This window comes from Microbulbifer sp. (assembly GCF_036563125.1).
Classification (GTDB): Bacteria; Pseudomonadota; Gammaproteobacteria; order Pseudomonadales; family Cellvibrionaceae; genus Microbulbifer.
On record NZ_DATCMV010000184.1, the window covers coordinates 1 to 53,503 of the forward strand.

Below are 53,503 nucleotides of genomic sequence, written 5' to 3' on the forward strand. Positions count from 1 at the left end.
CTTGTCAGCCACCCCCGCCATTTCAATGTACATTTTTCCCTGTAGGCTCTGCCCATCCGGCCCCTTCATTGGTACATCAAACACCTTGGAATTGGTCTCATCCCAGGTGTTTGCATCGTACAGGCTGTTCGGTGCATCACCTTCTTTATAGAGCCAGGTCTGCGAATTAAAATTTCCGGTGGTGGAAAGACCATCGATATAGCGCTCCCCCTGTCTCACCAATGCCTCGGCAACTTCCAGCGCGACCTTCGCGTCCCGCGAGGCAAAGGTCATTTTTTCTTCGAGCTGAAGGGTGCGCGCGGTAGACACCCCGATCAGTGTCAGCACCAAAAGTATGATAAGGCTGACGACCAGTACCGCGCCCCGCTGATTGCCTATCGACTTAATGGGAGCTTGCATCACATATTCCCCCGGTTGCGAATTTTTGCGCTGGACAGATAGACCTTGCGCAATTTGCCATCCACGTATTCCTTTTCTAACCCGTCTATATTGGTCAACTTGGCATCATCGGCATTTACTCGATCGTCACTGGACACAAGAAGTTCTACCTTTATTGCCAGCACCTGTTCCATATCGGTTTCGACCATACTCATAGGCTCCCAGACATCGACGACGTCATCATTGTCTGCATCTCGCCCCCCCAGCAGCTGCATGTCTTCAATACCGGGTATCAACTCCTGGGCATTACCGAAATTCTGTCGCATAAAAAGTGACAGTCCCCCGGTCACATTCTGCCCAACAAAAAACGATCGAGAATAGGGAACCAGAATGCGCGCGTCCGCCCCGTATTCGCGCTGCAGCGTTTTGGTGGCATTGTCGATCCTCCCCGGCACCGGGTTATTACCGGTATTGTGGACAAGCGTTTTTTTATCCGAATTACCGCCGCCGCCACCTTGTACCTGGGTAATGGTCATCAACTCTCCGCTTTGGCAGTTCGCCAGCAAGACAACATCACCTTCCTCGACGTTGCAGTCTTGACTCGCCATCAGCGCCGCAGCCGTGAGCGAGGGCACCATGCGGCCGGTCCCGCCACAGGCATCGTCCGACCCGCGCAGGTACAGGACATCACTGCCTTCTTTTACCGCGATAGAACCGATGGTAAGGCTACTGGCCCCATTAATGCCCAGAACCCCCTTTTTGCCCAAATCATCCAGAACATCAGGTGTATAGTCCGCATCAGTTTTGTCAAGGTGATTGCGAATGCTGTCGGAATCCGGCGCGCATCCCCAGTAATCTGCGATACGAATTTCCTTGGTCAACATATCCATGCCAAAACGCCCACTCTCCTGAATTCGGGCAAATGCCGTTTGCAGGCGCAGGGTGTCACGGTTACTGTCAAAAATCTGTAGCACGCCCAGTAATAAAATCGAACTAAGCAACAGCCCCACCATCAGCTCGATCAGGGACAGGCCTCTCTGGCGGGAAAAATTATTCAGGCTCATAGATCTACCACCATTTCAAAACTAGAATCTTGGGCTCCGCCAGCGTTGCTGCCCGCTTTTTCGCCGGTATGCTGTTCTTTCCAGTTCACGGTCAGAGTGAACTGCGTACCATTCCGCACCACTTTGCCCTTGCCTGCGGGCAGGTTACTGGAGATCACCCGGCCCCAGTCATAGAGGTCCAGACTGGCAATTTGCGACCTGTCACAGGTGGACGTACATGCCACGGCAGTCTCGGCACCGGTGACTTCCTTATTGTCGTAAGCCCCGGTTTCCACACCATCTGGATTTGCGCGCATGCGTTCCACCATCTCATGCGCAGCCAAGGCTGCGAGATATCGCTGATGCGCGTTGTTGCTGTTCTTGAGCGTCATAACCTGAGTGGCAGACAACCCCAAAAGGCCTACCGCCAGAATAACGATGGTTATCAACACCTCGATCAAGGTTGCGCCAGTCTGCTTATTCATTTCTCAACCTCAATTGCAGCCGATATTTTTGCTGCTACGCAGCACCCCGGAAGCGAGCAGGCTCACCTGCTTACCGTGCGCGCCAGAGCGATCATCACACAGGGTCAACTCCAGCTTGCTTCCTGTGCCAGACACCGTGCCACGAGGGCTGAAAATGAGCGCCAAACCTGAATCGGCACCATCCACCTGGTTGGTTAACTGGAGATTGGCAACATCCGTCATGCGGACAATACGGAGCTCCTCTCCGTCATCGAAAACGTTATCGCTATCCGCGTCGAACCAGACTCTAATGCCGTCGGTCAGAGTATTGGTAATTGAAGCCACCTCGACATTACGACCTCGACGAACCGCCTCCGCACGCGCGAAATGCAGTGCTCCGACCACATCATTGGTTGCCGAAGATAACCGGTAGTTTTTGATCAGGGTGGTAAAAGAGGGAGCACCGATACTGACGATGACCGCCAGCACCGCAATCACAATCATTAACTCCACCAACGTAAAGCCGGCGGTGGTGTGAAAGCGTTTCATTTGTGAGCCTTTTTGTTATTTTCCAGGCGGCGCCAAAGGTGCCGGCAACCAGGAAAGTTTCCGGAGGCTCGCTTTATACCACCTAAGAAGGGAAAAGAATTTGAAGTGGTCGGCTACCCTTGGGGTAGCCGATAAATGGTATCCACCAGCCGATAAGCGGTGCCATCCGATAAGGTCAGCGCAGCTCTTTCGGCAGACTGAAACTGATATTTTCCGGGATGCCCGCCACCTCGTTCGGTGCCTCCGCGCCCAGTTCGCGCAACTTCTGGATCACCCGCTCCACCAGCACTTCCGGTGCCGAGGCACCAGCGGTAATACCAATAGTCTTTTTACCATTCAGCCACGCGGCATCAACACAATCGGGACCGTCGATCAGATAGGCGTCGGTGCCACAGCGTTCCGCCAGTTCCCGCAGGCGGTTGGAATTCGAGCTATTGGGGCTGCCCACCACCAATACCAGGTCGCACTCAAGCGCCAGCTGCCGCACCGCATCCTGGCGATTCTGGGTGGCGTAGCAGATGTCGTCCTTGCGCGGGCCGCGAATATTGGGGAATTTGGCTCGCAGAGCGTCGATCACCCGGGAGGTGTCGTCCACCGAGAGTGTAGTCTGGGTGACGAAGGTGAGATTGTCCGGATCTTTGACTTCGAGCTTCGCCACATCCTGCTCGTCTTCCACCAGATAGATGGCACCACCATTGCCGGTATCGTACTGGCCCATGGTGCCTTCCACTTCCGGATGGCCCTCGTGGCCGATCAGGATGCACTCGCTGCCGTCGCTGCTGAACTTGCTCACTTCCATATGCACTTTGGTCACCAGCGGGCAGGTGGCATCGAAGACCTTGAGGCCGCGATCCTCTGCTTCCTGCTGTACCGCTTTGGATACGCCGTGGGCACTGAAAATGACGATCACATCGTCCGGCACTTCATCCAGTTCATCGACAAATACGGCACCGCGTTCACGCAGGCTGTCGACGACAAATTTGTTGTGTACCACTTCGTGACGCACATAGATGGGCGCACCGAACACGTCGAGGGCGCGGTTGACGATGTCGATGGCACGGTCGACGCCGGCACAGAAACCGCGGGGATTGGCGAGGCGAATCTGCATAGCTGTTCTTTCCCTGACCTAGTTGATCGAGGCCACTTCGAGAATTTTTACGTGGAAAAACACGGTCTGCCCGGCAAGTGGGTGATTGAAGTCCACCTCCACTTCGTTTTCGCCGATCTCACGAATGATGCCGGGAAGTTCACCGCTGCCATTGTCGAAAGAGACCACCAGCCCCTCTTCCAGCTCCATGTCGGGGGAAAAAGTATCCCGGCGCACCATCTGTATATTGGCGGGATTACGCTGGCCGAATGCCCCTTCCGGGGGAATCTCGATTTCCGCTTCGTCGCCGGCTTTCAGCCCGAACAGTGCGTGCTCAAAGCCCGGCAGCAGGTTACCGTCGCCGACAATAAAGGTGGCGGGCTCACCATCGAAATTGGAATCCACTTCGGAACCGTCATCCAGCTTGAGACTGAAGTGCAGGGTGACGCGGCTGTGTTCGCCGATAACGTTGTTGCTCATATTACTGCTCTAATGGGTACTGTATTAAACCGTACCGCTCTGAAACCTTACACTTCCGCACCGTTTTTGCCGGATTCTTCGCCTTTGTCTTTAAAAAACAGCAGCTCGATCACCAGCATGGCGGCGCCGACGGAGATGGCCATATCGGCCACGTTGAATACGGGAAAATGCCAGCTGCCGTAGTAAACGGAAATAAAATCCCGTACATAGCCCAGCAGCATACGATCCCACAGGTTACCCAGTGCACCACCGAGAATCAGGGCGAGCGCGGCAGGCTCCCAGCGTTTGGCAGCGGGCAGCCGCTTGATCCACATGACGACCACGACGCTGAAAATCAGTGCGATGGCACCGAAAAACCAGCGCTGCCAGCCCCCGGCATCGGCGAGAAAACTGAATGCAGCACCATAGTTTTCCGCATAGGTGAACTGCAGCAGTCCGGGAATGATCTGCAGCGCGGGGCCGTACATAAAGCGCTCTACCGCCCACACCTTGGTGGCGATATCCACCAGAATCACCAGCAGTGCCAGCAGATACCAGCGCGTTGGCGAGGACAGCAGTTTAGGCATAGTGGCGCACCTCACCGTCGCCGCTCACGTTTTCCACACAGCGGCCGCAAAGTTCCGGATGCTCGCTGTTGCTGCCCACGTCTTCGCGGTAGTGCCAGCAGCGACCGCACTTGGGCGCGTCTACCTTATGCACCGCCACCCGCAGGCCGGCGAGTTCGGTTTTCTCGGCACCGGCGGCGTCGGTGAGTGCCTGTACGGAAGTGGAGGAACAGATCAGCACAAAACGCAGTTCATCTTTGAGCGCATCCAGCTTCTGCTGCAGCGCCTCATCGGCGAACAGGGTGACGGAAGCCTGCAGGGAGCCGCCGATATTACCCGCCGCGCGCTGTTCTTCCAGCACCTTGTTCACCGCGGTTTTCACATCGGCGATGGCATCCCAGAATTCCGCGTCCATCGCAGCATCCTGTGACAGCTCCGGGAACTCGTGCCACTCGGCCAGCATCACGCTGTCTTCGCTGTTGCCGGGAATAAATTGCCACAGCTCTTCCGCGGTAAAGCTCAGGATCGGCGCCACCCAGCGCACGAAGGCCTGCACGATGTGGTACAGCGCGGTCTGCGCGGAACGGCGAGCGACGCTGTCGGCCTGAGTGGTGTACTGGCGATCCTTGATGATATCGAGGTAGAAACCGCCCATCTCCACCACACAGAAGTTGTGCAGCTTCTGGTAGATCTGGTGGAACTGATAGCGATCATACGCTGCGATGATTTCATCCTGCAGCTTCGCGGCCTGCTCGATTGCCCAGCGGTCCAGTGCCAGCAGCTCTTCTGCGGGCAGCAGGTCGGTGGCCGGATCGAAGCCCGCCAGGTTGGACAGGAAGAAGCGCGCGGTATTACGCAGGCGGCGGTAGGAATCCGCGGTGCGCTTCAGGATTTCGTCGGAAACCGCCATCTCGCCACTGAAGTCGGTGGCAGAAACCCACAGGCGCAGCACATCCGCGCCCAGTTTGTTGATTACATCCTGGGGCGCCACGGTGTTGCCGATGGACTTGGACATCTTGCGCCCCTGGGCGTCCACGGTGAAGCCGTGGGTGAGCACCTGTTTATAGGGCGCGCAGTCGTTGATGGCGATGGAGGTTTTCAGGGACGACTGGAACCAGCCGCGGTGCTGGTCGGAACCTTCCAGATACAGATCCGCCGGGAAGCGCAGGGCTTTGCGGCGCTTCAATACCGCGTGGTGGGTCACACCGGAATCGAACCATACGTCCAGGGTATCGGTGACCTTCTGGTAGTTGTCCGCATCGTCACCCAGCAGCTCCTTGGCATCCAGCTCGAACCACACATCCATGCCGGCCTTTTCCACCTGCTGCGCGACTTTTTCCATCAGCGCCGGGGTGTCCGGGTGAATCTCGTGGGTCTCTTTGTGCACGAACAGAGCGATGGGCACACCCCAGGTGCGCTGACGGGAGATACACCAGTCCGGGCTAGCATTCAGCATGGAATCGATGCGCGCCTTGCCCCAGCCGGGAATCCACTGCACTTCGTCCGCCGCTTTCTGTGCGTGATCCAGCAGGTCGTTCTGCTGCATGCTGATAAACCACTGCGGGGTGGCGCGGTAGATCAGCGGGGTCTTGGTGCGCCAGCAGTGCGGGTAGCTGTGGACCAGCTTGCCCTGGTGCAACAGCGCATCATTTTCTTTCAGCAGCTCGACAATCTTTTCATCGACTTTGTACACGTGTTCGCCGGCGACCAGCGGTGTACTGTCACGGTAGACGCCGTTGTCGTCGACATAATTCAGCGTGTCGATACCGTAACGCTTGCCCACATTGAAGTCGTCCGGACCGTGGTCCGGCGCAGTGTGCACGCAGCCAGTACCGGCATCGGTGGTGACGTGGTCGCCGAGGATGATCGGCAGCTCCTTGTCGTAGAACGGGTGGCGGACTTTCAGGTGCTCCAATGCGGCACCGCGGATATGGCCGACCACGTTGCCCTCGAGGCCGGTCTGCGCCAGCACCACATCTTTCAAGGCTTCCGCCAGCAGCAGGCGCTTGTCGCCTACCTGCACCACCACGTATTCCAGTTCACCATTTACAGAAACTGCCTGGGAAGACGGCAGGGTCCAGGGTGTGGTGGTCCAGATCACCACAGACAGCGGGCCTTCACCAGCGTGACCGCCAGCGGCATCGGCGATGGCGAGCGCGGTTTCTTCGGTGGCCGGGTAGTTCACATAGATGGAGTAGGAGGTCTTGTCCTGGTACTCCACCTCCGCTTCCGCCAGTGCGGAACCGCCCACCACACTCCAGTACACGGGCTTGAAGCCACGGGACAGGTGGCCGTTTTTCACAACGCCGGCGAGGGCGCGGATGATGTCGGCTTCAAACTCAAAGTCCATGGTGCGATAGGGATTTTCCCAATCGCCGAACACGCCGAGACGGATAAAGTCTTTCTTCTGGCCTTCCACCTGCTTGGCGGCGTATTCGCGGCACTTCTGACGGAAGGTTTTGTGGTCCACCTTGGTACCAGCCTTGCCGACCTTCTGCTCCACCTTGTGTTCGATAGGCAGGCCGTGACAGTCCCAGCCGGGCACGTAGGGGGCATCCAAGCCACTCAGGGTTTTGGACTTGACGATGATGTCTTTGAGAATCTTGTTGACCGAGTGACCAATATGAATATCGCCGTTGGCGTAGGGAGGGCCATCGTGCAGGATAAACTGTTCGCGACCGGCGCGGGCCTCGCGAATTTTTTCGTAGAGCTTGCCTTCTTGCCATTTCTTCAGAATTTCCGGTTCCCGGCTCGGCAGGTTACCGCGCATGGGGAAGTCGGTTTCGGGCAGGTTCAGGGTCGCTTTGTAGTCGGTCATTGGTTATCTACTTCGGTTGTAGCTCGAAAAACAATTCATCGTTCGTGCAGCAGAACTCGGCAGCCAGTGGCTTACGGAGCTCAAAACTTAAATTTGAAGCGGAAGTGATGGGGATCAGGTTTCAAAACCGTTGGTGACAGGGACGTCACCGACGGAGCGTACATGGATGTACTCGCAGCGATTTTGAAACCTGATACCCATTGCTTCCGCGCCACCGGACTGAGAACAGGACTCCGATATCGAATTTCGGCGCCCCAAGAAGCTGGACTGGTGGCGGCAGAGCACCGGGTACGGGTTTTCAGGACCGCTGTGAACCCATCCCTGGGCGCTACGTCGGCAACATCCCTGTTGCCGACGTTCCTGAAAACCCGTACCCGGTACTCTGCCTTCGCATCTGAGAAAAGCACTTTGTCAGATACGAAGGAGTAATTTCATTTAATTTGGTTTGCGGTTGGCAAACCACGCTTTCGCGTTTTCGATGTCTTCGGCGATTTTTTGTTTGAGGATTTCCAGGGACTCAAACTTTTCTTCATCGCGCAGCTTGTGGTGGAAAGTGACGGCGATTTCACGGCCATACAGGTCGCCACTGAAATCGAACAGGTGCACTTCCAGCAATGGTTTGGCACCCTCGCCTTCCACCGTGGGGCGGAAGCCTACATTGGCCACGCCAGCCACTTCCATACAACTGCCGCTCATGGGGCTGCCGTTGGTGCGCTTCGCGGTCACCGTGTACACACCCACCAGTGGTGAACGGTAGCGGTGCAAACGCACATTCGCCGTGGGCGCGCCCAACTGCCGGCCGAGGGCACGGCCGCGGGCCACCAGGCCGGTAATTCTGTAAGGCTTACCCAGTAACTGTTCTGCCAAGGCAAAGTCCGCGTTCTGCAGGGCCTCGCGGATACGGGTACTACTTACCCGCTCACCGGCAATTTGCAGGGTGGCCGTATCCTCCACAGTAAAGCCTGCATCGGCACCGGCTTTTTGCAGCAGCGCATAGTCACCACTGCGATCGCAGCCAAAGCGGAAGTCATCTCCCACCACAAGATGCCGTACCCCGAGGCCATCTACCAGCACCTGCCGGATAAACGCATCTGCACCCAGGTTGCGCAAGCGCTCGTTGAACTGCAGACACAACACCCGGTCGACACCCGCAGCGAACAACGCCAGTACCTTCTCCTTGAAGCGCATCAGTCGCGCCGGCGCCTTTTCGCCGGAGAAGTACTCGTGAGGCTGGGGTTCAAAGATGATCGCCACCGAGGGCAGCTTGCGTTCGGCCGCTCGCGCCCGCAACTGGGTGATGATCGCCTGATGCCCCAGATGCACGCCATCGAATGAACCGATGGTCGCCACGCATCCGTGATGGCGCGGCCGCAGGTTATGCAACCCGCGAATCAGCTCCCGTTGCTCGGTCACAGTGCTTCACTCATCCTTCTAGTCACCCTTGATTGCCCTTGCAAAATCAAGCGGCGCAGTATAACGGATTTGGCCGCCTTCTGGGGATTTCGGTCATTCATGAGGTGGCGCGAAAATGACGTGGGCGCAGACCACTAGCCAGCAGCACCAATCCGTAGGTGGCGCCGCCAGCAGCCACCAGTGTGCCCATCCGCCAGGCCCGTTGCCACCAGGGCCATTCGTGCCAGCTCGGCCAGTAGTGCAGCAGCGCCAGCAACACCGCCGCCATCGCCAGGTTGGCCAGCAACAGCCGTGTCAGGAAAGAGCGCCACCCCGCCTCCGGTGCGTAGACCCCGCCCTGGCGCAACCCGCGGTAAAGCAGCCAGGCATTGATCGCGGCCTGCCCGGCGGTGGCCATCGCCAGCCCCATATGGCCGAGCTGGAAATACACATGCAGCGGCACCACGAACAGCAGGCTCAACACCATCTTCGAGGCAATGGCGATCAACCCGAAGCGCACTGGCGTGGTGGTGTCCTGGCGGGCAAAGTAGCCCGGCGCCAGCACCTTGATCAGCATGAACGCCAGCAGACCGAAGGTATAGGCGCGCAGTGACCAGGCCGCCATCTGCATATCGCGGGCGGTCATATTTCCATATTGGAACAAACTCGTGAGCAACGGCTCCGCCAATACAAACAACGCCACCGCTGCCGGCAACGCAATCAGGGTGACGCTGCGCAGGGCCCAGTCGATGGTGTGACGGAAGCGCTTAGGGTCGCCGCCAGCATGCTGCCGCGACAGGTTCGGCAGGATCACCGTGGCCACGGCCACACCAAACACCCCCAAAGGCAACTCGGTGAGGCGGTCGGAGAAATACAGCCAGGTCACCGACCCGGTAGGAAGGAAGGACGCCAGCACCGTGTCCAGCACCAGACTGATCTGGGTAACCGAGACACCAAAGATGGCCGGCGCCATCAACCGCAGGATCTTGCGCACTCCCGGGTGCTGCCAATCCCATCTGGGTCGCGGCAGCAACCCCTCCCGCATCAGAAATGGGATCTGGAACAGCAACTGCACCATCCCCGCCACAAGCACCCCCCAGGCCAGGGACATCACCGCGGGCTCAAACCAACTCGCGGCCACCGTGGCCGCACCGATCAGTACCAGATTGAGAAAGATCGGTGTCAACGCGGGGATAGCAAAGCGATCGAAGCTATTGAGGATGGCACCGGCAAACCCGGTGAGAGAGATCAGCATCAGGTAGGGGACGGTGATGCGCAGCATATCCGTCGCCATGGCGAACTTCTGCGACTCATTGCCGCCCCACCACCAGCCGAAGGCAAAGATGCCCGTCACCAGTGGCGCGCACAGCACACCGAACAGGGTAACCAGCAGCAGCGTTCCGCCAAGCGCTCCGGCCACCCGGTCATTCAGCTCCTTTACCGCTGCCAGCCCGCCATTCTGGCGGTATTCCGCCAGTACCGGGACGAACGCCTGGGAGAAAGCTCCTTCGGCGAACAGGCGGCGGAAGAAATTCGGAATTTTGAAGGCCACAAAGAAGGCGTCAGCAGCATCGCCAGCACCGGTGAGTCGCGCAAATACCACATCCCGCGCCAGCCCCATGATCCGCGACAACAGAGTGGCGCCGCCCACCACAGATGTTCCGCGCAGCAGCCCCCGCTGCGGACTATCTTTCTTTCCTTGCGACTGGGGGCCCTGCGACTTGGTGCCCGGCCCCTGAGGGACCGGCTTGGACTGTTCCTGTTCGGGCGAAGGTGCTGCCACGTCCCTGTTTCCTGATGATCGGCGCCGTATACCGGCCAGAAGATTGAATGTAGAAGGAAAGAATGGGCGGCAAGTCTACCTCAAACCGCACCCCCCGCGACACGCTATCCCCATATCCTACGGTTGGCGCAATACGGAACTATACTCAGTTTAAGCCGTTGGCGAGCCGCAGGGATTGGCGGCAACAGAGGAGAAACGGAATGACCATTAACGCGCTGATCATCGCACTGATACTGGCGGTGCTGCTGTACGCGGTCGTAGCGTTGGGCCCGCGCCCTCAACGGGTCCGGGTGCGGATAGACCAGGCCCGCGACAACCGCTACCGGCGGCGGATGGAGTGATTGCAGAGCGACATGTCCGGAGGCTGAACTGAGTCACAGGGAAGACTGCCACATTTCGCCATAATTGCTACGGAATTCGCCCCACTGGCGCCACGCCAGTGCCTCCTTGCGGGGTTTAAATGACACTCAACCGAGACGGAAACACCAACCCGACCGGAACCGAAGAGCAGTCATCAAAAACCCTAAATCGCAAGGAATACGAACATGAAAAAGATGTTGTTGGCAGTTACCCTGAGCAGCCTGGCCCTGAACAGCTTCGCCGCGCCCCAGGCCGCCAAAAACACCGAAAACAAAGCCCAGGGCTCAGCCCTGACCCCGGCCAAACAGGCCACTGTATTTACCGGCGCCGCAGTTGCAGGTGCCGCCGTAGGTGGCCCGGTCGGATTCATTGCCGGCGCCCTCGGTGGAGCCTGGCTGGGCGAACAGATCAAGCAAGCGGAAGAGGCTGACATGCTCGCAACACAACTGACTGATAGTCGCGCGGAACTCGGCAACCTGGCACAACAACTGGACGCGGCACGACTCTCCGCTAACGACGCCCGAGAGCTGGCACTGGAAAGCCTGGAGTTCCAGATGCTGTTCACCACCGGCGACGACCAGCTGCAGGAAGCGCAGGAGCGCCAGGTAGCCGCCATGGCCGACTTCCTCAACCGCCACCCACATCTGCAAGTACTCCTGGAGGGCCACTCCGATCCCCGCGGCAGCGACGGCTACAACAACGTGCTGTCCGACCAGCGCGCCCTCAGTGTGCAGCGTGCCCTGGAGGCTTACGGTGTAGCCCCCGAACGCATAGAGCGCCGCGCCCTCGGCGCCCGCCGCTCCACGGCGACCAAGGGCGATCTCGACGGCTACGCGCTCGAGCGCCGGGTAGACATCCACTTCGGCCTGCCGGAATCCATGGCCGGCGCCTTCTAAACCTCGACTCCTCGACTGCCGCTCCACAAAAGCGGCGGTTGGGCCTAACCGGCGAAAGCTAGACACCGCCGGTAAATGGCATTCGATTCCCGTGCAACCCCTGTAAGCCGTAACCTTGCGCGCCGCGAAAAGCAGCGCGCTTTTTTGTATACGCATCTTTTTTGCCAGCAGCCCCAATGTTCGGGCATGATTTTCCGCCACACACAAGACAGATAATCGGTGCCGAAGCCTGCATGAACAGTCCCACCATCGCCATCGTCGAAGATGAAATCGCCATCGCCGAGAACTACCGCGATGCCCTGCGCCGCACCGGTTACCAGGTTCAGCTTTACCAGACCCGGCCCGAGGCACTGGCCGCGTTTCAGCAGCGACTGCCGGATCTGGCAGTCATCGACGTTGGGCTGGGAGCGGAGATTGAGGGCGGGTTCGACCTGTGCCGCGAGCTGCGCGCCATGGCCCCCACCCTGCCGATCCTGTTCCTGACCGCACGGGACTCGGAGCTGGACATCATTTCCGGCTTGCGACTCGGCGCCGACGACTACCTCACCAAGGACATTTCCCTGCCGCATATGCAGGCCCGTATCAGCGCCCTGCTGCGCCGGGTGAGCATCATGCAATCCAACAGCGACGACAGCGAAATAATCACCCAGGGCGACCTGAAGCTGGACGTATCGCGCCTGCACTGCCACTGGAAGGGCGAACCGGTGGACCTCACGGTGACAGAATTCTGGATAGTCCACGCCCTGGCCAAACGCCCGGGACATGTCAAATCCCGCACCCAGTTGATGGAAGCGGCGCGGGTGGTGCTGGATGACAACACTATCACCTCCCATGTGAAACGTATCCGGCGCAAATTTCAGACCATCGACCCCAGCTTCGACGCCATTGGCACCGCCTATGGCATGGGCTACCGCTGGCAGGTGTAAGCACACGATGAACCAGCTCCGATGAACCTGCGCCGCCAACTGGTATTGTTGAGCCTCTGCACCCTGGCCCTGCCTTGGGCGGGCTGCCAGTATTTACGCCAGGTCGATCAGGCGCTCGCGCAAGGACAGATGCAGACACTGGAAGCCACTGGCAACGCCATCGCCGCGCGCCTCGCCAGCGCCCCAGAACTGATTGCGCCGGATACCCGCCGCAACGGCCGGCCGCCAGGCGCCCAGCTTTACCTGAATCCCCTGCCACAGGCACCGGTAGTGGACGGCTACGGCGAAGAATGGCGCGCGCTGCGCCTGCAACCCCGGCAGCTGCTCGACCGGGATGGGGACACCCTCGCCCAGATCACCCTCGGCCGCCACAGCAACCAGGTTTACCTGTTGCTAACCGCCAGCGACCGCAGCCCCAGCTACCACGACCCCCGCAGCAGTGGCATTTCCAGCGGCGACACCGTGGAAATCTACACCGCCAGTCAGCAGTACGCATTGCCGGTGGCAAGCCAGGGACCGGTACAGGCCATGTGGTACAACCCGCGGCGCGGCCAGTACGAACGCGAGCTGCGTATGCGCGGTCGCTGGACCGCCTCACCGCAGGGTTACCAATTGGAACTGAGCATGCCCGCCGCGCTGAGCGGCGGCGAACTGGGGATCCGTGTACTGGACCGAACCCAAAGCGACGGCGGCACCCCGGCACGCCTCTCCAGCACCCTCCCCAGTGACGGGCGCCCGGGCGCTCTGGTCGAGCCACTGCCGCAGCTGCAGCGGGAGCTCGAACACTTTGCCCGCCCGGAGTTGCAACTGACGGTGGTGGACCAGGAGGGCTTCGTACTTGCGCGCACCGGCGAAGACTGGTTCGCGGAAGGAGAAGAGGCAGAACAACCGGCAGTCGCGCCCCAGTCCTGGTTGCGGGAGTGGTTCTATCGACAGCTACTGGCCACCGATGCGCTGCCACCACTGCCCCGGGACCAGTACCCGGATAATTTGACCCAGAATCGGGAAACCACCGGCCAGTGGTTCAGTGCCCCGGATAAGCCAACATACAATCATTCACGCTCACCGGGCAGCGAGCGCATTGGCGTGGCCAGCGTGCCGGTGGTAACCCGCGCCGACGACATTATCGAGCGGCCACTGCTCGGGCGGGTAATCGCCGCCCAGTCCGCCAGCGCCCTGCAGTCACTTACCGAGTCCGCCGCCCGTCGCCTGTGGCTTACCACCGCCGCGGCCGCGGGCCTGGTGCTGCTATTACTGCTGGGCTATGCCAGCTGGCTGTCCTGGCGCATCCGCCAGCTGCACCGCGCCGCCAGCAACGCGGTTGACGCCAGCGGCCGCCTGCGGGGAGATTTCCCGCACCCCTTCATCCACGATGAACTCGGCGCCCTCAACCGCGCCTTCGCCAGCCTGCTGGCGGAACTGGATCACTATCACCAGTACCTGCGCAGTCTGGCGAGCAAGCTGTCACATGAATTGCGCACGCCGCTGGCGGTGATGCGCTCGTCACTCGACAACCTCGCCGCCGGTGATCTGGACAGCGACAGCCGCCGTTATGCGGAGCGCGCTGCCGACGGTGGCGCACGCCTGTCGTCGATTCTGAACGCGCTCTCCGCCGCCAATCACCTGGAGGCGAGTATCAGCCAGGCAGAGCGAGAAGACTTCGACTTGGCAGACCTGATGCAGGTCCTGACCCACAGCTACGCCGACGCTCACCCCGGCCACCACTTCGAACTCCAGCGTCCAGAGACGCCGCAGGCCTACCACGGCGCCCCGGAACTGCTGGCACAACTGCTGGACAAGCTAGTGGACAACGCCGTGAGCTTTGCCCCCGAGGGCAGCGCGATTCTAATGGAGCTGCAGGTGGAGCGTGGGGAATACCGGCTGAGTGTCAGCAATACTGGGCCACGGCTACCCCCGGGTTTCGGCCAGAAACTGTTCGACTCTCTGGTCTCCGTGCGGGATGACGGTGGCAAGGCCGGTCACCTGGGGCTCGGCCTGCATATCGCGCGACTGATCGCCGACTTCCACCGTGGTGAACTCAGCGCCACCAACCGCGAAGATGGCAGCGGCGTCACCTTTACCCTGCGCCTGCCCCGCTGATACACCGCCAAATCCACCATGGAATCCACCTCCGGCAAGCCAGTCACAAACTCACCGCGCAGGCGGTTGACAAACAAACAACGCTGGGGATAATGTCGCGTCCCAAACGGGCCCCCGGCCCGATTGTTCGAGTTATCAAGATCCAGACAGGAGCAACCGGTGGCCAACTCACCTCAAGCGAAGAAACGCGCGCGCCAGAACGACAAGCGCCGCAATCACAACGCCAGTCTGCGCTCCATGGTGCGCACCTACATCAAAAAGGTAGTTGCAGCCATCGATGCAGGTGATGCTGAAAAAGCCAAATCCGCTTACGCGGCTGCTGTGCCGGTCATCGACCGCATGGCCGACAAAGGCATTATTCACAAGAATAAGGCTGCTCGTCATAAGAGCCGCCTGAACGCGCAGATCAAGAAACTGGCCGCCTAAGCCATTTCTTACTGAGCACAAAAAACCCCGCGAATGCGGGGTTTTTTATTGCCTGAAATCCCTGCCCATCAGAGCAGGATCAGATTATCCCGATGGATCAGCTCGTCGTCGTCACGATAGCCCAGCAACTCGACAATACGCTCTGACGATTGACCACAGATCCGCGCCGCCTCGCCGCTGTCATAATTCACCAGTCCGCGCGCAATCTCCTCGCCGCCAGCATTGACACAGCTCACCAGATCACCGCGATGAAAGCGTCCATCGATTCCGACTACACCCACCGGCAGCAGGCTCTTCCCCTGGCTGCGCAGGGCGCGCTCGGCACCAACATCCAGGTAAAGCTTGCCGCGCACCTGTAACTGCCCCGCCAGCCAGCGCTTGCGCGCCGTCAGCGGATCCGCCTCCGGCATCAACAGCGTGCCCAGCTCCTCCCCAGCCGCCACACGCTCGATCACAGCCTCCGCGCTGCCGCCAACAATGACCGTGCGCGCCCCGGAGCGCGCCGCCAACTGCGCCGCACGCACCTTGGTTGACATGCCGCCGCGACCAAGGCCGCTGCGGGAGCCTCCCGCCATCGCCACCAGCCGCGGATCCGTGGCCACCGCCTCCCGCACCAGCTCGGCATTCGGGTTGTCCCGCGGATCTTCGGTAAACAGACCGTCCGCATCGGTGAGGATCAGCAGCACGTCAGCCTCGACCAGATTGGCCACCAGGGCCCCCAGGGTGTCGTTGTCACCGAAGCGGATCTCGTCGGTCACCACCGTGTCGTTCTCATTGATGATCGGCACCGCCCCCAGCGACAGCAGCGTGCGCAGGGTACTGCGGGCATTGAGATAGCGGGTGCGATTGGAGAGGTCGTCGTGGTCCAGCAGGATCTGCGCGGTGCGGCAGTCATACTGACCAAAGGCGTGTTCGTACACCTGTACCAGATGGCTCTGGCCGACGGCGGCGGCAGCCTGCAGCTGATGGATGGATTCCGGGCGCTTGCGCCAGCCCAGGCGGTCCATGCCCGCAGCCACAGCGCCGGAAGACACCAGCAGCACTTCGATACCCTGCCGGCGCAGGGTACTGATCTGCCCCGCCCAATTGTGGATCGCGGCGCGATTGACGCCGCGACCATTATCAGTGAGCAGAGCACTGCCGATTTTGATCACCCAGCGCTTGCTGGTGGAGAGTTGCTGACGCGACGAGATGGAATCCATTTCTTCCTCATATCAGGACACGCCCCTGCGGGTCGTACCTGTATCAGGACAATCCTCTGAAAGGGCGAAAAACTTAGCGACGATATTCTACATCCACGTCGTACTCATCGTCGTCCCAATCTTCATCATCCTCTGCGTATTCTTCCTCACCTTTGCGCTTGGCGCGCTGGGCAAGACGCACTTCCTCGATGCGATCGCGCGCCTCACGCTGCATCTGCCGCTGGGCTTCCTGCTCCGCCTCGAACAGGTCGGCATCGATCTCTTCGCGATGCTTCACCTCCTCGAGGTACTCCATCAGCTGGCCGCTCAACACATCGGTACCTTCACCGCGAATGGCGGCGACACGGAAAACCGGCCCCTGCCAACCGAGCGCACTGACGATCGACTGACAGCGCTCTTCCAGCTCGGCCGCCGGCACCAGATCAGTCTTGTTCAGCACCAGCCAGCGCTCGCGCCCGGCCAGGGTAGGACTGAAGGACTTCAGCTCGCGCTCGATAGCCAGTGCATTCTGCACCGGATCAGAACCGTCAAATGGCGCCAGGTCCACCAGGTGCAGCAGCACGCGGCAGCGGGTCAAGTGTTTAAGGAACCGGATACCCAGACCCGCCCCCTCGGACGCACCCTCGATGAGCCCCGGAATATCGGCAATCACGAAGCTGCGGTATTTCTGCACCTTCACCACGCCCAGATTCGGCACCAGCGTGGTAAACGGGTAGTTGGCCACCTTCGGCTTGGCCGCGGACACCGCACGGATAAAGGTGGACTTGCCCGCATTCGGCAGACCGAGCATACCCACGTCCGCCAGCACCTTGAGCTCCAGCTTCAGGTTGCGAAACTCACCGGGGTAGCCCGGGGTAGTCTGGCGCGGCGCGCGGTTGGTACTGGATTTGAAGCGGGTGTTACCGATGCCGTGGAAACCACCCTGGGCCACCAGCAGTTTCTGCCCCGGCTCCAGCAGATCGCCGAGGGTCTCCCCGGTATCCACATCGATGGCGGTGGTACCCACCGGCACCTTCAGTATCAGGTCTTCGCCTTTGGCACCGGTGCAGTTGCGACCGCGCCCGGCCTCGCCACTCTGGGCCTGGTGATTCGGCTGGAAGCGATAATCCACCAGCGTATTCAGGGAATCGTCAGCCAACAGATACACGGAGCCGCCGTCACCGCCGTCACCGCCATCGGGGCCACCCTTGGCAATGAATTTCTCGCGCCAGAAGCTACAACACCCTTTACCGCCGTTGCCGGCCTGCACCTTGATCGGTGCCTCATCTACAAATTTCATGACTCTACTTACCGGTTACCCGGTCTTCAGTGTAATTTGCCCGGGAGCAATCCAAAAAAACGGGCAAGATACAAAAAAGCCCCGCAATTGCGGGGCTTTTTATCGGACGCTGTGACCGCTTAGGCAGTTTCGATAGAAACGAACTTGCGGTTGTTAACGCCTTTCACCTCAAATTTCACTACGCCATCGGCGGTAGCGAACAGGGTGTGATCTTTGCCCATACCAACGTTCACACCAGCGTGGAACTTGGTACCGCGCTGACGCACGATGATGCTGCCTGCAGAGACAGCCTGGCCGCCAAAGCGCTTCACGCCCAGGCGTTTACTTTCGGAATCGCGACCGTTGCGCGTACTACCGCCAGCTTTCTTGTGTGCCATGAGTCGTTACTCCTCTCTTATGCCTTGATGCCAGTGATCTTAACTTCGGTATACCACTGACGGTGACCCTGACGCTTCAGGGAGTGCTTACGACGACGGAACTTGATGATTTTCACCTTGTCACCGCGGCCGTGGCCCAGAACTTCTGCAGTCACCTTGGCGCCTTCAACAACCGGCGCACCGATGTTGATGGTTTCGCCGTTAACTACCATCAGAACCTTGTCGAAATCGACAGATTCGCCGGTAGCTACTTCAATTTTTTCCAGGCGCAGAACTTCGCCTTCTACTACACGGTGTTGTTTGCCACCGCTCTCAAAAACAGCGTACATATTTCTATGCTCCAACAAAATGGACGACACGAAGCAGCAACCAAGCCCAATCACCAACAATTGGTGACCACTTGGCCAGCATTTTGGGAGCTTGCGCCGTTTGGTTAAAACGTCTTCCCGGCCCCTGGACTACCCCATGATCTAACATGGCAGGCGAGCCCGGATTGAGCGGGGCGCAGATTCTAATCAATTCGGCCGCCTGGCACAATAGCGCGTTTTTCGGACAACCTTGGCCTTGCGCCTTTCCGCCCGGGGCCAAAACCGCTAGTCTTGCCGCCGACAGAAAACCAAAGCGCAGTATAAGGAACCCTGCATGTTGCCTTTCCACCGGGTAGCCGCCGACGATTTTGCGGCGGTCAATCAGACCATCATCGACCAACTGCACTCAGACGTTCCCCTGGTGGAGAACATTGGTCACTATCTGGTCGAGGCCGGCGGCAAACGCCTGCGTCCGCTACTGGTGCTGCTCTGTGCCCGCGCGGCGGGCTACCAGGACCGAGATCATATCAGTCTGGCGGCAATCATCGAGTTTATCCACACCGCAACGCTGCTGCACGACGATGTGGTGGACACCTCCGACATGCGTCGCGGTCGCATCACCGCCAATGCCCAGTGGGGCAATGCGCCGGCGGTGCTGGTTGGTGACTTCCTGTACTCGCGCGCGTTCCAGATGATGGTGGCGCTGAAAGACATGGAAATCATGGCGATCCTGTCTGACACCACCAACACCATTGCCGAGGGTGAGGTACAGCAGCTGGTGAACGCCGGAGATCCTGCGGTCACAGAAGACAACTACCTCAGTGTTATCCACAAGAAGACTGGTGCGCTGTTCGAGGCGGCCTGCGAAACCGCAGCGGTACTGGCCGGCTGCAGCGCGGACGAGCGCGAATCCCTGAAACTCTACGGCCGCCACCTTGGCTCGGCATTCCAGCTGGTGGACGATGCGCTGGATTACCGCGGCAACTCGGAAGAACTGGGCAAGAATGTGGGCGATGACCTGGCCGAGGGCAAGCCCACCTTGCCACTGATTTATGCGATGGCGAATGGCACCGCCGAACAGGCAGCTCTGGTGCGGGAAGCGATCGAACAGAAATCTGCGGACAAGCTCGCTGAGATTGTTGCGGCTATCGAGGCTTGTGGTGCACTGGATTACACCTTTGACCGCGCCAAAAAGGAAGTGGAGCTGGCACTGGAAAAGCTGGAGTTTTTGCCCGACGGGGAACATAAGACTGCACTGCGGCAGCTGGCGGAATTTTCAATTCAGCGGACAACCTAACAAAAAAGCCCCGGAGTATCTCCGGGGCTTTTTTGTTTTAGAGCTCTGTAGTCAATGCTGTCGCGGCGCGGAACCTGGGGCGCCACTGGAGCGCCCGGCGAAGCCCCACCAAAAACCGATTAACCGCGAATCAGGCCAAGCAACTCTTCGGTCTTAGCCTTCATCAGCGCCTCATCCCCGCGGGACTCCACGTTCAGGCGCACAACCGGTTCGGTGTTGGACATGCGCAGATTGAAACGCCAATCATCGTAGGCGATGCTCAGGCCATCCACGTGCTCGACACTGTTGGCGCCGGCCGCGTATTTTTCTTCCGCCGCCTGCAGCAGTGCTTTCGGATCTGCGACCTTGGAATTGATCTCGCCACTGCACGGGAAGGCTTTCATGCGCGCGCCAACCAGCTGAGACAGGGACTTGCCGCTGCGGCTCACCAGCTCCGCCACCAGCAGCCACGGAATCATGCCGCTATCACAGTAGGCAAAATCACGAAAGTAGTGGTGTGCGCTCATCTCACCGCCGTAAATGGCATCTTCCTTGCGCATGCGCTCCTTGATAAACGCATGACCGGTTTTGCTCTGCACCGGCTCGCCGCCCGCGGCCTTTACGATATCTTCGGTGTTCCAGGTCAGGCGTGGATCGTGTACCACCTTGGCTCCCGGGTGCTTGGCCAGGAAGGCCTCCGCCAGCAGGCCTACCACATAGTAGCCCTCGATAAATTCGCCGCTTTCATCAAAGAAGAAACAGCGGTCGAAGTCACCGTCCCAGGCAATGCCGAAATCCGCACCGCTTTCACGCACCGCCACCGCAGTGGATTCGCGGTTTTCCGGCAGGATCGGGTTGGGGATGCCGTTGGGGAAATTGCCATCGGGCTCGTGATTTACACGTACGAACTCGAAAGGCAGGTGCGGAGCCAGGGCATCCACCACCGCGCCGGCGCCACCGTTACCGGCATTGACCACCAGCTTCAGGGGTTTCAACGCGGACACATCCACATAGCCCAGTAGGTGTTTTACGAAGTCGTCGCGGTGCGCAAAGGTGTGCAGTTCACCGCGCTTTTCCACCGCGGCGAAATTGTTGTCTTCTGCGAGCTTCTTGATGTCCAGCAGGCCGGTATCGCCGCTGATCGGGCGGGAGCCCGAGCGCACGAACTTCATGCCGTTGTAGTCCATGGGGTTGTGGCTTGCGGTCACACAGATGCCGCCATCGAAGTCACCGTGGAAAGTGGAAAAATAGATCTCTTCAGTGCCGCACTCGCCAATGTGGTAAACATCGGCACCGGCGTCGCGCAGGCCGTTGGCCAGGGCGTCGGTCAGCTCACCACTGGTGAGGCGAATGTCGTGCCCCACCACCACGCGGCGCGCGCTCAGGAACTGGGCGAAGGCGCGACCCACACGGTAGGCCACATCGGTATTCAGCTCATCCGGCACGCGGCCGCGCAGATCGTACGCTTTAAAACAGGTTAATTCCGTCATATCAACCTTTTTCCCCCGGTAAATAAATTGTTTTGTATACGTGATTGGTTGCTTCGATAAAGCCGTCGACTGAACCGCAGTCGAAACGGCGACCTTTGAATTTATACGCAAGAACACATCCTCTTTGCGCCTGAGTCAGCAGCGCATCGGTGATCTGCACCTCACCGTTTTTCCCCGGCGGCGTTTCGCGAATCAATTCAAAAATATCTGGCGTGAGAATATAACGACCGATAATGGCCATATTACTCGGCGCATCCTCTGCCGCCGGCTTTTCGACCATATCGGTAACCTGGAACAGGCCCGGTTTGATTTCATTGCCGGCAATAACCCCGAACTTGTGAATCTGGTCCTGCGGCACTTCCTCTACCGCGACAATACTGCAGCGGAATTGATTGAAGAGTTGCACCATCTGCCCGAGAACCCCGATCTCGTCATTTAGGCACAAGTCGTCTGCCAGAACCACGCCGAAAGGCTCATCGCCGATCAGGCGCTGTCCCTGTAGGATGGCGTCACCCAGCCCGCGCATTTCACCCTGGCGGGTGTAGGAAAAACTGGCGCTGTCGATGACCTTGCGCACGCTGTCGAGGTAGCGCTCTTTGCCGGTACCGGCAATCTGGTGCTCGAGCTCAAAGTTGGTATCGAAGTGGTCCTCGATGGCGCGCTTACCGCGCCCGGTGACAAAGCCTATCTCGGTCAGGCCGGCCTCAATGGCCTCTTCCACCCCGTACTGCACCAGGGGCTTGTTGACCAGCGGCAGCATCTCCTTGGGCATGGCTTTGGTCGCCGGCAGGAAGCGGGTGCCATAGCCGGCCACCGGGAAAAGACATTTTTTGAGCATTACACCTCCCTCATTCGAATTCTTCAGCAACGCTCCTCGTGCGGCTCGGCCGCAAGTTATCACAATTCTATTGCAATATTCAGGCAATAATCGGTCCACATTTAAGGAGTGGGCAATCTGGCAAGATGTACGGAGTTTCGCGCCACAAGCCGAGGGTCAAGGGCCAATTGAGACAGTTTCGGTCACAAAAAGGGGAATGACCGACTGGACAAGCCATCCCCAGACCTTAGAATGCCCGCTCGTGTAAAGAATGCCCAAAATCGGGGACCCAATGAGTAATTTCGTTCAAAAAAGCAGCTACACCCGCGAAGAACTCCTGGCCTGTGGCCGCGGAGAAATGTTCGGCCCGGGCAATGCCCAGCTGCCAACCCCCAATATGCTGATGCTGGACCGCATCACCCACATCGCTAAAGATGGCGGCGAGTTCGGCAAAGGCGAGCTGATTGCCGAGCTGGATATCACCCCCGACCTGTGGTTCTTCGACTGCCACTTCCCCGGCGACCCGGTAATGCCCGGCTGCCTCGGCCTCGACGCCATGTGGCAGCTGCTGGGCTTCTTCCTCGCGTGGAAAGGCAACCCCGGTCGCGGTCGCGCTCTGGGCTGCGGCGAGGTGAAGTTCACCGGCCAGATCCTACCGAGCAACAAGAAGGTTACTTACCATATCGAGATGAGCCGCCTGGTAGAGCGCAAGCTGGTGATGGGTATCGGCAACGGCTCCGTATCCGTAGACGGTCGCGAAATCTACACCGCGAAAGACCTGCGTGTCGGCCTGTTTACGCGCACAGACAACTTTTGATCCGACTGTCTGTCACATAAAAAAATAACAATTCACCCAACATGTTTTATTGGAGATCACTATGCGCCGGGTAGTCATTACCGGAATGGGCATCACTTCCTGCATCGGCAACAACACGCAGGAAGTGCTGGCCTCCCTGAAGGCCGGCCGCAGCGGCATCCGCTTTATGGACGAATACGCCGAGCTGGGCCTGCGCAGCCAGGTCGCCGGCGTGGTCGACATCGACTTCAAGGAACACATCGACCGCAAGCATCTGCGCTTCATGGGCGACTCTGCCGCCTACGCGTACATTGCCATGGCCGAGGCCATTGCCATGGCGGGTCTGGAAGAGTCGGATATTTCCAACCCCCGCACCGGCCTGGTGATGGGCTCCGGCGGCACGTCCACCGCGGCCATCATCGAGTCCGCCGAGATCACCAAAACCAAGGGTGTGCGCAGGGTTGGCGCCTACCGTGTACCTCAGGTGATGGGCAGCACCGTTTCCGCGTGTCTCGCCACCCCGTTCAAGATCAAGGGCGTGAACTACTCCATCTCCTCCGCCTGCGCCACCTCCGCGCACTGCATCGGCAACGGTGCCGAGCTGATCCAGATGGGCAAGCAGGACATCGTGTTTGCCGGTGGCGGTGAGGAGCTGGCCTGGAGCCTGACCCACCTGTTCGACGCTATGGGCGCGCTGTCGTCCAAGTACAACGACACCCCCACCAAGGCCTCCCGCCCCTACGACGCCAACCGCGATGGGTTCGTGATCGCCGGTGGCGGCGGCTGTGTGGTACTTGAAGAGTACGAACACGCCAAGGCTCGCGGCGCCAACATCATCGCCGAGCTGGTGGGCTATGGCGCCACTTCCGACGGCTACGACATGGTGGCTCCGAGCGGCGAAGGCGCGGCGCGCTGCATGCAGCAGGCGCTCGCCGGCATGGACGGCAAGGGCCTGGAAGGCAGTGTGGATTACATCAATACCCACGGCACCTCCACCCCGGTGGGCGACGTGGCCGAACTGCGCGCAATGAAAGAAGTGTTTGGCGACAAGGTACCGGCATTTGCGTCCACCAAGTCCCTCACCGGCCACTCCCTGGGCGCCGCCGGCGTGCAGGAAGCCATCTACACCCTGCTGATGATGCAGAACGGCTTTATCGCGGCCTCGGCCAACGTGGAGACCGTAGACGAAGCGGCAGTGGGCCTCGACCTGGTGACCGAGCTGCGGGAGACCGAAGTTCGCCGGGCGCTGTCCAACAGCTTCGGTTTCGGTGGCACCAACGCCAGTCTGATCTTCGACAAGATCTGACCGCTCTGGCTTTAAGCCAAACAAAAAGGGCGAGTCGCATTGCGGCTCGCCCTTTTTGTTTTTGGCCCACTTGTATCTAACCTGCGATCAGGTTGCCGCCTTCTGTAGCCGTTCCAGCCAAAGTTCTACCTGGCGTGTCAGGCCCTGGCGCCAGCTGCGCTGCTGGATACCGAATACATCCCGCAAGCGCTCGCAACTCAGCACCGAAGAGCGGTCCTCCGGCGCAGGATCGACAGGTTGCAGGTCCGCCGCGTAATCCTCGCCGTACAGGGAGCGCACCCGGTCGACTACCTCGCGGCCGAACTCCATTGCGCTGCAGTTATCCGCCGAACCATAGTGGTAGATACCGGATTTCGGTGCACCACTGGCCAGCTGCTGGGTCATGGCCACCACCACCCGCACCAGATCGGCGACGGTTACCGGATTGCCCCGGCTCACATCATCCAGAGTAACCGGCTTGCCGTTCAGCAGGCCGCGGATGACCCGCGCCAGCAGCGCGCGCTCGCTGCGGTCTACCTGCCAGCCGAGACGCAGGATACTGACGTTGTTCTCGGCAAGGCTTTGCTCAACGCCCTCGCCCGCCAAAATCTGCTCGCAGGCCAGCCAGTGACGCCCGATTTCCGAGGTGGGCGCAGGCACGGTGTCCTCGTCGATTTTCTTGCTGCGGGCGCGCCCGAACACACCGTAGGAGGAAAGGTGCAGCAGCGCAGTGTAAGGCTGCCCCCGCAGGGCCTCGCACACCGCTCGGGCTTCGCTCATACGCGCGCTGCCAGCACAGCTGGCAGCGTTGATCACAATAGTGCCCGTGCGCGCAGTAAAGGAGGCTGCCGCAAGCTGGTCAAGCCCCAACAACTGCACCCGGAAGCCCACCTTCTGCAACCCCTTCTGCAGGGGGGCGTCGATGGCGTTGCCGGCACCGATCAGGACCACGGTGTCGGGTTGATAACCCGTGTGTTGCATGGAGGAGCCAGCCCGAATCAGAAGGGGATATCGTCGTCGAAGCTGTTATCGAATCCGCCCATCGGCGCCGGGTTGTTGGCGGGGCGATTCTGGGGCTGACCCTGGGAATGATTGGATGGCGCCATCGGGGAGGGCGCGGAGCGGCCCTGGGCGTATTCGTCCTGGTAGCCACCCTGATTGTAATCGCCGCCCTGCTGCTGATAGCCGCCACCCTGACCGCCCTGCTGGTAGCCGCCGCCCTGCTCACCGCGACCATCCAGCATCTGCATTTCGCTGGCGACGATTTCGGTGGTGTAGCGGTCCTGGCCGGACTGCTTGTCCTGCCACTTGCGGGTGCGCAGGGAGCCTTCCAGGTAGACCTTGCTGCCCTTGCGCAGGTACTCGCCGGCGATTTCCGCCAGACGGTTGAAGAACACCACGCGGTGCCACTCGGTGCGCTCCTGGTTTTGGCCAGTCTGCTTGTCTTTCCAGGTCTCGGACGTCGCCAGGGTCACATTGGTGACGGCACCGCCACTGGGCAAGTAGCGGGTTTCCGGGTCGCCGCCCAGATTGCCAATCAGAATTACTTTGTTAACGCCCCTGGCCATACGTCTCTCCTCTCGGGGCCCGCCCACGGGCCCGCTAAATGGTCAATAGTTCAAATTCGGTACAACGACGTCGTGACCGGCTATCCGCCGGGTACACCTGCATCGCCAACAGTGTATTTTTATCCAGCAGCATACAACACTCGGGCGGGAGCCGTCACCGCTGCACCGGTGCACTCGGCGCGTGCGGAAAAAGATCCCCCTCAGCTGCTTACAAGCGGTACACGAGTTCCGCGCATCTGCCACCAGGCGATGGACCACAGCACCAGTATACCCAGTGCCAGAGTCGCCACGGCGCCGGCCCCCCCCTGGCCGTACACCACACCGCCGAGGCTGCCGCCAGCAAAGGCACCGAGGAACTGCAGGGTCGCGTAGAGGCCGGTGGCGGCACCGCGGCACTCCGCCGGCGCCACACGGGTGAGCTGGGCCGGCAACAGTGCCTCCAGCAGGTTGAAGGCGAGGAAGAACACCCCCAGGCAGGCGACGATCCAGCGCCCATGCACCTGCGGCATCAACGCCACTCCGCCAAATACCAGCCCGAGCAACGCAAGCCGCATCGCCGCGGGAACCTGGTGACGCTTCTCCGCGGCGCGCATCAGCGGCACCATCAACACAAAGGCACCCAGCATCAGCGGGCCGTAGAGTTTCCAGTGCTGGTCACTGGCCATGTGCAGCTGGTCCACCAGCAGATGCGGCAGCGGCACAAACATCATGGTCAGCAGCAGGTGCAGGAAAAATACCCCACTCACCAGTCGCCACACATCCCCCTGCCGCAGCAGGCGGGAGAAGTCACCCTGCCCGGGGCCGCGTCGCACCGAGTACTGCGGGTTCGGCACCAGCCGCCATACCAGCAACATCCCCACCAGCGCCAGCAAGGCGGTCAACCAGAAGATGGCGGACAGGCCACCGAGGCCCGCCACCAGCGGCCCCAGTACCACCGCGAGCACAAAGGCTACGCCGATCGAGGCACCGATCACTGCCATTGCCTTGCCGCGATTCTCATCCCGGGTCAGGTCCGCCGCCAACGCCATGGTGGCTGCAGCAATGGCACCGGCCCCCTGCAACATGCGCCCGGCAATCAGGCCATAGACGGAATCCGTCAGCGCTGCCACCACACTGCCGATGGCAAACACCGACAGCCCGAGAAAGATCACCGGCTTGCGCCCCCAGCGATCGCTCAGCATGCCCAGTGGAATCTGCAACAGTGCCTGGCTCAGGCCGTAGGCTCCCAGCGCCAACCCCAGCAGTGCCGGCGTGCTGCCGCTGTAATCGGCGCCGTACAGGGACAGCACCGGCAGCACCATAAACAGGCCCAGCATGCGGAAGACATAGAGGGAGGCGAGACCGGCAAGTGCGCGGCGTTCAGTGGAATTCATGCAGGAGGATCCGGAGACAGCGAAAAACGGGGCGCATTGTAGCAGCCGCGGCGACAGAGATTGATCCCCCGTCGCCTAACGACCAGATAGCGCAGACTTATCGACACCTCAATGCCGATTTTCCCCATCAATTGCGCCCATACTTGTCCTCGAAACGGACGATATCGTCCTCGCCGAGATAACTGCCGGACTGCACCTCGATCAGCTCCAGAGGAATCGCGCCGGGGTTTTCCAGGCGGTGTACCACACCGAGGGGAATGAAGGTGGACTCGTTTTCGGTCAGCAGCAGCTGATCGTCCCCACGGGTCACCTTGGCGGTGCCGCGCACCACAATCCAGTGCTCGGCGCGGTGGTGGTGCATCTGCAGGGACAGCTGGCAGCCGGGTTTGACCACTATCCGCTTCACCTGGAAGCGCGGGCCGGCATCGATGGAGTCGTAGTAGCCCCAGGGACGGAAAACCTTGCGGTGAGTTTCCGCCTCGCTGCGCGCGCTCTGCTTGAGGCGCTGCACCAGCTTTTTCACGTCCTGTACGCGGCTTTTGTGGGCAACCATCAGGGCGTCGTCGGTGTCCACAACCACCAGGTCCTGCACCCCGAGGATACCTACAAGACGATCGCCACCGTGCACCAGACAGCCGCTGGCGTCTTCCGCCAGTACGTCGCCACGCAGCAGGTTGTCATGCTCGTCCCGCTCTGCCAGCTCCCACAGAGCGGACCAGGAGCCCACATCGCTCCAGCCCGCCTGCATCGGCACCACGGCGGCAGATTCGGTTTTCTCCATCACCGCGTAGTCCACGGAGTCGGACGGGCAGCGGCCGAAGGCTTCTGCGTCGATACGGGTGAAATCGAGATCGCGTGCGGCACCATTCAGAGCCGCGCGGCAGGCGTCGAGTATCGCCGGGTTGTGCTGCGCCAGCTCTTCCAGGTAACGCGAGGCGCGGAACAGGAACATGCCGCTGTTCCAGTTGTAGTCGCCGCTGGCGAGGTACTGCTCGGCGGTGGCGAGATCGGGCTTCTCCACGAACTCTGCCACCTTCCAGCCGCCTTCCAGCGCATCGCCGCTGCGGATGTAGCCGTAGCCGGTCTCGGCAGAGGTGGGCACGATACCGAAAGTGACCAGCAGGCCATCTTCTGCCAGTTTCGTTGCCGTACTTACCGATTGCTGAAAAGCCGCAGTGTCGGCCACCACGTGATCCGCCGGCAGTACCAGCAGCAACGGATCCTGCCCCTGCTCCATGGCACTCAGCGCCGCCAGCGCAATGGCCGGCGCGGTGTTGCGGGCGCAGGGTTCCAGCAGAATGGACTGAGCCGCGCGCCCCACTTCCTGCAACTGCTCGGCCGCCGCAAAACGATGGGCTTCATTGCACACCAGGATCGGCGCTTCCACCGTCGGCAGGCCGTCGAGGCGCAGGGCCGTGGCCTGGAGCATGGTCTGGCTGCCGGTGAGAGTCAGGAACTGCTTGGGGTAGGCTTCGCGGGACAGCGGCCACAGACGCGAGCCAGTACCACCGCAGAGAATGACAGGAATCATGCTTTCCGTATCCACACTGGTTTATTCAATGGATTTGGGGTTGCCGGCATTTTGGCACAATCGCCCCCCGGATTATACTTGACCGTTTTCTCCCGCCCGGTCCCTACGCCGGGTGCTTTCCAGCCAAACAGGCACAGCAAAACAGGACACCGAGTGGACACGATTTACGTCAGAGGTGCGCGCACCCACAACCTGAAGAATATCGATCTGGATATTCCCCGCGACAAGCTGATCGTGATTACCGGGCTGTCGGGCTCTGGTAAGTCCTCACTCGCCTTCGATACCTTGTATGCCGAGGGGCAGCGCCGCTACGTGGAGTCCCTCTCCACCTACGCACGCCAGTTTCTGTCGATGATGGAAAAGCCGGATGTGGATACGGTGGAGGGGCTGTCACCGGCCATCTCCATTGAGCAGAAGTCCACTTCCCACAACCCCCGTTCCACCGTGGGTACCATCACCGAGATTTATGACTACCTGCGCCTGCTGTTCGCCCGCGTCGGTGAGCCGCGCTGCCCCGAGCACCACGAGCCGCTGCAGGCACAGACCATAAGCCAGATGGTGGATCAGGTGCTGGCGCTGCCCGAAGGCACCAAGATCATGCTGCTGGCGCCGATTGTGCGCGACCGCAAGGGCGAGCACCTGCACGTGTTCGAGCAGCTGCGCCGCGACGGTTTTGTACGCGCGCGTATCGATGGCACCGTGTGCGATCTCGACGACACCCCCAAGCTGGACAAACGCAAGAAGCACACCGTGGAAGTGGTGGTGGACCGATTCAAAGTGCGCGACGACCTGCAGCTCCGTCTCGCGGAATCCTTCGAGACCGCACTCAACCTGACCGACGGCATCGCCGCCATCAGCTATATGGACGGCGACCGCGACGACCAGATGTTCTCCGCCCGCCACGCCTGCCCGGTATGTGATTACTCACTGGATGAACTGGAACCGCGCCTGTTTTCCTTCAACAACCCCGCCGGTGCCTGCCCCAGTTGTGACGGCCTCGGGGTGAAGCAGTTCTTTGACGAGGACAAGGTGATCCTGGACCCGGAGAGCAGCATCTCCGAGGGCGCCATCCGCGGCTGGGACCGACGCAATATCTACTACTACCACATGCTCACGTCGCTCGCGGAGCACTACGGATTCGATATCGACAAGCCGTGGCAGAAGCTGGCGAAGAAATACCGCGAAGTCATCCTGCACGGTAGCGGCGACACACCCGTCGACTTCAGTTACGTGAACGACCGCGGCGACGTCACCATCCGCCGCCATACCTTCGAGGGCATCATCCCCAACTTCCAGCGCCGCTACCGGGACACCGAATCCCAGTCGGTGCGCGAGGAACTGGCAAAATACCTGAGCACCCAGAAGTGCCCGGACTGTGAGGGCACCCGCCTGCGTCGGGAAGCGCGCAACGTATTCGTGGACAACCGCACCCTGTCGCAGATCACCGAACTGCCGGTGGGCGACGCATTTGAATACTTTGCCGATCAGCTGAAATTCACCGGTGCGCAGAAGGAAATCGCCGACAAGATTCTCAAGGAGCTGCGCGACCGCTTCCGCTTCCTGGTGGATGTGGGCCTCAACTACCTGACCCTCAACCGCAGTGCCGAAACCCTGTCCGGCGGCGAAGCCCAGCGTATCCGCCTAGCGAGCCAGATCGGCGCCGGCCTTGTCGGCGTGATGTACATCCTCGACGAGCCGTCCATCGGCCTGCACCAGCGCGATAATGAGCGCCTGCTGAACACCCTCACCCACCTGCGGGATATCGGCAACACCGTGATCGTGGTGGAGCATGATGAGGATGCGATCCGAGCGGCGGACTTCCTGATCGATATTGGCCCCGGTGCCGGTGTGCACGGTGGCGAAGTGGTCGCCGCCGGCACCCATGAGCAGGTGGCCAGTTGCGAGCGCTCACTGACCGGCCAATACCTTTCCGGCAAGAAGCAAATCGCGGTTCCTGAAAAACGCATCGCCGCCGGCGACAAGCTGCTGCGTATCGAGGGCGCCACCGGCAACAACCTGAAAAATGTCGACCTGGAAATCCCGGTGGGTCTGTTCACCTGTATCACCGGCGTCTCCGGCTCCGGCAAATCCACACTGATCAACACCACCCTGTATCCGCTCGCCGCCACCGCACTCAACAAGGCAACGACGCTGAAGGCTTCGCCGCACAAGGCGATCAGGGGCCTCGAACATTTCGACAAGTGTGTGGATATCGACCAGAGCCCCATCGGCCGCACGCCGCGCTCCAATCCCGCTACCTATACCGGTATTTTCACGCCGATCCGCGAGTTGTTCTCCGGCACCCAGGAAGCCCGCTCCCGCGGCTACAAACCCGGGCGCTTCAGCTTCAACGTCAAGGGCGGCCGCTGCGAGGCCTGCCAGGGCGACGGCGTGATCAAGGTGGAGATGCACTTCCTGCCCGACATCTACGTCCCCTGCGACACCTGCAAGGGCAAGCGTTACAACCGCGAAACGCTGGAGGTTCAGTACAAGGGCAAAAGCATTCACGAAGTGCTGGAAATGACCGTGGAAGACGCGCGCGAGTTCTTCGATCCGGTGCCGGCGATTGCCAAAAAACTGCAGACGCTGATGGATGTGGGGCTCTCTTACATCAAGCTCGGCCAGGCGGCCACAACCCTGTCCGGCGGCGAAGCGCAGCGGGTAAAACTGTCGCGCGAGCTGTCCAAGCGGGATACCGGCCAGACCCTGTACATTCTCGATGAGCCCACCACCGGTCTGCACTTCGCGGATATCCAGTTACTGCTGGATGTACTGCACCGCCTGCGGGACCACGGCAACACCATCGTAGTGATCGAGCATAACCTGGACGTCATCAAGACCGCTGACTGGATAGTGGATCTCGGCCCCGAGGGCGGCTCCGGCGGCGGTGAGATCATCGCCACCGGCACACCCGAGCAGGTCGCAAAAATAAAAGCCTCCCACACCGGGCGCTTCCTGAAACCGATGCTCGCGAGCGCGCGCAGATAATCCCGCAATTTCGACAACTTCACTCCGGTGCGCAGTGTCCTTTCACTGCGTGCATCGCCATCGCATAGCAGCCCAACCCTGATGGGCTGCTTCGCTTGGCCCAGTCCCACTTCCTGCCTCTTTCAATTAATTGTCCGGTTATTCATCGAGAAGTCCGGTGAATCCTCGACCAATACCTATAATTTCCGCGGTAGACCGGATCTCGATCGGATGCAGGAATGGGTTTTCCCGCAGCTTCCGAATCAGCAGCAAGATCAAATTCCGGAATAAAACATACGCTTTAGACCTTTATTTCTTACTGCAGCCCAATAAAAGTAATTTCTGGCTCAGGAAGGCATTGCTCCAGTTTTACCAGAACAAGGAAGTTCCCCGAAATGGATAGCCCATCTCGCTTCAAAAATTATTTGCGGCACCTGAAACATTGGCTCGTCGTAAAAACCACACCCCGCACCAATCGCGTTTACACCCAGTTCTATCGCTTCCCTCACCAGTACCGCGCGCTGGTGGAACAGGTGTTACCACAGATGATCGGCAATACCGCGCCCCCATTGCGCATTCTGGTTTTTGGCTGCTGCAGTGGTGCCGAGCCGATCTCGCTGTCTGCGGTTCTGCACCGTAACTTCCCGAACCTGGACTACCGCATCGAGGCGTATGACATCGTTCCCGAGGTCATCGAACGCGCACAGGATCCGCATTACAGCCTCGAGGAGGTGTATCAGGGGCCCTTCGTTACCGAGCAGTTTGTCAGCGAAACCTTCGACCTCGCTGACGGCGTCTACCGCGTAAAACCGGAAGTATTGCAGCCGATTTCCTTCCGGGTCGGCGACATGCTGGATACCAATTTCATCACCAAACTCGGACAAGCGGACCTGGTATTTGCGCAAAACGTCCTGTTCCACCTGCCGGCACCAAATGCCCGTCGCGCCTTTGCAAATTTGCAGCGGCTGCTGCACCCGGGCGCTGCGCTGTTCGTGAATGGCATGGATATGGATATGCGCGTGCACCTCACGAAAAAATTCCACCTGCAACCGGAAGATTACCTGATCGAGGAAATTCACAACGATGCCCGCCAGGATCGCGGCGATGCCTGGGCCAGTGCTTACTGGGGCAGAAAGCCTTTCAGCCGTCGTTCCCGCGAATGGATTCGCGAGCATTGCACCATTTACCGTAAGGCCAGCGTATGAATACTGTGGAAGAATCCCTGCTGATTTTCAGCGACTTCACCCTCGAGGAAACCGAACAGTCCGTCGCACAACGATTTGAAAAACTTGTCGCCATCTACGGCGATCGGCTGGCGATCACCGATGCCAATGCATCGGTCAGTTACAGCGCACTCAATCAGTTGGCCAACCGCATGGCGCGGGAGATCCTCGCGCTGGCACCAGCGCAAGAACCGGCGCGTATTGCCCTTTATCTGGAAAAAGGGATTCCCCAGATCGCGGCGATACTCGCCGTGCTGAAATGCGGCCACGCCTATGTCCCTATCGACCCGGCGTTTCCCGCCGAGCGCAACAGCTACATATACCGCGAATCCGGGGCGGCGCTGATCCTGAGCAATAACGCCAACTACGCCGATGCCCACGCGCTCGCCGGTAGCGCTGCTCATATCCTCAATCTAGACACCATTTCCGACCGCACCTCCAGCGACAATCTTGATATCGAGATAAGCCCCGACGCGCTGGCCTACATTATCTATACCTCCGGCTCTACCGGCCGTCCCAAGGGCGTGGTGCAGAACAACCGCAACCTGCTGCACGGCTGTATGCGCCGCAGCAATCTGCAGAAGGTGGTCCCCCAGGATCGCATGACCCTGTTCTATTCCTGCAGTGTCATCGCCTCCGTCTACTGCATTTTCGGCGCGCTGTTGAACGGCGCTGCGCTGTTTCCCTACGACTTTCACCGCGACGGCGTGGAAAAGCTGGCGGACTGGCTGAAGTCCCGGCGTATCACCATTTACCATTCGGTCGCGTCCCTGTTCCGTGAATTCGCCGCGCACTACCTTCGTCAACCCGATGACAATTTCAGTATCCGGCTGGTGACGTTTGGCGGCGAGCGCGTGCTTACCAGCGATGTGGAACTGGCGCGCCAGGTATTCTCACCGCTTATCGAGTTCTACACCGGTCTGGGTTCCACCGAGACCGGCACTATCCGCTACTTCCACATAGGTCCCGACACCCGGCTCGACGGCGATGTGGTCCCGATCGGGTACCCGGTAGAAGGGGTCGATGTGGTGCTGCTGGGGGATGACGGGCGCGAGGTGGCGCAGGGCGAGATCGGCGAGATCACTGCGCGCAGTCGCTATCTGGCCCTGGGGTACTGGAAAAACCCGCAGGCCAGCGCCAGTGCGTTCAGCCGCGATCGCGAAGATCCCTCGATCACCATTTACCATACCGGCGACCTCGGGCAGATGGATGCCGATGGCCTGCTGCACCACCGCGGACGCAAGGATTTTCAGGTAAAAATCCGCGGCTTTCGCGTCGAGGTCAGCGAAGTGGAAGCTCGCCTGCTCGCACACCCGGACATTGCCGAAGCGGTGGTGGTCGCCCGCGATCTCCGCGGAGAAACCCAGTTGGTGGCCTACCTGGTGCCACTGGAGGGTACTGTGCCCAGCGTACAGCAACTGCGCGATTTCCTGGGTGAACAGCTCACTTACTACATGATTCCCACCGTATACGTACGCCTGGATCAGCTGCCGAAAACCCCCAACAACAAGGTCGATCGCAACGCGCTGCCAATGCCGCAAACCGACAACTTGCTGGCTGGTGCTCCGCAGGTCGCGCCCAGTGGGCACATCGAGGAATGCCTGGTGGATTTCTGCCGGGAGTTGTTGGCCAGGAACGATATCAGCGTCGGGGAGAATTTTTTCGCGCTCGGCGGCCACTCCCTGAGCGCCGCGCAGCTGCTGGCCCGTATCAACGAACAGTTTCATGTGAACCTGGATATGCGCAGTATTTTCGCGGCGGTGGATCTGCGCGCGCTGGCGCAACTTATCGACACCGCTGCACCAGCGCCGACCAGTGACCGCCGAAGTGTGCCACTTGAGCCAGCGCCCACCGGCGCGCGCATCCCACTCAGCTCCGCACAGAAGCGCATGTGGCTCGCGGAAAAATTGTGGGGCAATAGCCACGCCTACAAAATATCCAACACTGTGCTGTTGCGGGGCAAACTGGAATTTTCCGCACTGGAGCAGGCTCTCGCCGCAATTCTGGCACGCCACGACATACTGCGAACCCGCTTCCCGGAAGACGCTGAGGGTCCTTACCAGCAGGTTGCACCTGCGGGAGAATTCCACCTCCCGGTGATTGACCTGCGCACGCAACCGCAGAGCGGGCGCGCCAGCCGCGCCCTGGCCTATTGCCGCAAACTTCTGAGCGAACCGGAGTCCCTGGCGCAGGGTCCCCTATTTCGGGCCCTGTTGCTTCGTATCGACGACTCAGCGGCAGTGCTCGCGCTGAGCTTCCACCACATCATCTACGACAATATCTGGTCCAGCGGGATTTTTTTTCGCGAGCTGGGACAGAGCTATCAGGCATTTGCCCACAACCAACCGGTATCACTGGCGCCGCTGCCACTGCAGTTCGCCGACTACGCCTACTGGGAGCAGCGGCAACTCGAGAACCCTGAGTTCCAGCAGCAACTGGCTTACTGGCGAAACCAGCTCGCCGATTTGCCGGCACCACTGGATTTCCCCGCCGACCGTATAAGACCACAAACACCGGACTTTAACGGTGGGATGATCACCTTCAAGCTGCCGGCAGTATTGTCGGCGGCACTGCGCACCCTCGCGCGGCAGGAGTCGGTGACCAGTTTCATGCTGCTGCTCGCCGCCTGGCAACTGTTCCTGCACCGCTATACCCAGCAGACGGATATTGTTGTCGGCACGCCCAGCGGCCGCCGCCAGTATACGCAGACCGAGTCGATGATCGGCCTGTTCATCAATACCCTGGTACTGCGCAGCGATTTTTCCGGACAGCTGGATTTCCGCGCTCTGCTACAACGAGTGCGCGCGACCACCATCGACGCCTTTGCCAACGACCGGGTGCCGTTTGAACACCTGGTGGCGGAGCTGAATCCCCCGCGGGGAGCGGGCGAATCACCTTTTTTCCGCCACCTGTTTATTCACCGTAATGAGCGCGCCGATCACTGGAAAATCCCCGGGCTGAATGTAACCCCCCTGCATACCCACAGCGGCGGGGCGAAATTCGATCTCACCCTTTCCGTGCTCGACGGCGACAAAGGGATTTCCGGCACGCTCGAATACCGTTCCGCCATGTTCGATCGTGAAACTGCCGTCAGCCTGTGTCACAACTTTGAGCAACTGCTGACGAGTATTGTGGAAATGCCCGAGTGCCCGCTGTCGCAGCTGGCTCTGGTGGGAGCGGCGGAACGCAAGCTGCTGTGCGACGAGTGGAACCACAGTGAAGTGGAATTACCGCTGCATTCAACCGTCGCACAACTGTTCGAGCGACAGGCGCAGGCGTATGCGGAACGCACCGCGCTGGTCAGCCAGAACGAACGCCTGAGTTACCGCCAGTTAAATATGCGTGCCGATGGTCTGGCGCGAAAACTGAGCGCGCGCGGCCTGCACACAGGTGGATTGGTTGCAGTATGCATGGAGCGCTCGGCAAACCTCATCGTCGCACTGCTCGCGGTGTGGAAAGCAGGTGGCGCCTATGTACCACTGGACCCCATGTTCCCGGCGGATCGCCTTGCCCACATACTGGACGACAGCGCCGCAGGTTTTCTGATCACCGATACAGCAAGTGGCGGCAAGCTCGCGGACTTTGACGGCGAAGTCGTGCTGCTGGATGACAGCCGACACTTTGAAGTGAGTGATGATACGGAGTTGTCGGAACGCGGCACACCGCTGCCAACTCCCGACTCCGACAACCCCGCCTATGTGATCTATACCTCCGGGTCCACCGGCAAGCCCAAAGGCGTACAGATTTCACAGCGCAGCCTGGTCAATTTCCTCTGCTCGATGCAGGACAAGCCCGGCTTCACCGCAGACGATACCCTGCTGGCGGTAACCACCGTTTGCTTTGATATCGCCATGCTGGAACTGTTCGTACCGCTGCTGAGCGGTGGGCGCCTGGTGATTCAGGACTGGAAGCAATCCCGCGACCCGCTGGCGCTGCAGGACAGCCTCCGCCGCGAGAATGTGACCGTAATGCAGGCAACTCCTTCAACCTGGAGAATGCTGCTCGACCACGGCTGGCAGGGCGACCCCGCCGTGCGCGTCTTGTGCGGCGGCGAGGCCATGGGGCGCGATCTGGCCGCACGCCTGCTGGACTGCGGCCTGGAAATCTGGAACCTCTACGGCCCTACCGAAACCACCATCTGGTCGTCCATCAGCCCCATCCTCACCGCGGAAGATGCCGCCTTTATCGGCGAGCCCATCGCCAACACCAGTCTGTACGTCCTTGACCCGGCAGCCCAGCTGTTACCGATCGGCGTTCCCGGCGAGCTGTGCATCGGCGGAGAGGGATTGGCACAGGGCTACCTCAACCGCGAAGAGCTCACCCGCGAAAAATTCTTCCACTGCGCGGCGCTCGACGGCAAGCGGCTGTACCGCACCGGAGATCTCGTGGTACGCGACCGCGATGGGCGAATTGAGTATCTGGGGCGCATGGACCATCAGGTAAAAATCCGCGGCTTCCGTGTCGAGGTGGGTGAAATTGAAGCGTTGCTCACAGAAATACCCGACGTGCGCCAGAGCGTGGTCATTGCCCACGACGACGAAAGTGGTAGCAAATACCTGGTGGCCTACCTGATTGCCAATGGCAACGGTGCAGAGCCGTGTGTACCCGATAGCGAGTTGCTGCGTCGACACCTGCGGCATTCACTACCGGAGTACATGGTGCCATCAGCATTTGTTACGCTGCCGGAGTTTCCGCTTACCCCCAACGGCAAAGTGGATCGCAAGGCGTTTGCACCTCCGAAGACAACCGCTGTTAGCGAAATTCCTGAAGATATTACCGCGACGATCCGCGGTGTTTTCGAGGCCCTGCTGAAAATTCAGGTTTCCTCTTTGGACACCAGCTTTTTTGACCTCGGCGGGCACTCCCTATCTGCACTGAATGTGATCTCGAGACTGAATGCGCTGTTTGGTATAGAACTTCCCCCCACCCTGCTGTTCGATTTCCCGAGCGTGAAAGCACTCGCCCAGGCCATCCAGCAATTCCGCGACGGCCAATCTGAGCAACAAGTATTGGCCAGCGCTAGCGTGGATGAAAAAACGGAGCAACAGGTCAATGCGATTCTGGACAAATTGCGCCACATAAAAGACGCCGATGACCTGCCCAACTTCCCACACGGCATGAAGATGCGCCGCTCGTGGCTGGCATCACGGGTACTCGCCCCCCTATTCGCCATTCCCCGGCATTTTGTCCGCGAGCGGGTGCAAAAACTAATCCTCAAACTCGAAGGCGGATCCACATTCAGCCTCACCATGCGCGAACTCTATCGCAAGTACTTCAATATCGATGTGGGTGACTTCACCAGTGTTACTTTTGACAAGTTAAAGCTGAGGGCCAACACCCGCGTCGGCAAGTACTGCACCATTTATCGCACGGTGCGCTTTCAAACGGCAGATCATCCGCGCAATACCCTGTCAACCCATGGGATCTTTTACTATGAGGGCATGGGCTTCAGCTCCGGCTACGCACTGGATCGGGTTCGCATCGAGGTGGGCAACGATGTATGGATCGGCGACGGGGCCAAAATCCTCTACCCAACCAGCAAAATTGGCGACGGTGCCGTGATCGCCGCCGGTGCCATCGTCATTGAAGATGTTCCGCCCTACGCTGTGGTTGCGGGATATCCCGCTCGGGTGGTGCGCTACCGCTTCTCTCAGGAAACCATCGCCAAACTGCTCGATCTCCAGTGGTGGAAAATGTCCCCCAATGAGCTACACCGGGGCAGGCGCGAGTTCCTGAAACCAGTGGAAGGCGAGCGCATTCGCTGAATCCCACCGCATCCGGCATAAAACCGCAAAAAAATCGACAAGGATCTGGAAATGAACTCGGAAATGGATACCGGAATGGAGTCGGGTGTCAGTACCGAACTGGAGCCATCCACAAGCGCGCCCGACACAGGCAAAGAACCCTGCCGCGCCACTGCTGTAACCCCGATCCCACGGATCGCGGACACCCCGGAAAAGGCGCGCGAGCTGTTGCAACGGTGGGAGCAGAGTGAGGACCGGCGTACGCATGCCCCCCGCCCGGCCAATGCATCCCACGATTTTTTCCTGCCGTATATGGCCGCCAACGACTGCTACAAGTCTCCGCACGTGGCACTGTGGGAGTCCGGAGGGGAACCCACCGGCATCCTGATCGCACGTATTGCAATCGCGCGCCCCAAACGCGCAATAGGCCCGCTATCAGTACCAATGCCGCAACTGAAAACACTGGAAGTTATCCACGGCGGACTCGAAGCCCATAACGAGATGACCGCACTGCTACAGCTGGACTATATTCGCGATTTTCTCGCCAGCGGTGATGTCGATGCTGTATCGATCCACCACCTGCCCTGCGAGAGTGAAACGGGAAAACTGATTTCCGCCGCCTTTTCTGGACCCAATGGTTGCACACCAGTCATCACCGATCACTGGTTTACCGAGCTTACCGACGCCAGTGGAAAACCCGTGGTGACAAACAGCGCAAAGAATTTGCGCAACTTCCGTCGCCAGGATCGTAAATTCGAGGCAGTGTTTGAGGGAAAACTCCATATCCGGGAAATGACTACCGAAAAAGATGTCATGCCGTTGATCGTCGCAGCGACAGCGATCAGCCAGCATACCTACCAGGGTAGTATGGGGATAGGCATTCGCAACGATAAGCGCTGGCATACAAACCTCAACATCCTCGCCACAAACGGGCAGTTGCGCGGATACCTGCTGGAAGCCGAAAATGTCATCGTCGCCTACGCAGTTGGCGGGACGTGCCGCAACACCTTCAACTACCTCGCCACTTCTTTTTTACCAGAGTACCGCGAGTTCGCACCAGGTGCTTACCTGATGCGGCGAATCATGGAGCGAATGCCAGAGGAAGGGGTTTGCTGGTTTGACTTCGGCTTCGGGAATGCCACCTACAAGGAGCGAACCGGTAGCCTGTGCCGGAAAGAGGCCACGTATTACCTCTATGGAAAATCGCGTGCCGCATGGGTTGCGCGACGGCTGGATGGCCTGGTACAAGGATCGAACCGCAGCTTGCGCAAGCTCCTGACCAGCACAAATATGCTGGATAACGCCCGTAGACTGTGGCGACGCAGTCTTGAGCGTATCAAAAAATAGTTAAACAATAGCCGAGGATGGCAAAGCGCTTTCACGATGCCTGGCGACTGGACTCGTCTCGGTGCCAGCGATAGCTGGACACACGTCGCTGAAAGCGCAGTGCATTGAAGTAGGCAAACGCATTGATCGCATAATACACGAGCAACTCCCACAGCGAGAGTTTGCGGGTAAATGCGGAAGTTCCACGCTCTTTCGGTGTATGGCATTCCCGCTGGCGAGACAACTGCAACTTGCCCAGTTTGCTACGGGTTTTGATTTTCAGTAAATCCCATATATTGGCGGGTGTACTGACACGACTGCGCGCTTGTTCACACACCGCAATATTGCGATAAGCAAACAATGCACGAATATACCCGTCATCGGAAATAATATCTGGAAATGTTGCAAAAGCTTCCCGCGCCGGACGGTTCAGCCCATAGACCCCGGCGCCGTAGCCAAACTCACTGTAAAAACGGGTTTTCTTCCAGGCACGATAATAGGTTCTCACCAAAAAATCACTCTGCGCAGTATCCAGAGTACCCCTGGGAGCAACCACCAAAGGCTCTTTCTCACCCTTACAGCGCTCAATCAAAAGTTGTAGGGAATCCTCGCTGATAAGGACATCGGCATCCACATAAATACGCGGAAATCCGAGCCCTAGCGCCTCAGCTTCATTAAGCGCATTTGTCTTTCCGGCACGCGCAATATCCAGACATTGCACCTGCGGGAATTCATTCTGCACAACTACCGCGGTATGGTCCGTACACCCGTTGCACACAACGGTTACCGTATAGTTACCAAGAACTACACCGGGGTAGATAGCCTGCAGTAACTTGTGGATTGTCTTCGCTTCGTTATGTGCGGGGATGATTACCGCCGGCAGTGTGTCTTCTGGCATATCAGTTAGTCCACTGTCGCTGGCTGTTCAGAAATTCCGCCCACAACTCACGCCGTGCTTCATACTGTCTCCCGGCGACAGCAAGCGCAGAAAATGCCAGGAACCGCAACCAGCTTCCCAGCGCAATCAGCGCCCGGGCCACTAGAACCTGCTGTTCGGGCCCGTGTTTGCGAAAATAGCGTAATTTTGAACGATAGAGGTGGTTCAGCTTATTAATACCCGACAAGGTCTGGCTGCCGGCATGCATGATCAAAGCACGCTCAGTAACCCTCGGTCGTGCACCTAACAAACGCCCGCGACGACATAGATCAATCTCCTCCGAATACAGGAAGAAATCCTCATCAAACCCCTTGAGCTGATGGAATAGAGACTGGTCGATCAACAGGAAACACCCGGAAACCGCGTCGACATCACCACGTTTACTCAGTGACCGCGGAGAATAACCACCGCTGGTACGCCCAAAAAGTTTTCGGAACAGAATATCTCCACCTAAACTCCAGCACAGCAGGTCCAGCAGCGACGGCTCACGCCACGCAGATTTGCCGTCGAACTCTCCGCGCTCATTGCAGGTAATACCACCCCAGATTCCACAATTCGGATTTTCGCTGGAAAATCCCAAAAGATTACTCAGGCTATCGTGCTGTAATCGAACGTCGGGATTGAGAAAGAGAATCGGTGCGGAATTAGTGATCGCCTTTGCGCCCAGGTTACATCCGGCGGCAAAACCGAGATTTTCATCAGACGCGATCAGCTTAAACTTCGGCAATGACACTGCTCGCAATAGAGCACAAGAGTCGTCTTGGGAGGCATTGTCTACAACAAAGAACTCGATCACATCGAGCGGCAGATCACCATCGGCGATATCTTCAAGTAACCGAAGAATCTCCACACCGCAGTTGTAGCAAACAATCACAATGTTGAGCTGGGTCGAATTCGACATACAAAAACCCTGGATATTTATCAAATAAACTTCACGCGCCGGCTGTGGATACCCGCACCCGCTGCGCCACCCTTACTGAGGCACGTACCGGGCGGCGATCCTCTGTGACTGCAGCAACTGCACCGACGAATATGTAGAACACGCAAACCATTTGTCCAAAATAGGAAACTGCAAGAAAGCTCACACAGTGCACAAACAGCGCAACCGCCATCCCCCACAACAAGCGGCTCTCCGCCAGCGAACGGGTCAGATGCTGTGCCCGCCCAAGGCGGATGAACAACACCAGCAGAAAGGTAACAAACAGCAACAATTGCACGATGCCACCATCTACGCCCTCGCGAACATACTGATTGGTAATATCCTGCATACCCCAACCCCAGTGTGCCGTGGCAGAAGTACCGAACGCCCACCATTCACCGAAGTGGTTAATCGTCTGCTGAATCAGGTTATAGCGGTGCCAGCCAGTAGAGCCCCCGGTAATGTCGATGCGAGCAAGCAGATGCCATACCGGCATATTCATCGCCAGATGCAACGCAAACAGCACCGCTACCAAGCCCAATGCCGCAGACCGCATATAGTGACGCCAGGTATAGCAGGCAAGGCCAATGAAGCCGCACATCAACGCCACCACTGGAGTGCTCGAAGCGGATGCCATGACAATTAAAGGCATAGCAACTATGCCTGTAGCGACTAACACTCGTGCGCCGGTCCTGGCCTGCCACAGAGCGATCAAGCAAGGCAGAATCGTTGCCCAGCAGATCCCCGCCAGGATCGGGTGCGCAAACGGACCTTGGGCACGCAATCTTCCATTGCGTGCAATCGTCTGCTCCGGGACACTGCCGAATACCGAGAACAGATTGTGTCCGCTGAACTGCTCCAGCATGAAAAATACGAGCATCGGCAGTGACAGGAAGGCAAAGCAAAGCAGTAGCCGGCGAAAGTCGGCCAATGAGCGTAGATAGGTCCGCCCCAGGAGATAAGCACCAAAGGTATTAATGGCACCGCCGGCACTGTTAGTGAAACCATCCAGGCCATTCCTGAAAACACCTGCTACGAACACGCTCCACAGTACCGCGGTGAGAATCAGCGTATCCGGCCATCCCCATTGTATGGTGCGCAGCTGACCACGGAGCGCAGCCACCGCGAGCGTCGCCAGAATCATGATGCGTACAAAAGTGAAATCCAGCCCGAGGATCGCTATGCGCTGCGCACCCGGTAACGCGAGCGCGATGACCACAAGAGGGAAAAGTTGGTAGCGCCGCGGTAAAACTATTAATGTCGCAAGCGCCAACACGAGCGCTGCAAGTCCCACCGGGTGCACCACGCTCTGGTCTGCCCACAAGCCACCGCCAAAAAATACCGGCATGACGCGTTCATACATCTGAAATAACTCCCGAATTAAATCTGCAGCCAGGCACCACGACTCACAAAGATCAACCAACTGATGGGAACAAATCTGGTTTGAATTGCGATCGCGATAAAAACCTCGCAATGAAGCGAGATCCTGATTAATGACAAGCGAATCTACATATTTTCAATTTGTCATTTAGCTCGACAATCATCGATTCAATTGCGAAAACCTCGATTTACACGCACCGCACAATGTCATCGCATCACGACCCCAGGCAAATTTTAGAAATTTCGTCCATCTGAGAATTTGCCCTGGCGATAACCTGAGGCAATCTATCCAGCAGCGGATATCGCAAATCTGAGCGCTCAAGAAATGATTGGTAGACGCATTCCACCAGATCTCCGGTGCCCATTTGGCGTGGATCAAACACCTGTGCCTGTTGGCCACAACTTGCGAATACCCCAAGGGTCTTATCACTGTAGGCGATCGATGCACACGGCACGCCCGATGAGAGAGCGGCAATCGTTGAGTGCATGCGTGTTCCGCAGAACCACTGCAGCCTTCCAATAATCCACTTGATTTCCATTTCGTTGTAATCGCCTGCGAGAACTCGCACGCGGTCGCCAGCATACGGGCCAAGCCGCTCGAGTAACTGACGGCAGGCGCGCAAATCTGACTCACACTTCGTTGGCGGTGCCTTTACATGCGGTACCAACAAAACATTGACATCAGATGTTGCGAGTAAACGCTCTATCAGTTGCAGCACGGTTTTTGCATAGTCGGCTGCAATGCCGTACTGTCGCGCAGCACTTTGCCCGCCATTGTAGATAAGGCCACTTATATTCAGACCTACGACTTCACCGCTGGCACCCTCCAGCCAGGTTTGCAGAGGGCTCTCAATATTTTGCGGGCGTGTCGCGGGCAACAGGAAGGCGACGTCAACGCCACAGCGGTGGCGCGCAGCATCGAAGTCTGGACCGAGAAGGTCCGCGAGGATTTCAAAACTTCGGGAATCACGCGCCCAGGCAGCGTCGCATCCACGTACGATATCAGCTGCACGCACACGATTTTTTTTCTCGCGAAATGGACCATATGTCTGCGGCAGTAAAATCAGCGGACGCTTTTCCCGCATGACAATCTGTTTTGGTCTACTGATCAACTCAAAACGGTGCGAACCATATAGATCGGTAAAACTGTCTCCACCACTGATATCGAGCACTGCACTGGATTGCGCGATGGTACGCACGCCGTTATTCAGCAACTGCGGAAAAATTTGGCTGAGCCGCATGTGTGCGAGGCTTTCACGGCGGTATATGCGTCGACTATTACTCAGCCCGCACAGCCGCACAAACCACTCGTCATCGCCGATCCGCAATTTACTGCGACGCAGCCCGCGGCCATTGTCAAAGATGCAAAGATCTGCATTCGGAATGCGCTCCCGAAGCGCAAAAGCGACCGAATGCGAAAGTGCGCTGACGCCCAGATTTCCGGTATCGGGAGCCGCACCAAGCAGAGAAATGGACGTCACTATTCTTTCTCCTCGATTTATACGTACATTTTATTCATGCGAGGGAGCCGGTGATCTTTGCAGCTGCAAGGGATCTAGCGCCTTATACACGCTGTAACGCAGTGGCTTCTACTGAAGGGAAAGGTAGTATATGCGCGCTAAACCTGTTCCCATTTCACAGGAAATGGCGCATTTTTTCGTCATAAGAACAAATAATCTTTTATGCGCTAACGGCAATATTTGTAGCCCATACCTAGCGGCCCTTACTACACTGTGATGGCTTTTCGTTGAGGGCGTTACGGTGCCCTGCAGAAGCAGACTTATCATAATTATGCGGCGCACTCAGCACTCGCGATACGGTGAACAGGGGGTTGGCTTGTCTGTCCGAAATAAAATCGTAAAAGGCGCTTCTGTACTCGCTGCAAGCCAGGTACTTGTAGCCCTGTGTTCATTGCTCCGAAACATCATTATTGCCCGTCATATCGGCACCGAAGATCTAGGTATTGGCACCACATTTGCTCTGACCATCACGCTGGTGGAGATGACCAGTAACCTGGCGCTCGATCGTGTTTTGGTACAGGATGACGAAGGCGGCAGTGATGCAATGCTCGCATCCGCCCACCTAATGCAATTCTTCAAGGGTGTGATCCTGGCACTCATATTGCTGCTAACAGCCGCACCAGTAGCAAACTTGTTCGGCCTTCCGCATCTGGTCCGCGGATTTCAGTTGATGGCATTGGTACCCTTGCTGCACGGCTTAATGCATTTTGACCTGGTGGTGCGCCAACGACAGCTGGATTTTTTACCGACCGCATTGTTTGATATCTTGCCGGAGTTGCTGACACTGCTGGCGGCATTTCTGGCCTCACTGCTGTTCGATGACTACCGCCTGATGCTCACGGTTATTTTGCTGCAGGCGATACTGGCGGTGTTGGCATCACACATATTGGCGCGCCGCCCCTACAGGTGGACGATCAACAAAGTTCTGGCACAACGCAAACTGCATTTCGGTTGGCCATTGCTCATCAATGGCTTCCTGATGTTTGGCATTTTTCAGGGAGACAGGGTGATCATCGCCTCGCTCTTTGATATGCACACCCTGGGCTGGTACAGCGTGGCTTTTTCCCTTTGCATGCTGCCGACGATGATTTTTGCGAAACTCAGCGCGATATTGCTGATGCCCATACTGTCGCGAAATCGTGAAAATTTTGAGCTATTCGGGCGCTGCTCGTCTATGGCGCTGACGGCCTGCGCCTCATTTGGGCTGCTGATGGTGTGCGGTTTCACGCTGGCGGGACCTGCGCTGCTCCAGTTAAGCTATGGCAGTCAATTTATGCAAGCAACCAGCGTGATTGGCCTGCTGAGCGCAATGCAGGCATTGCGCGTTTTGCGTATAGCTCCCTCGATCATTGCCAATAGTCAGGGACATACGGAAAACGCGATGATCGCGAATATCTTTCGCAGTTTCTCCCTTCCGTTAGCGGTGTATTTTGCGACAGCCGGCTATTCAGTCCAGGCTGTCGCGGCCTGCGGGATTGCCGGTGAGGTAGTCGCGCTCGCGGTATCGGTAATTCTCACACCACTCGCCCAAGGCAAACGCGCGTTTGTTGGCCGCCTTCTATTGCTGTTTGGCACTGCTGCGGGCGCTGCGGCGGCAGTCAGCTTGCTCGCAGGCGAAGCACAGCAACCGACCACTACGGTCGGCGCACTACTACAACTATTGTACGGTGCCGGCTGCGCACTGATCCTATCAGGCCTCCTCGCGCTGACAGATGCCCAACTCCGTGAAGAATGCCGGCATCTGTTGCGCCGGTTTAATGCTGCCAATCGCAACCAATCTCTTGCAGGCAATGACACATGAAGATATGCACGCACGGAATTTGGCCGGCAAGTGGCTATTTGCATAGCGCCCGGGCTCCGCGGCATCGGCAGTGGAGGTCGAAGTGGCGAGAGCGTGGACAAATTCGGAGGTAGCATGAAAAGCTTGGTTATGGCGTTAGCACTATTCATCAGCGCGGGTGCATTAGCTTTCAATGACAAGCCATACAATCAGAACTACGACCCCAAAAGAGACCCGTTTGTCGATTTCAGGCTGGCGCAGCAAGATGCACATGCAGATGGAAAATTAATACTAATCATTCTTGGTGGTAACTGGTGCGGCTGGTGCCATCGACTGAGCGCATTCATCAAGAAAAATGAGTCGTTAAAAAAGAATCTAGACGAAACATTCGTCGTGATGAAACTAAATGTTAGCGGCGAAAACAACAATGCGGACTTCTTGAGCCATCTCCCAGAACCAAAGGGTTATCCATATTTTGTTATCGTCAACCATGAAGGCAAGGTAATTGGCGCGCAAAACACCAGTGGCATGGAGGAAGGAAAATCTTACTCAGTCGCCAAGTTTTCACGTTTTATCGATAAATGGCGAGGTGCCGAGAGATAGCGGAAGAGACTTGTGAATACCCTTTCACACCCAGCGGTAAGTAGGTTCGCAGGACATTGTGAGAATACCGATATTGCTGCGCCTAAACACCAATTTTTTCCGGCTTCCTCCGGACGAAAAACATACACTAGCCTGTGTGCGGTAACTCCAGAGCCCATGATTTTGGCTCCAGTTAACTCTTTCGTTTTCATGCGGTCTTGTTTACGCCATGTACCCAGGACTATGTACTGTTGCTCGGGGTAATTTCATGGGCAAGAGCATTTCAATCATTGCCAGTTCGGAACGTCATGCGGGCAAGTGGAGGTTGCTGCTATGCGGCATCCTGCTCGCTTGCGTTTATGCAGGCCTAAGGCCCACCCCGTTACCTCAACCATTTCTTCATTTCGACCTGGTTCTACACTTTAGCGCCTGCCTGGTGATCGCCTATATATCGGTATTTGCCTTTCAACCGCCCTCCCGCAAATACGCAATGGCAGCACTGCTGCTTGCCGCCATTGTACTTGAGTTGGCACAGGGCGCTTTCCTGACACGCCGGTCCGCGTCACTGGCGGATTTTTTCGCCGGCGTTTCGGCCATCCCGCTGGGCTGGCTGCTCGCACGCTGGGTACGGCGCCACATGCGCCGCTGGTGTAAAGAAAAAAATTGGCGCACTCAACGTATCCGAAAGCATTGGTGACAATATTTGAACAAACACCTTGCACTGTTGTGATACACAGCCCACCTTATGAGCAAAAGATGCTCAATAAGGTTGTTTTGAAACCACCCCGAATAAAGCATCGAAGTTGAGGTTTAAGTAGGAATCCTGGAGGTATGGTTGTGCAGCAGGGATGGATTCGCACGCATCAAAGTGATTTGGCGGCAGTTTATCGATTTTTGGATGGTGCGTTGATTCTGGGGGCGCTGATGATTTGCACGTTCTGTGCAGGTCAGGAGCTCAGCAAGGATTGGTTGATCGCGGGCCTAGCCGCGGTAGTGCTGTTCGCATTTATTGGTGAGTCATTAGAGCTATACCGCTCCTGGCGCACCGACAGCTTTCGCAATATGCTCTCGACCACGGTACTCGCATGGTCTCTGGTATGCTTATTGTTACTGCTGATGGCATACTTTGCCGCCCGGGGTGCCACTTACTCCCGCCTGATAGTGGGCAGCTGGTTTGGCCTGACTCTACTTTGCCTGGCCTTATGGCGTTACGCACTTCGCCGGGCACTGACTTACCTGCGTATTCACGACCACAACACTCGCACCGCGGCCATCCTTGGATTCAATGAAGCGGCCCTGAAACTGGCGCGCGAGCTCCAACAGAACCCGCAACTAGGCATTCGCCTTCACGGTATCTATCGCCTGCCTGGTGACGAAAGTAATACTGACGATAATACCCTCGAGCATCGCTCACTGCTGGCAGGTGAGCTGGATCAGGCGCTGGAGTCGGCGCGCAGCGGCAAACTTGATTTGATCTATATTGCGCTGCCGATCAGTGAAGCCAAGCACATCGGTCAATTGTTGTCTGCACTTGCAGATACCACTGCCACAGTATTTTTATTACCAGATATTTTCGGTAGTAATCTGTTGCGCACTCGATGGCAGCACATCGGTGGCAGCGTCGTATTGAGCATTTACGACAGCCCCATTCAGGGAATCAACAGCTGGTTAAAAAGGCTGGAAGATCTGGTCGTGTCGACGCTAGCTCTGTTACTGCTAAGTCCACTGATGCTGCTGATTGCAATTGGCGTAAAACTTACCAGCCCCGGCCCGGTATTATTCAAACAGCGACGCTATGGGCTGAACGGTCTCACCATCGATGTGTGGAAATTTCGTTCCATGACCTGTACCGAAGACGGAACGAATATTCGCCAAGCAAGCCGCGATGATGCCAGGGTTACCCCTTTCGGACGTTTCCTACGCTGCACATCGCTCGACGAACTACCGCAGCTGTTCAATGTGCTCGGCGGCACCATGTCCATTGTCGGACCGCGACCACACGCCATCGCCCACAACGAACAATACCGCTCCATTGTCAGCGGCTATATGCTGCGCCACAAGGTCAAGCCCGGCATTACGGGCTGGGCGCAAATCAATGGTTGGCGTGGCGAAACCGACACTCTTGAAAAAATGCATAAACGGATCGAGCACGACCTGGACTACATTCGCAACTGGTCGATTCTCCTCGATATTTACATCCTCTGCCTGACAGTGGTACGCGGCTTCGTTGGTAAAAATGCATATTGAAACAAGCGTGCGCCTATTGCAGAAACTTTTTCATGCAAAGGCGTGCACTCTTTGTGAGTACTTCTAAACTCAAGTCTCGAACGGCAATGTAGCCGGGATTTTACGGACGGGTTATAGGCAGTCCCCGCCTGAAAGCGATATCGCAAGCAGGAAGGCAGAACATGCTAAAAAACCCCTTCTCTACCGCAGCCAAAATAACCAGCTTGGCAATCAGTGCACTTTGGTTACCGGCATTGGCCGAGCCCATTAAACTGGGCTCCGGATTTTTGCTGTCGCCCGCCATCGGTATGGATATGCGTTACGATGACAACATCACCAACGCGCCGGAGGATGGCATCGATAGTTTCCTCCTCCTGACCAACCCTAGCATCGGACTGGAATACGATCGCGGCATAATCATCTACTCCCTACAATATTCGCTATCCCACGGGGATTACCTGGACAGCGATCGCGACTCCTTCACAGACCATGCGTTGACCGCCGCAGCAGACTGGCAAATTAGCGACCGGCATAGCTTGTCTGCCGGCGCAGCCTATCTGAATATCAACCAAGAATTCAACGATCAGGTCACAGAGGATCTCGATAGCCTGATCTTTGAGCGGGACCGCTATCACCAATCTGACCTGTTCGTTACCTACGGCTATGGCGCCGAAGGCGCACGCGGCCACCTCGACCTCACGCTCGGAACCACAAACCGCAACTACGTAGATGAAATCGCTGCGCGCGATCGTCGCACCCCCTATGGCAGTGCACTCTTTTCCCTAAACCTTGGAGGAAAAACCGCACTACTCACCCGCCTGGAGGGGCGCAGAATACGCTACGAAGACAATCTGCTGAACCTTCCCGACCGCGATAACGATGAAGCCACACTGATGCTCGGTATTGAGCGTGAGACGGAACAACTTACCGCGCTATTGATGGGGGGCTTGGTCAGAAAGCAGTTTCTCGAAGAAGGAACACCCGACTACCAACGTCCGCGCTGGATCGCGTCTTTCGCGTGGCGCCCCCTGGAAACAAGCAGGCTCTCCTTTACCGCGGAGCGGCGCCCAATCGACTCCGCTGCCGGTATAGCAAACTTCGTCGATGCCACTTCGGGGCTCCTTGATTGGCAACATTCCTGGAGTGAAAAAATCAGCAGCAACGCCTTTTACCGCTACACCGATGCCGAATATGCCGGTGCCGAGCTAACGGAAAATATACGTCGATGGGGATTGACGTTGCGCTACCAGTTTCGGCCCTGGCTGGACTTCCGCACCGGTGTGTCCGCGCTTGAGCAGAACGCCAGCGCCGAAATTCTCTCTTATGAGCGCAATCAGGTTTTTCTCGGTTTTGATGCATCCTATTGAAGGTGCAAGGAGCTTTCTATGCAGAAGAATAATTTCCGTTGGGCCAAAACGCTGATGGCATGCTGGTTACTGGCGGGTGCAACTGGCTTTAGCAGCGCCGAAAGCACTACATCGGTACTTGAAGATCAGTACCAATTAGGCGCTGGCGACATCATAACGATACGAGTCTATGGTGAGGAAGATTTATCCGTAGAAGTACGCTTGAGTGACAGTGGCGTAATCAACTACCCGTTCCTTGGGGAAGTAAAGATTGCCGGGCTCAGTGCATCGTTGGTCGAAAAGAAAATCGCTGCCGGCCTCCTGAATGGATATCTGGTGAATCCGAGTGTGGAAGTAACCATCAAGCAGTATCGCTACTTTTTTGTTGATGGAGAGGTCAACACACCCGGTAGTTATGCCTTCCTTCCGGGCCTCACCATCAACAAGGCGGTCGCAATGGCAAGTGGCTTTACGCCCCGAGCCTCCCAGCGCAATATCGTGATCAAACGAGGCCAGGGCGAAGAGCAGGAAATCATTGACGCAGATCTGGATACAAAGCTGTATCCGGGCGACATCATTACCGTTAAACAAAGCTTTTTTTAATAGAGAAACGATATGAACCATGCAAATGGCAATGAAGTCGATGAACTGAATCAGGAGCAGGGAATCGATCTGCTACGCTATTGGAAAATTATTTTCGCCAAGCGTTGGATGATTATCGGCCTTACGGTGGCGATCACCGCGGTTTCCGTTGCGGTCATTCTCGCGCTACCATCGCGTTATCAGGCAACAGCTTCTCTCGTTTTTGAAGTCGATCAATCAAACCCGGTTTCTGTAGAAGAAATCTACGATCTTGGCTCTCAACGCCGGGACTACCTTCTTACGCAGACTGAAATGCTACAGTCTAGACAGTTGGCCGAGAGGGTCATTCTGCGCCTGAACTTGATGGACAACCCCGAGTTTTCAGGTCGGACCTCCAGCAATAAACCTCTGGAAGCGATCACGGGGTTATTCAAAAGTGATAGCACTTCAACCAGCGATAGCCTCCCCCCCTTGAATCTTGACGATATCGCTACAGCATTCCTAAAACGGCTAACTATCGAGCCATCAAGGAATACCAACCTGGTACGGGTAAAATTCGAAGCTAAATCTGCAAAACTGGCAGCGCAAGTTGCCAATGCTACGGTTGAAGAGTTTATTGCTTTGCAATCTGAAGCAAAAAACCAATTCACCAGTCGAGCCACTTCCTGGCTCAACGAACGACTGGAGAAGCTCCACCAAAAGCTGGATGCATCAGAGAAGAACCTACAGGCTTTCCGCGAAAGTGAAGACCTGCTTGACATCAGTGGTGTAAACGGCCTTTCCGAGAGGGACCTGAATACGGCAACAGCACAACTTCAGGACATGCGGCGTGAACTCAAGCAAATCGACAGCGTATTTGCGCAATTCAAAAGAAATCAGGGTAACGAGATAGCTCTTGCCAATCTTCCCGAGGTCATCAGCAACCCCCTAATTCAGGAAATAAAACGCAATGAGGCCGTCGCAGAAAGAAACGTAGCCGAATTGGCTCGCCGCTATAAGTCAAAACACCCAGAGATGGTCGCCGCCAGTAATGAATTGAAAATGGTTCGCAGCCAACTTGCCAACGAAGTACGCATTATCGCCAAGGCAATCGAAAGTCAATATAACACCGCTCTCGCGCGCGTACAGGCACAAGAGCTTGAAGTGGAACGCGCTAAGGAGAATTACCAGAACGTATCCCAGAAGGAATTCCGTTACCAGGAATTGGTCAGGGAGGTCGAAGTTAATCGGCAGCTCTATGACACATTCTTTACGCGAGTAAATGAGACTCGGGAAGCCTCTGGATTCGAAATCTCCCCAGCAAGACTGGTCGATTCTGCCGTAGCACCCCGACAAGCCAACAAGCCGAATAAGAAATTACTCGCTGGTATGGCTCTAATTGCAAGCCTGGTGTTTTCGACCGCACTAGCGCTGCTGCTCGATTTCCTGCACTTGGGTGTTCGCAGTCCTGAAGACGTGGAAGTCTACCTTGGGCAACGCCTGATTGGACTTCTGCCAAAAGTCACCAATGGGAAAGATGGAGGCCTTAAATTAGGCACATATTTCGACCCAGATCAATATACCTTCAGTGAAGCGGTGCGCACTTTGCGGACGGGAGTGGTGCTTACCGGTCTTGGGAAGACCATACGCGTAATCATGGTGACGTCGTCCGTACCCGATGAAGGTAAATCGACCGTCGCAGAAAATCTTGCCTTTGCGATGAGCCAAGTTGAACGGGTTCTTCTCATCGATGCAGATTTACGAAAACCTACAATTGGCACGGATTTCGGAATCGGTCGTGAAAGCCCAGGGTTAACAAACCTAATACAGGGCACCTGTTCGGTTGATGAGTGCGTGCATGCATATAGCAGCAGCGGCCTTAGCGTGATGTCAGCTGGGACCTACTTGCCAGACCCGCAAAGACTTATCGTTGCACATCAATTTAGTGATGTCATCACGCAACTAGCCGAGAACTACGACCGAATTATTATTGACACACCTCCGATCCAGGCTGTCAGCGATGCCCTGATTATTTCGCACCTGGCAGACGCCATTCTTTATGTTGTGAAATATGATTCAACCAACAAACGCACTGTAAACCGGGCCATTGGTCGGCTTACGCAAGTTGGTTCAAAAATTGATGGCGTAGTGCTAACTCACGTAGACACAAGCAAAGATGCCATCTACGCAGATGAATACTACGACTACAATTATGGTAAAGGGTTGCCTGCGTATGGCTCAGCGGAGCATACGCAAGCGAATCCGGAGCAGCCCTCGCCAGTTAATATTGATGAAGAGTCGCCGATGTCCAATGTGGATCATGCCCTACCTGTGTTTAAAGAAGAAATATACCCAGATGAATCGAGCGTTGAAATGCTTGAATCATCAGAACTGGAATTGAAAGACAAGCCTCAGGAAGATAATTCGCTAGAAACCGAAAATA

General features: G+C 57.8%; 43 protein-coding genes. 19 read left to right on the forward strand and 24 right to left on the reverse strand.

The window, feature by feature from the left end; genetic code table 11:
• The 10 genes from VIL80_RS15515 to murJ form a co-directional block, all read right to left on the reverse strand.
• Positions 1-399, reverse strand: a 399-nt coding sequence (locus VIL80_RS15515) for a pilus assembly PilX family protein (protein ID WP_332036995.1), incomplete at its 3' end; no start/stop codon positions are given.
• A complete protein-coding gene (locus VIL80_RS15520) occupies positions 399-1,442 on the reverse strand; it encodes a PilW family protein (protein ID WP_332036996.1) in 1,044 nt (347 codons plus the stop codon). The genes VIL80_RS15520 and VIL80_RS15515, both read right to left, overlap by 1 nt.
• Complete coding sequence (gene pilV / locus VIL80_RS15525) at positions 1,439-1,906, reverse strand: type IV pilus modification protein PilV (RefSeq protein ID WP_332036997.1); 468 nt, start codon at positions 1,904-1,906, stop codon at positions 1,439-1,441. The genes VIL80_RS15520 and pilV overlap by 4 nt, the downstream gene beginning before the upstream one ends.
• Positions 1,907-1,915: 9 nt before the next feature.
• On the reverse strand, positions 1,916-2,434 hold the full coding sequence (locus tag VIL80_RS15530) for a GspH/FimT family pseudopilin (RefSeq protein ID WP_332036998.1): 519 nt from the start codon (positions 2,432-2,434) through the stop codon (positions 1,916-1,918).
• 175 nt (positions 2,435-2,609) lie between these two features.
• Positions 2,610-3,542 carry a 4-hydroxy-3-methylbut-2-enyl diphosphate reductase gene (ispH, locus tag VIL80_RS15535; protein ID WP_332036999.1) on the reverse strand — a complete coding sequence of 311 codons (933 nt, stop codon included), beginning with the start codon at positions 3,540-3,542 and terminating at the stop codon, positions 2,610-2,612.
• An 18-nt stretch (positions 3,543-3,560) separates the two neighbouring features.
• On the reverse strand, positions 3,561-4,001 hold the full coding sequence (locus tag VIL80_RS15540; protein ID WP_332037000.1) for an FKBP-type peptidyl-prolyl cis-trans isomerase: 441 nt from the start codon (positions 3,999-4,001) through the stop codon (positions 3,561-3,563).
• A gap of 47 nt (positions 4,002-4,048) precedes the next feature.
• Positions 4,049-4,567, reverse strand: a complete 519-nt coding sequence (gene lspA, locus VIL80_RS15545; RefSeq protein WP_332037001.1) for a signal peptidase II — start codon at positions 4,565-4,567, stop codon at positions 4,049-4,051.
• Positions 4,560-7,364, reverse strand: a complete 2,805-nt coding sequence (gene ileS / locus VIL80_RS15550; RefSeq protein WP_332037002.1) for an isoleucine--tRNA ligase — start codon at positions 7,362-7,364, stop codon at positions 4,560-4,562. Before ileS ends, lspA begins: the two co-directional genes overlap by 8 nt.
• 435 nt (positions 7,365-7,799) lie before the next feature.
• Entirely contained in the window at positions 7,800-8,777 is a 978-nt protein-coding gene (gene ribF, locus VIL80_RS15555) for a bifunctional riboflavin kinase/FAD synthetase (RefSeq protein WP_332037003.1), read from the reverse strand.
• Positions 8,778-8,874: 97 nt separating this feature from the next.
• The gene (murJ, locus tag VIL80_RS15560; RefSeq protein ID WP_332037036.1) at positions 8,875-10,425 is read right to left on the reverse strand and encodes a murein biosynthesis integral membrane protein MurJ; all 1,551 of its coding nucleotides are present in this window, start codon (positions 10,423-10,425) and stop codon (positions 8,875-8,877) included.
• 314 nt (positions 10,426-10,739) lie between these two features.
• Here murJ and VIL80_RS15565 point away from each other — a divergent pair, with 314 nt between their 5' ends.
• From VIL80_RS15565 to rpsT, 5 genes are all read left to right on the forward strand, one after another.
• Positions 10,740-10,880, forward strand: a complete 141-nt coding sequence (locus VIL80_RS15565; RefSeq protein WP_332037004.1) for a hypothetical protein — start codon at positions 10,740-10,742, stop codon at positions 10,878-10,880.
• 204 nt (positions 10,881-11,084) lie between these two features.
• Positions 11,085-11,795, forward strand: a complete 711-nt coding sequence (locus VIL80_RS15570; protein WP_332037005.1) for an OmpA family protein — start codon at positions 11,085-11,087, stop codon at positions 11,793-11,795.
• 233 nt (positions 11,796-12,028) lie between these two features.
• Positions 12,029-12,721 carry a proteobacterial dedicated sortase system response regulator gene (gene pdsR / locus VIL80_RS15575; RefSeq protein WP_332037006.1) on the forward strand — a complete coding sequence of 231 codons (693 nt, stop codon included), beginning with the start codon at positions 12,029-12,031 and terminating at the stop codon, positions 12,719-12,721.
• Positions 12,722-12,742: 21 nt separating this feature from the next.
• Entirely contained in the window at positions 12,743-14,821 is a 2,079-nt protein-coding gene (locus tag VIL80_RS15580; RefSeq protein ID WP_332037007.1) for an ATP-binding protein, read from the forward strand.
• A gap of 159 nt (positions 14,822-14,980) precedes the next feature.
• Complete coding sequence (gene rpsT / locus VIL80_RS15585) at positions 14,981-15,247, forward strand: 30S ribosomal protein S20 (RefSeq protein WP_332037008.1); 267 nt, start codon at positions 14,981-14,983, stop codon at positions 15,245-15,247.
• A gap of 68 nt (positions 15,248-15,315) precedes the next feature.
• Here the strand turns inward: rpsT and proB are convergent, their stop codons facing one another.
• The 4 genes from proB to rplU all read right to left on the reverse strand — a co-directional run bounded on the left by proB (position 15,316) and on the right by rplU (position 18,434).
• Complete coding sequence (gene proB, locus VIL80_RS15590) at positions 15,316-16,449, reverse strand: glutamate 5-kinase (protein ID WP_332037009.1); 1,134 nt, start codon at positions 16,447-16,449, stop codon at positions 15,316-15,318.
• Positions 16,450-16,522: 73 nt separating this feature from the next.
• Complete coding sequence (gene cgtA / locus VIL80_RS15595; RefSeq protein ID WP_332037010.1) at positions 16,523-17,728, reverse strand: Obg family GTPase CgtA; 1,206 nt, start codon at positions 17,726-17,728, stop codon at positions 16,523-16,525.
• Between the two features lie 119 nt (positions 17,729-17,847).
• On the reverse strand, positions 17,848-18,105 hold the full coding sequence (gene rpmA, locus VIL80_RS15600) for a 50S ribosomal protein L27 (protein ID WP_318955153.1): 258 nt from the start codon (positions 18,103-18,105) through the stop codon (positions 17,848-17,850).
• A 17-nt stretch (positions 18,106-18,122) separates the two neighbouring features.
• A complete protein-coding gene (gene rplU, locus VIL80_RS15605) occupies positions 18,123-18,434 on the reverse strand; it encodes a 50S ribosomal protein L21 (protein ID WP_332037011.1) in 312 nt (103 codons plus the stop codon).
• Positions 18,435-18,747: 313 nt separating this feature from the next.
• On the opposite strand from rplU, the gene ispB reads away from it, so the two are divergent.
• The gene (gene ispB / locus VIL80_RS15610) at positions 18,748-19,710 is read left to right on the forward strand and encodes an octaprenyl diphosphate synthase (protein ID WP_332037012.1); all 963 of its coding nucleotides are present in this window, start codon (positions 18,748-18,750) and stop codon (positions 19,708-19,710) included.
• A 119-nt stretch (positions 19,711-19,829) separates the two neighbouring features.
• On the opposite strand, the gene VIL80_RS15615 is transcribed toward ispB, so the two are convergent.
• Positions 19,830-21,179, reverse strand: a complete 1,350-nt coding sequence (locus tag VIL80_RS15615; protein WP_332037013.1) for a phosphohexomutase domain-containing protein — start codon at positions 21,177-21,179, stop codon at positions 19,830-19,832.
• A gap of 1 nt (position 21,180) precedes the next feature.
• Positions 21,181-22,017 carry a UTP--glucose-1-phosphate uridylyltransferase GalU gene (gene galU / locus VIL80_RS15620; RefSeq protein ID WP_332037014.1) on the reverse strand — a complete coding sequence of 279 codons (837 nt, stop codon included), beginning with the start codon at positions 22,015-22,017 and terminating at the stop codon, positions 21,181-21,183.
• 271 nt (positions 22,018-22,288) lie between these two features.
• On the opposite strand from galU, the gene fabA reads away from it, so the two are divergent.
• Both fabA and fabB read left to right on the forward strand, forming a co-directional pair.
• Entirely contained in the window at positions 22,289-22,813 is a 525-nt protein-coding gene (fabA, locus tag VIL80_RS15625) for a 3-hydroxyacyl-[acyl-carrier-protein] dehydratase FabA (protein ID WP_332037015.1), read from the forward strand.
• Between the two features lie 61 nt (positions 22,814-22,874).
• Positions 22,875-24,098, forward strand: coding sequence for a beta-ketoacyl-ACP synthase I (fabB, locus tag VIL80_RS15630; RefSeq protein WP_332037016.1), 1,224 nt, complete (start codon positions 22,875-22,877; stop codon positions 24,096-24,098).
• A gap of 87 nt (positions 24,099-24,185) precedes the next feature.
• On the opposite strand, the gene VIL80_RS15635 is transcribed toward fabB, so the two are convergent.
• The 4 genes from VIL80_RS15635 to VIL80_RS15650 form a co-directional block, all read right to left on the reverse strand.
• On the reverse strand, positions 24,186-25,058 hold the full coding sequence (locus VIL80_RS15635) for a sugar nucleotide-binding protein (RefSeq protein WP_332037017.1): 873 nt from the start codon (positions 25,056-25,058) through the stop codon (positions 24,186-24,188).
• Between the two features lie 17 nt (positions 25,059-25,075).
• Entirely contained in the window at positions 25,076-25,645 is a 570-nt protein-coding gene (locus VIL80_RS15640) for a single-stranded DNA-binding protein (RefSeq protein WP_332037018.1), read from the reverse strand.
• Positions 25,646-25,845: 200 nt separating this feature from the next.
• Positions 25,846-27,018, reverse strand: a complete 1,173-nt coding sequence (locus VIL80_RS15645) for an MFS transporter (RefSeq protein WP_332037019.1) — start codon at positions 27,016-27,018, stop codon at positions 25,846-25,848.
• 127 nt (positions 27,019-27,145) lie between these two features.
• Positions 27,146-28,549 (reverse strand): mannose-1-phosphate guanylyltransferase/mannose-6-phosphate isomerase, encoded by a 1,404-nt coding sequence (locus tag VIL80_RS15650; RefSeq protein ID WP_332037020.1) that lies wholly within the window; start codon positions 28,547-28,549, stop codon positions 27,146-27,148.
• 153 nt (positions 28,550-28,702) lie between these two features.
• Between VIL80_RS15650 and uvrA the strand changes: the two genes are divergently transcribed.
• From uvrA to VIL80_RS15670, 4 genes are all read left to right on the forward strand, one after another.
• Positions 28,703-31,537, forward strand: a complete 2,835-nt coding sequence (gene uvrA, locus VIL80_RS15655; protein ID WP_332037021.1) for an excinuclease ABC subunit UvrA — start codon at positions 28,703-28,705, stop codon at positions 31,535-31,537.
• A gap of 374 nt (positions 31,538-31,911) precedes the next feature.
• Positions 31,912-32,721: a CheR family methyltransferase gene (locus tag VIL80_RS15660; protein WP_332037022.1), complete on the forward strand. Its 810-nt coding sequence runs from the start codon at positions 31,912-31,914 to the stop codon at positions 32,719-32,721.
• A complete protein-coding gene (locus VIL80_RS15665) occupies positions 32,718-38,504 on the forward strand; it encodes a non-ribosomal peptide synthetase (RefSeq protein WP_332037023.1) in 5,787 nt (1,928 codons plus the stop codon). The genes VIL80_RS15660 and VIL80_RS15665 overlap by 4 nt, the downstream gene beginning before the upstream one ends.
• Before the next feature lie 291 nt (positions 38,505-38,795).
• A complete protein-coding gene (locus tag VIL80_RS15670; RefSeq protein WP_332037024.1) occupies positions 38,796-39,830 on the forward strand; it encodes a GNAT family N-acetyltransferase in 1,035 nt (344 codons plus the stop codon).
• A gap of 31 nt (positions 39,831-39,861) precedes the next feature.
• Here VIL80_RS15670 and VIL80_RS15675 read toward each other — a convergent pair whose 3' ends face one another.
• From VIL80_RS15675 to VIL80_RS15690, 4 genes are all read right to left on the reverse strand, one after another.
• On the reverse strand, positions 39,862-40,707 hold the full coding sequence (locus VIL80_RS15675) for a glycosyltransferase (protein WP_332037025.1): 846 nt from the start codon (positions 40,705-40,707) through the stop codon (positions 39,862-39,864).
• A 1-nt stretch (position 40,708) separates the two neighbouring features.
• Entirely contained in the window at positions 40,709-41,647 is a 939-nt protein-coding gene (locus VIL80_RS15680) for a glycosyltransferase family 2 protein (protein ID WP_332037026.1), read from the reverse strand.
• A 31-nt stretch (positions 41,648-41,678) separates the two neighbouring features.
• Entirely contained in the window at positions 41,679-43,028 is a 1,350-nt protein-coding gene (locus tag VIL80_RS15685) for a hypothetical protein (protein ID WP_332037027.1), read from the reverse strand.
• A gap of 232 nt (positions 43,029-43,260) precedes the next feature.
• Positions 43,261-44,526, reverse strand: a complete 1,266-nt coding sequence (locus VIL80_RS15690; RefSeq protein WP_332037028.1) for a polysaccharide pyruvyl transferase family protein — start codon at positions 44,524-44,526, stop codon at positions 43,261-43,263.
• A gap of 355 nt (positions 44,527-44,881) precedes the next feature.
• Between VIL80_RS15690 and VIL80_RS15695 the strand changes: the two genes are divergently transcribed.
• The 7 genes from VIL80_RS15695 to VIL80_RS15725 form a co-directional block, all read left to right on the forward strand.
• Positions 44,882-46,366 (forward strand): oligosaccharide flippase family protein, encoded by a 1,485-nt coding sequence (locus tag VIL80_RS15695; RefSeq protein ID WP_332037029.1) that lies wholly within the window; start codon positions 44,882-44,884, stop codon positions 46,364-46,366.
• A gap of 114 nt (positions 46,367-46,480) precedes the next feature.
• Entirely contained in the window at positions 46,481-46,948 is a 468-nt protein-coding gene (locus VIL80_RS15700) for a thioredoxin family protein (protein ID WP_332037030.1), read from the forward strand.
• 247 nt (positions 46,949-47,195) lie between these two features.
• Positions 47,196-47,624 carry a hypothetical protein gene (locus tag VIL80_RS15705; protein WP_332037031.1) on the forward strand — a complete coding sequence of 143 codons (429 nt, stop codon included), beginning with the start codon at positions 47,196-47,198 and terminating at the stop codon, positions 47,622-47,624.
• Between the two features lie 134 nt (positions 47,625-47,758).
• Positions 47,759-49,174, forward strand: a complete 1,416-nt coding sequence (locus VIL80_RS15710; RefSeq protein ID WP_332037032.1) for an undecaprenyl-phosphate glucose phosphotransferase — start codon at positions 47,759-47,761, stop codon at positions 49,172-49,174.
• A gap of 161 nt (positions 49,175-49,335) precedes the next feature.
• Positions 49,336-50,520, forward strand: coding sequence for an outer membrane beta-barrel protein (locus VIL80_RS15715; RefSeq protein ID WP_332037033.1), 1,185 nt, complete (start codon positions 49,336-49,338; stop codon positions 50,518-50,520).
• Between the two features lie 18 nt (positions 50,521-50,538).
• Positions 50,539-51,102: a polysaccharide biosynthesis/export family protein gene (locus VIL80_RS15720; RefSeq protein ID WP_332037034.1), complete on the forward strand. Its 564-nt coding sequence runs from the start codon at positions 50,539-50,541 to the stop codon at positions 51,100-51,102.
• A 12-nt stretch (positions 51,103-51,114) separates the two neighbouring features.
• Positions 51,115-53,503, forward strand: a 2,389-nt coding sequence (locus VIL80_RS15725; protein WP_332037035.1) for a GumC family protein, incomplete at its 3' end; no start/stop codon positions are given.

Bases quoted from the DNA above. Each gene is read 5' to 3' on its own strand.
- VIL80_RS15520 (WP_332036996.1), bottom strand. From the start codon at position 1,442: ATGAGCCTGAATAATTTTTCCCGCCAGAGAGGCCTGTCCCTGATCGAG.
- pilV (WP_332036997.1), bottom strand. From the start codon at position 1,906: ATGAATAAGCAGACTGGCGCAACCTTGATCGAGGTGTTGATAACCATC.
- VIL80_RS15530 (WP_332036998.1), bottom strand. From the start codon at position 2,434: ATGAAACGCTTTCACACCACCGCCGGCTTTACGTTGGTGGAGTTAATG.
- ispH (WP_332036999.1), bottom strand. From the start codon at position 3,542: ATGCAGATTCGCCTCGCCAATCCCCGCGGTTTCTGTGCCGGCGTCGAC.
- VIL80_RS15540 (WP_332037000.1), bottom strand. From the start codon at position 4,001: ATGAGCAACAACGTTATCGGCGAACACAGCCGCGTCACCCTGCACTTC.
- lspA (WP_332037001.1), bottom strand. From the start codon at position 4,567: ATGCCTAAACTGCTGTCCTCGCCAACGCGCTGGTATCTGCTGGCACTG.
- ileS (WP_332037002.1), bottom strand. From the start codon at position 7,364: ATGACCGACTACAAAGCGACCCTGAACCTGCCCGAAACCGACTTCCCC.
- VIL80_RS15565 (WP_332037004.1), top strand. From the start codon at position 10,740: ATGACCATTAACGCGCTGATCATCGCACTGATACTGGCGGTGCTGCTG.
- VIL80_RS15570 (WP_332037005.1), top strand. From the start codon at position 11,085: ATGAAAAAGATGTTGTTGGCAGTTACCCTGAGCAGCCTGGCCCTGAAC.
- pdsR (WP_332037006.1), top strand. From the start codon at position 12,029: ATGAACAGTCCCACCATCGCCATCGTCGAAGATGAAATCGCCATCGCC.
- VIL80_RS15580 (WP_332037007.1), top strand. From the start codon at position 12,743: ATGAACCTGCGCCGCCAACTGGTATTGTTGAGCCTCTGCACCCTGGCC.
- proB (WP_332037009.1), bottom strand. From the start codon at position 16,449: ATGGATTCCATCTCGTCGCGTCAGCAACTCTCCACCAGCAAGCGCTGG.
- cgtA (WP_332037010.1), bottom strand. From the start codon at position 17,728: ATGAAATTTGTAGATGAGGCACCGATCAAGGTGCAGGCCGGCAACGGC.
- rpmA (WP_318955153.1), bottom strand. From the start codon at position 18,105: ATGGCACACAAGAAAGCTGGCGGTAGTACGCGCAACGGTCGCGATTCC.
- rplU (WP_332037011.1), bottom strand. From the start codon at position 18,434: ATGTACGCTGTTTTTGAGAGCGGTGGCAAACAACACCGTGTAGTAGAA.
- ispB (WP_332037012.1), top strand. From the start codon at position 18,748: ATGTTGCCTTTCCACCGGGTAGCCGCCGACGATTTTGCGGCGGTCAAT.
- VIL80_RS15615 (WP_332037013.1), bottom strand. From the start codon at position 21,179: ATGACGGAATTAACCTGTTTTAAAGCGTACGATCTGCGCGGCCGCGTG.
- galU (WP_332037014.1), bottom strand. From the start codon at position 22,017: ATGCTCAAAAAATGTCTTTTCCCGGTGGCCGGCTATGGCACCCGCTTC.
- fabA (WP_332037015.1), top strand. From the start codon at position 22,289: ATGAGTAATTTCGTTCAAAAAAGCAGCTACACCCGCGAAGAACTCCTG.
- fabB (WP_332037016.1), top strand. From the start codon at position 22,875: ATGCGCCGGGTAGTCATTACCGGAATGGGCATCACTTCCTGCATCGGC.
- VIL80_RS15635 (WP_332037017.1), bottom strand. From the start codon at position 25,058: ATGCAACACACGGGTTATCAACCCGACACCGTGGTCCTGATCGGTGCC.
- VIL80_RS15640 (WP_332037018.1), bottom strand. From the start codon at position 25,645: ATGGCCAGGGGCGTTAACAAAGTAATTCTGATTGGCAATCTGGGCGGC.
- VIL80_RS15645 (WP_332037019.1), bottom strand. From the start codon at position 27,018: ATGAATTCCACTGAACGCCGCGCACTTGCCGGTCTCGCCTCCCTCTAT.
- VIL80_RS15650 (WP_332037020.1), bottom strand. From the start codon at position 28,549: ATGATTCCTGTCATTCTCTGCGGTGGTACTGGCTCGCGTCTGTGGCCG.
- VIL80_RS15660 (WP_332037022.1), top strand. From the start codon at position 31,912: ATGGATAGCCCATCTCGCTTCAAAAATTATTTGCGGCACCTGAAACAT.
- VIL80_RS15665 (WP_332037023.1), top strand. From the start codon at position 32,718: ATGAATACTGTGGAAGAATCCCTGCTGATTTTCAGCGACTTCACCCTC.
- VIL80_RS15670 (WP_332037024.1), top strand. From the start codon at position 38,796: ATGGCCGCCAACGACTGCTACAAGTCTCCGCACGTGGCACTGTGGGAG.
- VIL80_RS15675 (WP_332037025.1), bottom strand. From the start codon at position 40,707: ATGCCAGAAGACACACTGCCGGCGGTAATCATCCCCGCACATAACGAA.
- VIL80_RS15680 (WP_332037026.1), bottom strand. From the start codon at position 41,647: ATGTCGAATTCGACCCAGCTCAACATTGTGATTGTTTGCTACAACTGC.
- VIL80_RS15685 (WP_332037027.1), bottom strand. From the start codon at position 43,028: ATGTATGAACGCGTCATGCCGGTATTTTTTGGCGGTGGCTTGTGGGCA.
- VIL80_RS15700 (WP_332037030.1), top strand. From the start codon at position 46,481: ATGAAAAGCTTGGTTATGGCGTTAGCACTATTCATCAGCGCGGGTGCA.
- VIL80_RS15705 (WP_332037031.1), top strand. From the start codon at position 47,196: ATGGGCAAGAGCATTTCAATCATTGCCAGTTCGGAACGTCATGCGGGC.
- VIL80_RS15710 (WP_332037032.1), top strand. From the start codon at position 47,759: ATGGTTGTGCAGCAGGGATGGATTCGCACGCATCAAAGTGATTTGGCG.
- VIL80_RS15715 (WP_332037033.1), top strand. From the start codon at position 49,336: ATGCTAAAAAACCCCTTCTCTACCGCAGCCAAAATAACCAGCTTGGCA.
- VIL80_RS15720 (WP_332037034.1), top strand. From the start codon at position 50,539: ATGCAGAAGAATAATTTCCGTTGGGCCAAAACGCTGATGGCATGCTGG.